61 protein-coding genes, 1 tRNA gene and 2 riboswitches (1 of these 64 running past the window's edge) are annotated in these 56375 nt (G+C 54.7%); of the genes, 11 read left to right on the forward strand and 51 right to left on the reverse strand.

What is annotated here, in order from left to right; all coding sequences use genetic code 11:
- Positions 1–290, reverse strand: a 290-nt coding sequence (locus GZ1_RS05670) for a 5-oxoproline transporter, DUF969 family subunit (protein ID WP_157074358.1), incomplete at its 3' end; no start/stop codon positions are given.
- A gap of 308 nt (positions 291–598) precedes the next feature.
- On the opposite strand from GZ1_RS05670, the gene GZ1_RS05675 reads away from it, so the two are divergent.
- Positions 599–1213, forward strand: a complete 615-nt coding sequence (locus tag GZ1_RS05675) for a sulfite oxidase-like oxidoreductase (protein WP_013523784.1) — start codon at positions 599–601, stop codon at positions 1211–1213.
- 138 nt (positions 1214–1351) lie between these two features.
- Here the strand turns inward: GZ1_RS05675 and GZ1_RS05680 are convergent, their stop codons facing one another.
- Positions 1352–1936 (reverse strand): ECF transporter S component, encoded by a 585-nt coding sequence (locus GZ1_RS05680; RefSeq protein ID WP_060788080.1) that lies wholly within the window; start codon positions 1934–1936, stop codon positions 1352–1354.
- 156 nt (positions 1937–2092) lie between these two features.
- Positions 2093–2225: riboswitch (FMN riboswitch) on the reverse strand.
- Between the two features lie 109 nt (positions 2226–2334).
- Positions 2335–3552 carry a threonine synthase gene (locus GZ1_RS05685; RefSeq protein WP_015374884.1) on the reverse strand — a complete coding sequence of 406 codons (1218 nt, stop codon included), beginning with the start codon at positions 3550–3552 and terminating at the stop codon, positions 2335–2337.
- A 303-nt stretch (positions 3553–3855) separates the two neighbouring features.
- On the opposite strand from GZ1_RS05685, the gene pepT reads away from it, so the two are divergent.
- Positions 3856–5091: a peptidase T gene (gene pepT / locus GZ1_RS05690; RefSeq protein ID WP_015374885.1), complete on the forward strand. Its 1236-nt coding sequence runs from the start codon at positions 3856–3858 to the stop codon at positions 5089–5091.
- Positions 5092–5158: 67 nt separating this feature from the next.
- Here the strand turns inward: pepT and GZ1_RS05695 are convergent, their stop codons facing one another.
- The gene (locus GZ1_RS05695) at positions 5159–6781 is read right to left on the reverse strand and encodes a bifunctional metallophosphatase/5'-nucleotidase (protein WP_020755904.1); all 1623 of its coding nucleotides are present in this window, start codon (positions 6779–6781) and stop codon (positions 5159–5161) included.
- Positions 6782–7041: 260 nt separating this feature from the next.
- Positions 7042–7467, reverse strand: a complete 426-nt coding sequence (locus GZ1_RS05700; RefSeq protein ID WP_015374887.1) for an OsmC family protein — start codon at positions 7465–7467, stop codon at positions 7042–7044.
- Between the two features lie 175 nt (positions 7468–7642).
- Between GZ1_RS05700 and plsY the strand changes: the two genes are divergently transcribed.
- Together plsY and GZ1_RS05710 are read left to right on the forward strand one after the other, a co-directional pair.
- Entirely contained in the window at positions 7643–8236 is a 594-nt protein-coding gene (gene plsY / locus GZ1_RS05705; RefSeq protein WP_015374888.1) for a glycerol-3-phosphate 1-O-acyltransferase PlsY, read from the forward strand.
- 28 nt (positions 8237–8264) lie between these two features.
- Positions 8265–9629 (forward strand): RsmF rRNA methyltransferase first C-terminal domain-containing protein, encoded by a 1365-nt coding sequence (locus tag GZ1_RS05710; RefSeq protein WP_020755900.1) that lies wholly within the window; start codon positions 8265–8267, stop codon positions 9627–9629.
- 88 nt (positions 9630–9717) lie between these two features.
- Here the strand turns inward: GZ1_RS05710 and GZ1_RS05715 are convergent, their stop codons facing one another.
- The 14 genes from GZ1_RS05715 to GZ1_RS05775 form a co-directional block, all read right to left on the reverse strand.
- Entirely contained in the window at positions 9718–10293 is a 576-nt protein-coding gene (locus tag GZ1_RS05715; protein ID WP_011231260.1) for a YpmS family protein, read from the reverse strand.
- Positions 10290–11072 (reverse strand): SGNH/GDSL hydrolase family protein, encoded by a 783-nt coding sequence (locus GZ1_RS05720; RefSeq protein WP_060788081.1) that lies wholly within the window; start codon positions 11070–11072, stop codon positions 10290–10292. The genes GZ1_RS05715 and GZ1_RS05720 overlap by 4 nt, the downstream gene beginning before the upstream one ends.
- A 74-nt stretch (positions 11073–11146) precedes the next feature.
- Positions 11147–11719, reverse strand: a complete 573-nt coding sequence (locus tag GZ1_RS05725; protein WP_011231262.1) for an SCO family protein — start codon at positions 11717–11719, stop codon at positions 11147–11149.
- Between the two features lie 53 nt (positions 11720–11772).
- A complete protein-coding gene (gene fakB / locus GZ1_RS05730) occupies positions 11773–12633 on the reverse strand; it encodes a DegV family protein (protein ID WP_020755896.1) in 861 nt (286 codons plus the stop codon).
- A gap of 105 nt (positions 12634–12738) precedes the next feature.
- Positions 12739–12990: a YpmP family protein gene (locus GZ1_RS05735; protein WP_015374891.1), complete on the reverse strand. Its 252-nt coding sequence runs from the start codon at positions 12988–12990 to the stop codon at positions 12739–12741.
- Between the two features lie 96 nt (positions 12991–13086).
- Entirely contained in the window at positions 13087–14358 is a 1272-nt protein-coding gene (gene ilvA, locus GZ1_RS05740; protein WP_015374892.1) for a threonine ammonia-lyase IlvA, read from the reverse strand.
- A 325-nt stretch (positions 14359–14683) separates the two neighbouring features.
- Positions 14684–15127 (reverse strand): YndM family protein, encoded by a 444-nt coding sequence (locus GZ1_RS05745; protein ID WP_020755891.1) that lies wholly within the window; start codon positions 15125–15127, stop codon positions 14684–14686.
- Positions 15128–15307: 180 nt separating this feature from the next.
- Positions 15308–15802, reverse strand: a complete 495-nt coding sequence (locus GZ1_RS05750) for a dihydrofolate reductase (protein WP_060788082.1) — start codon at positions 15800–15802, stop codon at positions 15308–15310.
- A gap of 13 nt (positions 15803–15815) precedes the next feature.
- Positions 15816–16610, reverse strand: a complete 795-nt coding sequence (gene thyA / locus GZ1_RS05755) for a thymidylate synthase (protein WP_060788083.1) — start codon at positions 16608–16610, stop codon at positions 15816–15818.
- A gap of 74 nt (positions 16611–16684) precedes the next feature.
- On the reverse strand, positions 16685–17389 hold the full coding sequence (locus GZ1_RS05760) for an anthrax toxin lethal factor-related metalloendopeptidase (RefSeq protein ID WP_011231269.1): 705 nt from the start codon (positions 17387–17389) through the stop codon (positions 16685–16687).
- A 91-nt stretch (positions 17390–17480) separates the two neighbouring features.
- Positions 17481–18059 (reverse strand): YpjP family protein, encoded by a 579-nt coding sequence (locus GZ1_RS05765; RefSeq protein WP_173346448.1) that lies wholly within the window; start codon positions 18057–18059, stop codon positions 17481–17483.
- Between the two features lie 11 nt (positions 18060–18070).
- Positions 18071–19264 carry an LL-diaminopimelate aminotransferase gene (locus tag GZ1_RS05770; protein ID WP_060788084.1) on the reverse strand — a complete coding sequence of 398 codons (1194 nt, stop codon included), beginning with the start codon at positions 19262–19264 and terminating at the stop codon, positions 18071–18073.
- Positions 19265–19911: 647 nt separating this feature from the next.
- Positions 19912–20043, reverse strand: coding sequence for a YuzL family protein (locus tag GZ1_RS18085; protein ID WP_011231272.1), 132 nt, complete (start codon positions 20041–20043; stop codon positions 19912–19914).
- A gap of 71 nt (positions 20044–20114) precedes the next feature.
- Positions 20115–20552 (reverse strand): BrxA/BrxB family bacilliredoxin, encoded by a 438-nt coding sequence (locus GZ1_RS05775; RefSeq protein WP_060788085.1) that lies wholly within the window; start codon positions 20550–20552, stop codon positions 20115–20117.
- 250 nt (positions 20553–20802) lie between these two features.
- On the opposite strand from GZ1_RS05775, the gene GZ1_RS05780 reads away from it, so the two are divergent.
- A complete protein-coding gene (locus GZ1_RS05780; protein WP_011231274.1) occupies positions 20803–21249 on the forward strand; it encodes an NUDIX hydrolase in 447 nt (148 codons plus the stop codon).
- 92 nt (positions 21250–21341) lie between these two features.
- On the opposite strand, the gene GZ1_RS05785 is transcribed toward GZ1_RS05780, so the two are convergent.
- Positions 21342–21725 carry a DUF4183 domain-containing protein gene (locus tag GZ1_RS05785; RefSeq protein WP_015374894.1) on the reverse strand — a complete coding sequence of 128 codons (384 nt, stop codon included), beginning with the start codon at positions 21723–21725 and terminating at the stop codon, positions 21342–21344.
- Positions 21726–22166: 441 nt separating this feature from the next.
- On the opposite strand from GZ1_RS05785, the gene GZ1_RS05790 reads away from it, so the two are divergent.
- A complete protein-coding gene (locus GZ1_RS05790) occupies positions 22167–22550 on the forward strand; it encodes a DUF4183 domain-containing protein (RefSeq protein WP_011231275.1) in 384 nt (127 codons plus the stop codon).
- Positions 22551–22603: 53 nt separating this feature from the next.
- Here the strand turns inward: GZ1_RS05790 and GZ1_RS05795 are convergent, their stop codons facing one another.
- Genes GZ1_RS05795 through GZ1_RS05805 form a run of 3 tightly spaced genes read right to left on the reverse strand, consistent with a single transcriptional unit; the run spans position 22604 to position 24820 of the window.
- Positions 22604–23749: a conserved virulence factor C family protein gene (locus GZ1_RS05795; RefSeq protein WP_020755877.1), complete on the reverse strand. Its 1146-nt coding sequence runs from the start codon at positions 23747–23749 to the stop codon at positions 22604–22606.
- A gap of 18 nt (positions 23750–23767) precedes the next feature.
- Positions 23768–24244, reverse strand: coding sequence for a glutathione peroxidase (locus GZ1_RS05800; RefSeq protein ID WP_013145288.1), 477 nt, complete (start codon positions 24242–24244; stop codon positions 23768–23770).
- A gap of 60 nt (positions 24245–24304) precedes the next feature.
- Positions 24305–24820: a hypothetical protein gene (locus GZ1_RS05805; protein ID WP_033006157.1), complete on the reverse strand. Its 516-nt coding sequence runs from the start codon at positions 24818–24820 to the stop codon at positions 24305–24307.
- 120 nt (positions 24821–24940) lie between these two features.
- Here GZ1_RS05805 and metA point away from each other — a divergent pair, with 120 nt between their 5' ends.
- The 3 genes from metA to GZ1_RS19225 all read left to right on the forward strand — a co-directional run bounded on the left by metA (position 24941) and on the right by GZ1_RS19225 (position 26443).
- Positions 24941–25849: a homoserine O-acetyltransferase MetA gene (gene metA / locus GZ1_RS05810; RefSeq protein ID WP_011231279.1), complete on the forward strand. Its 909-nt coding sequence runs from the start codon at positions 24941–24943 to the stop codon at positions 25847–25849.
- Between the two features lie 168 nt (positions 25850–26017).
- Entirely contained in the window at positions 26018–26116 is a 99-nt protein-coding gene (locus tag GZ1_RS18090) for a YjcZ family sporulation protein (protein WP_011231280.1), read from the forward strand.
- A 177-nt stretch (positions 26117–26293) separates the two neighbouring features.
- Positions 26294–26443: a hypothetical protein gene (locus GZ1_RS19225; RefSeq protein ID WP_011231282.1), complete on the forward strand. Its 150-nt coding sequence runs from the start codon at positions 26294–26296 to the stop codon at positions 26441–26443.
- A 234-nt stretch (positions 26444–26677) separates the two neighbouring features.
- Here GZ1_RS19225 and cobO read toward each other — a convergent pair whose 3' ends face one another.
- From cobO to GZ1_RS05915, 21 genes are all read right to left on the reverse strand, one after another.
- Complete coding sequence (gene cobO / locus GZ1_RS05815) at positions 26678–27223, reverse strand: cob(I)yrinic acid a,c-diamide adenosyltransferase (RefSeq protein ID WP_060788086.1); 546 nt, start codon at positions 27221–27223, stop codon at positions 26678–26680.
- The gene (cobA, locus tag GZ1_RS05820; RefSeq protein WP_060788087.1) at positions 27204–27974 is read right to left on the reverse strand and encodes a uroporphyrinogen-III C-methyltransferase; all 771 of its coding nucleotides are present in this window, start codon (positions 27972–27974) and stop codon (positions 27204–27206) included. The genes cobO and cobA overlap by 20 nt, the downstream gene beginning before the upstream one ends.
- Complete coding sequence (gene cobT / locus GZ1_RS05825) at positions 27971–29029, reverse strand: nicotinate-nucleotide--dimethylbenzimidazole phosphoribosyltransferase (RefSeq protein ID WP_083509279.1); 1059 nt, start codon at positions 29027–29029, stop codon at positions 27971–27973. Before cobT ends, cobA begins: the two co-directional genes overlap by 4 nt.
- Before the next feature lie 367 nt (positions 29030–29396).
- Complete coding sequence (locus GZ1_RS05830) at positions 29397–30908, reverse strand: cobyric acid synthase (protein WP_060788088.1); 1512 nt, start codon at positions 30906–30908, stop codon at positions 29397–29399.
- Positions 30901–32265, reverse strand: coding sequence for a cobyrinic acid a,c-diamide synthase CobB (locus GZ1_RS05835; RefSeq protein WP_060788089.1), 1365 nt, complete (start codon positions 32263–32265; stop codon positions 30901–30903). The genes GZ1_RS05830 and GZ1_RS05835 overlap by 8 nt, the downstream gene beginning before the upstream one ends.
- On the reverse strand, positions 32211–33410 hold the full coding sequence (locus tag GZ1_RS05840; RefSeq protein ID WP_060788090.1) for a cobalt-precorrin 5A hydrolase: 1200 nt from the start codon (positions 33408–33410) through the stop codon (positions 32211–32213). Before GZ1_RS05840 ends, GZ1_RS05835 begins: the two co-directional genes overlap by 55 nt.
- A gap of 1 nt (position 33411) precedes the next feature.
- A complete protein-coding gene (cobM, locus tag GZ1_RS05845; RefSeq protein ID WP_033010021.1) occupies positions 33412–34185 on the reverse strand; it encodes a precorrin-4 C(11)-methyltransferase in 774 nt (257 codons plus the stop codon).
- The gene (cobI, locus tag GZ1_RS05850) at positions 34182–34883 is read right to left on the reverse strand and encodes a precorrin-2 C(20)-methyltransferase (RefSeq protein WP_060788091.1); all 702 of its coding nucleotides are present in this window, start codon (positions 34881–34883) and stop codon (positions 34182–34184) included. The genes cobM and cobI overlap by 4 nt, the downstream gene beginning before the upstream one ends.
- Complete coding sequence (locus GZ1_RS05855; protein ID WP_060788092.1) at positions 34880–36085, reverse strand: bifunctional cobalt-precorrin-7 (C(5))-methyltransferase/cobalt-precorrin-6B (C(15))-methyltransferase; 1206 nt, start codon at positions 36083–36085, stop codon at positions 34880–34882. Before GZ1_RS05855 ends, cobI begins: the two co-directional genes overlap by 4 nt.
- Positions 36051–37169, reverse strand: a complete 1119-nt coding sequence (locus tag GZ1_RS05860) for a cobalt-precorrin-5B (C(1))-methyltransferase (RefSeq protein WP_014195897.1) — start codon at positions 37167–37169, stop codon at positions 36051–36053. The genes GZ1_RS05855 and GZ1_RS05860 overlap by 35 nt, the downstream gene beginning before the upstream one ends.
- 6 nt (positions 37170–37175) lie before the next feature.
- Entirely contained in the window at positions 37176–37823 is a 648-nt protein-coding gene (locus GZ1_RS05865) for a precorrin-8X methylmutase (protein WP_014195898.1), read from the reverse strand.
- Between the two features lie 160 nt (positions 37824–37983).
- A complete protein-coding gene (gene cobK, locus GZ1_RS05870; protein ID WP_033005390.1) occupies positions 37984–38760 on the reverse strand; it encodes a precorrin-6A reductase in 777 nt (258 codons plus the stop codon).
- 22 nt (positions 38761–38782) lie between these two features.
- Positions 38783–39607, reverse strand: a complete 825-nt coding sequence (locus tag GZ1_RS05875) for a sirohydrochlorin chelatase (RefSeq protein ID WP_033005389.1) — start codon at positions 39605–39607, stop codon at positions 38783–38785.
- A gap of 37 nt (positions 39608–39644) precedes the next feature.
- A complete protein-coding gene (cobJ, locus tag GZ1_RS05880; RefSeq protein ID WP_083509277.1) occupies positions 39645–41426 on the reverse strand; it encodes a precorrin-3B C(17)-methyltransferase in 1782 nt (593 codons plus the stop codon).
- Positions 41427–41490: 64 nt separating this feature from the next.
- Positions 41491–42300, reverse strand: a complete 810-nt coding sequence (locus tag GZ1_RS05885; RefSeq protein ID WP_174520671.1) for an energy-coupling factor ABC transporter ATP-binding protein — start codon at positions 42298–42300, stop codon at positions 41491–41493.
- The gene (locus GZ1_RS05890) at positions 42285–43010 is read right to left on the reverse strand and encodes an energy-coupling factor transporter transmembrane component T family protein (RefSeq protein ID WP_060788095.1); all 726 of its coding nucleotides are present in this window, start codon (positions 43008–43010) and stop codon (positions 42285–42287) included. The genes GZ1_RS05885 and GZ1_RS05890 overlap by 16 nt, the downstream gene beginning before the upstream one ends.
- Positions 42994–43287 carry an energy-coupling factor ABC transporter substrate-binding protein gene (locus GZ1_RS05895; RefSeq protein ID WP_011231298.1) on the reverse strand — a complete coding sequence of 98 codons (294 nt, stop codon included), beginning with the start codon at positions 43285–43287 and terminating at the stop codon, positions 42994–42996. The genes GZ1_RS05890 and GZ1_RS05895 overlap by 17 nt, the downstream gene beginning before the upstream one ends.
- A 4-nt stretch (positions 43288–43291) precedes the next feature.
- Positions 43292–44035: an energy-coupling factor ABC transporter permease gene (locus tag GZ1_RS05900; RefSeq protein ID WP_020754781.1), complete on the reverse strand. Its 744-nt coding sequence runs from the start codon at positions 44033–44035 to the stop codon at positions 43292–43294.
- A complete protein-coding gene (locus GZ1_RS05905) occupies positions 44036–44434 on the reverse strand; it encodes a (2Fe-2S) ferredoxin domain-containing protein (RefSeq protein WP_060788096.1) in 399 nt (132 codons plus the stop codon).
- 185 nt (positions 44435–44619) lie between these two features.
- Positions 44620–44813: riboswitch (cobalamin riboswitch) on the reverse strand.
- A gap of 58 nt (positions 44814–44871) precedes the next feature.
- Positions 44872–45357 carry a ribonuclease E activity regulator RraA gene (gene rraA, locus GZ1_RS05910; RefSeq protein WP_060788108.1) on the reverse strand — a complete coding sequence of 162 codons (486 nt, stop codon included), beginning with the start codon at positions 45355–45357 and terminating at the stop codon, positions 44872–44874.
- Between the two features lie 237 nt (positions 45358–45594).
- Positions 45595–45666 (reverse strand) — tRNA-Gln (locus GZ1_RS05915).
- 175 nt (positions 45667–45841) lie between these two features.
- Here GZ1_RS05915 and GZ1_RS05920 point away from each other — a divergent pair.
- Complete coding sequence (locus tag GZ1_RS05920; RefSeq protein WP_174520672.1) at positions 45842–46723, forward strand: glycerophosphodiester phosphodiesterase family protein; 882 nt, start codon at positions 45842–45844, stop codon at positions 46721–46723.
- A 189-nt stretch (positions 46724–46912) separates the two neighbouring features.
- On the opposite strand, the gene GZ1_RS05925 is transcribed toward GZ1_RS05920, so the two are convergent.
- Both GZ1_RS05925 and GZ1_RS05930 read right to left on the reverse strand, forming a co-directional pair.
- Positions 46913–49069, reverse strand: coding sequence for a DNA topoisomerase III (locus GZ1_RS05925; protein ID WP_049625997.1), 2157 nt, complete (start codon positions 49067–49069; stop codon positions 46913–46915).
- A 12-nt stretch (positions 49070–49081) separates the two neighbouring features.
- Entirely contained in the window at positions 49082–49972 is an 891-nt protein-coding gene (locus tag GZ1_RS05930) for an aldo/keto reductase (protein WP_020756606.1), read from the reverse strand.
- Between the two features lie 89 nt (positions 49973–50061).
- On the opposite strand from GZ1_RS05930, the gene pepF reads away from it, so the two are divergent.
- On the forward strand, positions 50062–51918 hold the full coding sequence (pepF, locus tag GZ1_RS05935; protein WP_060788098.1) for an oligoendopeptidase F: 1857 nt from the start codon (positions 50062–50064) through the stop codon (positions 51916–51918).
- Positions 51919–52299: 381 nt separating this feature from the next.
- On the opposite strand, the gene GZ1_RS05940 is transcribed toward pepF, so the two are convergent.
- From GZ1_RS05940 to GZ1_RS05960, 5 genes are all read right to left on the reverse strand, one after another.
- Positions 52300–53769 (reverse strand): nicotinate phosphoribosyltransferase, encoded by a 1470-nt coding sequence (locus tag GZ1_RS05940; RefSeq protein ID WP_015374911.1) that lies wholly within the window; start codon positions 53767–53769, stop codon positions 52300–52302.
- 80 nt (positions 53770–53849) lie between these two features.
- Positions 53850–54401, reverse strand: coding sequence for a cysteine hydrolase family protein (locus GZ1_RS05945; protein ID WP_060788099.1), 552 nt, complete (start codon positions 54399–54401; stop codon positions 53850–53852).
- Between the two features lie 166 nt (positions 54402–54567).
- Positions 54568–55317 (reverse strand): membrane protein insertase YidC, encoded by a 750-nt coding sequence (gene yidC, locus GZ1_RS05950; protein ID WP_015374913.1) that lies wholly within the window; start codon positions 55315–55317, stop codon positions 54568–54570.
- 42 nt (positions 55318–55359) lie between these two features.
- A complete protein-coding gene (locus GZ1_RS05955) occupies positions 55360–55629 on the reverse strand; it encodes a hypothetical protein (RefSeq protein WP_015374914.1) in 270 nt (89 codons plus the stop codon).
- Positions 55630–55710: 81 nt separating this feature from the next.
- On the reverse strand, positions 55711–56375 hold the 3' end of the coding sequence (locus GZ1_RS05960) for a bacteriocin-processing peptidase family protein (RefSeq protein WP_060788100.1). The gene runs 3493 nt beyond the window's last position; 665 of the gene's 4158 nt are visible here — the last part of the coding sequence; its start codon lies off the right edge, out of view; the stop codon is at positions 55711–55713.

Genomic DNA, 56375 nt, shown 5'->3' on the forward strand with positions numbered 1-56375 from the left:
AAATAGACCATCAAGATTCTCCCTGTTGTCGCCGCCTTGATTTTCGCCACGACACTCTCCGCCTGTTCCCGCAGCCCAAAGCGTTCTAAAAGGCCGATGACAGGCAATGTGGCGATGAACACCGCCATATACCGGTTGGTCGTAAACGCCGTTCCAAACTGTTCAATAATGTCATACAGCGATTGATGAGCGAGCAGTCCTGTCGCCAATCCAGCCGCTGTCACGACAAGAAGCGGATTAATGCGAACAATGAAGCCGATGATGACGATCAACACGCCAATGAGCACCATATTTCTCTTCTCCTCTCCAAACATCGTATTGACATTGTGGTTCATTCATCTCGCTTCCTTATTTCTTCACTAGCTTTTTCTTCCCCCTTTCTTTCGGTTGTTCCGTATTTCAGAACAATCATTCCAATTTCATCATTTTCATTATATAATTAAGAAAAATCGAAAATCAATCAATATTTGGGGGAATTTGTCCTCTCTCAACAATGCCGCCGCAGCAACTGAACCGAGCCCCTTTTTATTGCATCCCCTTTCCCTATTTTGTATCATGAATAATTAAGAGAAATTTAGCAGAAAAAGGAGTGCCCGCCATGACCAAACAACTCCCTCCCGGCCAATTCGAAACCGAAAAATGGCCAATTTTGCATGAGGGCGATGTGTACCAATTCGATGAAGCGACGTGGAATTTCCGATTGTTCGGCGATGTGAAAGAGGAAGTGTCGCTTTCGTATCAAGAAGTGATGCAGCTGCCGAAGACGGTTTCAACCATCGATATGCATTGTGTCACAACATGGTCAAAATTCGACACGACGTTTGAAGGCATCGCCTTCCGCGAGTTTTTGCGCTTTGTCGAGCTCGATCCCGACGTGAAATATGTGAAAATTTACGGATATTTAAACGGCGACCGGTTCGGCTATTCGGCAAACTTGCCGCTTGAAGCGCTGATGGGCGATGATGCCTTGTTTGTCTATCGATGGAAAGACAAGCATCACGACTGGCAGGACATCTCGCCGAAGCACGGCTATCCGCTCCGTTTCATTCCGCCGGCGACGTTTTACTTATGGAAAGGGGCGAAATGGGCGTCCGGCATCCGCTTTATGAAGGAAGATGAGCCGGGCTATTGGGAGGAGCGCGGTTATTCGATGACCGCCAATCCGTTTAAAGAGGAGCGGTTTGCTGAGTGGGTGCCGCGGATTCGCTTTTGACAAAAGCAAAAGAGGGTGTCCCAAACGCAACGGGACACCCTCTTTTATTACAAGAGGTAGGAACAAATCACTTCGGCGACACGATATATTGTATCTCTCTCAAAGAGAGACGATCTTTTGGGACAGCCTCTTTGATCATCAAGCGGCTTGGCGGGATGCCGCTTGTTTCTCAAGCCAAGCACGAAGACGCCAAAAGAGAAGCTGAAATACGATGGCCGCCATCGCTCCTTTGACGGCGTTAAACGGCAAAATCGCCGATACCACCAACGCCTTCGCTTCCGGCGCGCTCATCTGCGGAGCGCCAAGAAAAAGCGTGTACGCCGGCAGAAAGACGTAGTAGTTGAGCACGCTCATGACGAGCGCCATTGTCACTGTTCCCGCCGCCAACCCCAGCAGCAAGCCTTTTTTCGATGCGGCTTTCCGATAAATATAGGAAACCGGCAAAAGGAACGCCACCCCGGCAGTGAAGTTGGCGATCTGGCCGACCGGAACGCCGGTCGCACTGCCGACAAAAACGTAGTTCAACACGTTTTTCAAGAGTTCGACCGCCACGCCGGCGAGCGGGCCGTACAACAAGGCGGCGATGAGCGCCGGAATGTCGCTGAAGTCGACAAGCAAAAAGTTCGGAAACGGCGGCAGCGGAAAGTTGAGCATCATGAGCACATGCGCCATGGCGCCCAACACTCCGATGCCGACAAAGGCGCGGATGGAAATGCGTTTCATGCTTGTTCTCCTCCCCTTCTCGTGATTCATCCTCACAAGAAGAAGGCTGCCGCCGCGAGCGCCAACAAAAACTCCCTTAAACCGAACGAGGCTTAAGGGAGAAAAAGGGTGTGCGCAACTAGACGTTCGCATGCGCCAAAACGAACGCCGGCAAACCTTCATCTTCTCCCATCCAGACTATACTGTCGGCTCCGGACTCGCACCGGATCCTGCCTTGCGGCTCGCGGGCTGAGAGGCCAAGCGCCTCATCACCGCCGGTCGGGAATTTCACCCTGCCCCGAAGATGAATCGCTTATACATTTTTATTATTCCGATGAATTTAGTATACAATACCTCTTTTCGTTTGTCTATCATTTTTTCCCATATGTTTTATGTTTGGCGCCTACTCCGCCCACTTGTCAATTCTCCTTTGGAAGCATATCCCCCGGCTCGAGCACCGGCGGATGGACGTCCACCGTATCGGCGTATTTCAGCCCGGTTCCGGTATTTAATACGACGACCGTCTCCCCGTCGCGAATCCAACCGCTCTCGCGCAACGTTCGTGCCGCCGCAAACGCCGCCGCTCCTTCCGGGCAAATGAACGCCCCTTCGAGTTCGGCTGCCGTCCGCTGTTCAGCCAAAATCGCTTCATCGCCAATGGCAACCGCGCAACCGTCCGTCTCATACACCGCCTCAAGAACAAGAAAGTCGCCAAGCGCTTTCGGCACATTGATGCCAAACGCCACTGTATGGGCGTTCGGCCAAAACTCCGATTCCCGTTTTTTCTCCTTCCACGCCTTGACGATCGGCGCGCAATGCTCGGCCTGCACAGCGACAAGCCGCGGCATGCGGCCGTCCACCCAGCCGAGCGCCTGCAGTTCTTTGATCGCCTTGTAAATGCCGATCAACCCGACGCCGCCGCCGGTCGGATACAAAATGACATCCGGGAGCTGCCACGAGAACTGTTCGGCGATCTCCAGTCCCATCGTTTTCTTCCCTTCAATCCGGTACGGTTCTTTCAACGTCGACGCATCGTACCATCCGTATTCGCGGATCGCTTTGGCGACGATTTGCCCGGCATCGCTAATGAGGCCGTTGACTAAATACAGTTCCGCCCCAGCGATGGCGCATTCCTTTCGCGTCAGTTCCGGTGCATCAACCGGCATGACGACTGTCGCCTGAATGCCCGCCCGCGCCGCGTATAGCGACCATGCCGCGCCGGCGTTGCCGTTTGTCGGCATGGCGAGTCGTTTGACGCCCAATTCCTTTGCTTTCGAAATCCCAACCGCCGCGCCGCGGGCTTTAAACGTCCCGGTCGGAATGACGCCTTCGTCTTTCATATAGAGTGAGTCAATGCCGATATTCCGGCCAAGGCGCGGCATTCGCACAAGCGGAGTCATTCCTTCCCCTAAAGAGACAATATGTTCAGGATGTTTCACCGGCAATAGCTCATGATACCGCCATAAACTCGGTTCTCGCTCCGCAAGTGCCTCCCGCTTCACTTCTTGGCGCATCAACTCCAAATCGTACGCGACCAGAAGCGGCGAACCGCATTCGCAAAGTTGATGGATTTGGTCGACATCGTATGTACGTTCACACTTCGGACAATACAGATGAGACACGTAGCTGAATGACATGGTTTGGCTTCTCCTTTCCATTTGTTTCATCCGCACGAGGCAGGAAGCACCTACTTTCGCGTTTTGGACGAGGCACTGGCCTTTTCATTATACCATAACCGTCCTCTGCCACCGGCGCCTGTAATGGCAGCGTCCGTACGCCAACTTTGGGGCATCATAGCGCCAAGTAGGAAAGGTCCCCCCTCTTTTTTACCGTTTGAAGCCGCATATGGTAAAATAAAACGGAAACCGCCTCTTTTTTCTCACTGCATCGGCGGAATGATTCGTTGATCCAGAAAAACTTATACATAAGGAGATGAACCAATGAAACAGGAACTCATCGAACGCTTCATCTGCTACGCGAAAGTCAACACTCAATCCGACCCAAACAGCCATACGTGCCCATCGACTTCGGGACAGTGGGAGCTGGCGAGAATGCTCGTCGAAGAGCTGAAGTCGATCGGCATGGAAGATGTGACGATCGATGACAACGGCTACGTGATGGCGACGTTGCCGGCCAATACGGACAAAAACGTGCCAGTGATTGGCTTTTTGGCTCATATGGACACCGCTCCGGAGTTTACGGGAGCCAACGTCAACCCGCAAATCATCGAACAGTACGACGGCGGGGACATCGTGTTAAACAAAGAACAAGGCATCATCTTGTCGCCAAACGATTTCCCGGAGCTCGCTCACTACCAAGGGCATACGCTCATCACGACCGATGGGACGACGCTGCTTGGCGCCGATGATAAAGCCGGAATCGCCGAAATTATGACCGCGATGAACTATCTCATTCAACACCCGGAAATCAAGCACGGCAAAGTGCGCGTCGCCTTTACGCCGGATGAGGAAATTGGCCGCGGGCCGCATAAATTTGACGTTGCCAAATTCGGCGCCCAATTTGCCTACACGGTCGACGGCGGGCCGCTGGGCGAATTGGAGTATGAAAGCTTTAACGCTGCCGAAGCGAAAATCACGATCAAAGGAAAAAACGTCCATCCGGGCACAGCGAAAGGAAAAATGATCAACTCGATCAAAATCGCCATGGAGTTCGAGCAGCAGTTGCCAGCCGATGAGGCGCCTGAGCATACGGAAGGATATGAAGGGTTTTACCATTTGCTTTCGTTCCAAGGCAGTGTAGAGGAAACGAAGCTTCACTACATCATCCGCGACTTTGACCGCGAACAGTTCGAGGCTCGCAAAGCGAAAATGAAAGAGATCGCGGCTTCGCTTGCGCAAAAATATGGAAACGACCGAATCACGCTCGAAATCAACGATCAATACTACAACATGCGCGAAAAAATCGAGCCGGTGCGCCACATTGTTGACATCGCCCACGAAGCGATGACGAACTTGGGCATTGAACCAAAGGTGAAACCGATCCGCGGCGGTACAGACGGGTCGCAGCTCTCCTACATGGGGCTGCCGACGCCGAACCTTTTCGCCGGCGGCGAAAACTTCCACGGCCGCTACGAATACATTTCCGCCGACAATATGGTGAAAGCGGCCGAAGTGATCGTGGAGATCATCAAGCTGTTCGAGCAAAAAACTTCCTAAAGCCAAAAGGGAGCCGATGGTTTTCGGCATCCCTTTTTCGCTTCTAAAAACATCATAATTGTTCCGCCTATTGCAGTTTTGTGATCCGCCCTTCGATTTGTGCCGAAAACGGCTGTGACAACTGGCGGATGTAAGTGACAAGTGCATCCAAATCGACCGGGCCGACCTCGCGGTTTGTCCCATGCGTCAACACCGTGAACCCATCGCCGCCGTCGGCGAGAAAGCTGTTGACCGTCACCGTGTACTCGGCGTCCGGTTTTAGCGGTGTCCCATCAGGAAGCTGAATGTCAATGACTTTTTCTCCGACCGGCCTGCTGGCGCTCCATGTATAGCGGAGGCCGGAGATTTGCAGCATGCGCGTTTGGGTTGGCTGCCATTGTTGATTCAAAAGCTGGCGGATTTGCGCGCCGGTGAGCGTCATTTTCACGAGCTGGTTGTTGAACGGCTGAACGTTGTACAATTCGCCCCACGTCACTTCGCCTTGTTCAATATCGGCGCGAATGCCGCCCGGGTTCATAAAGGCAAAATCGGTTTTCATCGCCGCCCGCTGGGCATCGGCGATCAAATTGCCCAAGGCGGACTCGCCGCTTTCGTTTTGTTCATCGGTGATCGTTTCGGCTGCTGTGCCGACGACTTGATTGACAAGCGGCGCCACTTTCGCTTCATATTTTTCGACGAGGGCACGGATTTCCGGGTCCGGAGTGATGCCGTCATGATAGGTCGTCACGATCTCCGCTTTTTTGGCGACGACGTCTTTCGTGCGCGGGTCGATTTTCAAATCGACATCAGAAAACGCCGTGCCGTACGAATACGACTGAACGAGCAGCTTGCCGTCCACAACCGCATTTAAATAGGCATGGTTATGACCGGCGAAAATCACATCGACTTCATCATCGACATTTTTGGCGATATCGACAATTTCCCCGCTTGCGTTTGTCCCATCCGGATTGGATACGCCTGGGTTATGGGCGAGAACGACGATCGTTTGCACTCCTTTTTTCTTCAGTTCCCGGACCGCTTTGTTAATCGCTGTTGCTTCATCGATGAACTTGACTCCCGCGACGCCGCTTGGCGTCACAATCGTTGGTGTTTCCGTGAGCGTGACGCCGATCAATCCGATCGGCATGCCGTTGACCCGCTTAATCACATATGGCGGGAGAATCGGCTTTCCTGTTTGCGCATCAACGACGTTGGCGCTCACGTACGGAAAATCTGCTCCGGCGAAATCGCCGGTCGCCGGGTGGTATCCGCCATGGATCAAGCGGAGCATTTCCGCTACTCCTTCATCAAACTCATGGTTGCCAAGGGTGCCGACGTCAAAGCCGAGCTTATTGAGCACTTCGATCGTCGGCTCGTCCTGCAGCAACGCCGATACCGGCGGGCTGGCGCCAACCGCATCGCCGGCATGGACGAGCAGCGTATTTTTGTTTTCCGCCTCCCGCTGTTTCAAATAAGCGGCCAAATAATCAGCCCGTCCGACTTCCCGCCCGCCGACTTTTCTCGTCACATTCAACTGACCGTGGAAGTCGTTAATGCCTAACAGCTGCACCTCAATATAACGGTGCGAGGAAGCAGGCGGCTTCCCCTTGCTTTTCCCGTTCCCTGCCGCCCCAACTGGAACTGCGGCCAGCACCGCTGCAGCAGCCAATGCGGATAGCACCCGTCTTCCCCATCGTTTGGAATTCTTCATTCCCGGTTCCCCTTTCTCTCGCCTTCTCGTTCACTCCCATTATATCCTTGCGAGTCCATACAATGATAGAGAAGAAAGGATGATTTTTCGTAAATATTTTGTAAATTCACAACTGACTGTTGAGAACAACAGAAACAAAAAAAGACCGCCCGATAGAGTCTGTTGATCGGACAGTCTTTCCCTTTTAGCTCGGTGGACAGCCAGCGTCATTCGGCGCTATGCCACGCGAAACGGCCATGAACGTCAAGCCCTTCTCCTTGTTAGATCGTCTCCTTCCCGCGCACGCCGTTGATCGAATAGCTCGCTGTAATGGCGGCATTTAACGAATGGGAAACGGAACAATATTTTTCTTTTGACAACCGAATGGCGCGGACGACCTTGTCTTCCGGCAAATCGCCTTCGAGCGCGTAATGAATATGAATCTCTGTAAACCGCTTTGGGTGGTCATCGGCGCGCGTTCCTTCGACTTCCATCGAAAACGCGCGGACATCAAGCCGCATTTTCCGCAAGATCAAAACGATGTCAATGCCGGTGCAGCCGGCTAAGGCGTGAAGCAAAAGCTCCATCGGCCGAGCGCCTGAATCGTTGCCGCCGACGTCTTTGGCCGCGTCGATCGGAATGGTGACACCGGAAGCGCTTTGGCCGCTGAATGACATGTTTCCGTTCCATACAACCGTCGTTTTCATCATGGTCGCTCCTTTCTCATCGGTCCGGGGTCGGACGGACGTTCCGACAGCCCGTTTCTTCTTTTCAGTTTAGCGGCTATGTCCTTGAAATGCAAAATTCCTGTCTACCGTTTTCGCTCATGCATGTTAAAATAGAAACATGCACAAACTTGTTGAGTAAAGGGTGTTTGATTCGATGACCGCACTCATTTTGCTTCTTGCTTATCTTCTCGGCTCGATTCCGTTTGGCCTTCTTGTCGGGAAAATCGGCTACGGGATCGACATCCGCGAACATGGAAGCGGCAATCTTGGGGGAACAAACACGTTCCGCGTGCTTGGGGCGAAAGCGGGAACGATCGTCATTGTCGGCGATATGCTAAAAGGGACGCTGGCGGCGAGCTTGCCGATGCTTTTTTCCGTCCCCGTGCATCCGCTTTTGGCCGGGGCGGTGGCAGTTGTCGGCCATATGTATCCGGTGTTCGCCAAGTTCCGCGGCGGCAAGGCGGTGGCGACATCGGGCGGGGTGATGCTGTTTTATTCGCCGTTGTTCTTTTTGTCGCTCATCGCCGTGTTTCTTGTCGTCTTGGCTGTTTCACGCTACGTCTCCCTGTCATCGATGGCCGCGGCGCTGTATGCGGTCGTGTACACCGTCTTTTTCACTGACGACATTCCATTGACGGTGGCAGTGTTGTTGCTGGCTTCGTTTATCTTTTATCGTCATCGTGCCAACATCAAGCGCATCTTGAACAAAACGGAGCCAAAAGTGAAATGGCCAGGCAAACGCTCATGACGACGGACGGAGAAAGGAGTTTGTTGCGTTGAGATTGCCGGAAGCATTTGTCGCGAAAATGAAGAAGCTGCTTGATGAAGAAGCAGACGAGTTTTTCGCTGTTTATGAAAACGAAAAAATCAACGGCTTGCGCGTCAATCCGTTGAAAACCGACCCGGGCGCATGGGCAAAAACGGCGCCCTTTTCCCTTTCCCCGGTGCCGTTTTGCCCGACCGGGTTTTATTATGAGCCGGACCAACAGCCGGGAAAGCATCCGTACCATGCGGCCGGCCTGTATTACATTCAAGAACCGAGCGCGATGGCGGTCGCCGAAGCGCTGCGTCCCGCCCCTGGGGAGACAGTGCTCGACTTGTGCGCCGCCCCTGGCGGGAAAACGACCCAGCTTGGAGCGATGATGGAAAACAAAGGGCTGCTTGTCGCCAACGAAATCCACCCGAAACGGGTCAAAGCGCTCGCAGAGAACGTCGAACGGTTCGGCTTGACGAACACCGTTGTCGTCAATGAAACTCCCGAGGCGCTTGCCGAGCGGTTTCCGGGCTTTTTTGACAAAATTTTAGTCGACGCCCCCTGTTCCGGCGAAGGCATGTTTCGCAAGGATGAAGAGGCCGCTTCGTTTTGGAGCCCGGCTTATGTGGAAGAATGTGCGGCCAGACAGCGGCGCATTTTGGAAAGCGCCTATGCGATGCTGAAAGAAGGCGGCATTCTCGTCTATTCCACGTGCACGTTCTCTCCGGAGGAAAACGAGCAAACGATTGAATGGCTGCTTGAGGCGCACGATGACTTGCGGCTGTTGCCGATCGCCAAAGCGGGAGGGCTTGAGCCAGGGCGGCCGGAATGGACGAAAACCAATCGATCCGATCTCGTCCACGCCGCCCGCCTTTGGCCGCACCGTCTGAAAGGGGAAGGGCATTTTGTCGCCAAGCTGCAAAAGCAGCGCTCCACCCCGCCTTGGCAGGGGCGACGGGCAAAAGCGAACGCGCCAAAAGCCGCGATCCGCCTGTATCGCCAGTTTGAACAAGAGGCATTGTGGACAGAGCGAGACGGCACGTTCGTGTCATTTGGCGCCCATTTGACTGTGTTGCCCGAGCGTTGCCCGGATTTGTCCGGTTTGAAAATCGTCCGCGCCGGGTTGCACTTAGGGGATGTGAAAAAAGAGCGGTTTGAGCCGAACCATGCCCTTGCCTTGGCGCTGCGGACAGAGGAAGCGAAACATGTGCTTGACCTATCGAGCGCAAGCCGCGAAATCGTCCAATATTGGCGCGGCGAGACGCTTTCCACCGGCGGCGACCGCGGTTGGCTGCTTGTGGCCGTGGATGGATTTCCGTTCGCCTGGGGGAAAGAAGTGAAAGGAACGGTGAAAAACTTTTATCCAAAAGGGCTGCGCCTCGTCTAAAACGTCGGAAAAGCAGATGGCAAAGGAGCTCCCAATCGCAAAAAAGGGGCTGACCCAAAACGCGGGTGCGTTTTAGGTCAGCCCTTTTTTACTGGTGCTGCTTCGTCGGAATTGTTAAGGTAAACACGATCTCATCGGCGGCCAAATCGATTTTTTTTGCCGCCACTTGATAGCCGTTGCCAAAGCGAATGTCCGTGAGCGCGACGTAGACGCGGGTGTGCTCCGGGTCAATCGCCACTTCATCCGGCAGCGGGGCGTGCTTTTGCAAGTAGCGAAGCACATACGTCACTGGCAGCTTCCAGTCGCCGAGCGAAATCGTCGGCTCCGTGAGCTCGACATTCCCTCCTTTGATTACTTTGGGCACAAACGAGACGACAAGTTCGACCGAGCGGCCTAAAATGGGGATTTCGCTTGAAACATAGACGCGATCGGCGAGCCAAACGCGGTATTGCAGCGGATGGCCTTTCGTTTTTTCTGCCAAATAGTCGTTCATGACGGCGTTCAAATGCTCCTTCTTCGAGTATACTGTAAACGAAGCTCCCTCCACATTTGGGCGCGCCGGCCGCTTCACCGGTGAAGTGGGTTCGAACAGCCAGGCGACAGTCCAAACAAGAACCGCGGCGTTGACAGCCGCCAACATCCAAAACGCTCGTTTCCAATTCATTGCAATAAGCTCCCTACCCACCACTCTTTTTGTTGATCTAACGCTTCATGCACTCGCATGGCCATCTGTTCGTATCCTGCGGCATTCGGATGAAATTCGTCGCGATGAAGCAATTCGTCGCGGTCGATGAAGATGTCTTGAATATCAACGAAAATCGTTCGGTCATAACGGGAAAGCACCGCCTGGCTTGCCTTGTTCCACTCGGTAATGACATCATTGATTTCCGGAATATTCGGCAACGTCGTGGAAAACGGATTGTATAGACCCACAAGCACAATGACCGCATCCGGATTGATCGTGCGAAGCGAGATCAATAGATGATCCAGTCGGTCGGCAAATATTTCCATGGCTTGCTGAAACCGCTGGCGCGACAAGTCTAAAAAGTGCGAGCGGACGACATTCATCACATCGTTGCCGCCAATGGTGATCAAGATCATATCAGCCCGCCCGAGCTCCGCTTGATGGGCGTGAATGACTGGTTCCAATTCAGCGATGCGCCGGCCGCGTTTCCCGAAATTCGCTACGGTGACTGTCCGCACCCCGTCTTCTGCCGAAAGGAGCGGGACAAGGCGGCCGACATACCCGCCTTTCCTTTCGCCGTCCCCCACTCCTTCCGTCAACGAATCGCCTAAAGCGACCAAATGTATATCTTTCGGAAGCGGCTTTGCTTCCGTCTGCTTGACGGCGGCTTCATGCGGGCGCTCCGGCTTTCCGCCCGCCGAAAGCGACACGCATCCGGCGAGCAGCCAGCAGCACAACAACCATCCCCACCGTCTCATTGTTTGACACCTGCCTTTTGCCGCAACAAGGGGAAAGACGAAAAGAAGGCAAAAAGGCGGTAGCCGTTTTTGCCTCATTGCGACGACTGCACGATTTTGATATGCTCTAAAATTGTTTCGTATGGCACATCTTGCACGCCGCTGTACGTCTGAACCACTTTTCCGTCTGGCCCGACCAAATAAAAACTGGTGCCATGCACGACTTGGTCGTCATTGGCCGGCTTTTGCACGATCGTTTTAAAGCTTTTTTGCGCCAACTCGCTGATCTCGGCCGGGCTGTATCCAGTCAGCAAATGCCAGTTTGCTAGATCATCTGTAAATTGCTTCGCATACGCCGCCAGTTTTTCCGGCGTGTCGACTTCCGGGTCGACGCTGAAGGAGACAAACTCGACATCCAGTCCTTCTTTCTTTGCCATTTGCTTTAGCTTGGCCATATGGGCCGTCATCGGCGGACAAACCGTTTCGCAATTTGTAAAAATAAAATCGGCGACCCACACTTTTCCTTTCAAGTCGCGAAGTCCAAACGGCTGACCAGACTGATCGACAAACGTAAAGTCCTCAACCGGCCAGTTTTTGGCGTCCGGAATCGTTTTTCCGCACGCCGCCAGCAAAAGAACAACGAGAAAAAGTGCGATTCGTTTCCACATCGATAGGTCCTTCCTTTTCGACCAAAATATGTTGATGCCGCCAATAACGGCGTTTATTCATCAAGCGGCGCTTCCTCGGCGTAGTACATGAGCGCCAGCGCCCCGGGACCGGTGTGAATGGAAATGACCGGCGTTGTTTCAACGATGTCAATCGGCGAATAGCCGATGATGTCTGTCACCGCTTCCTTGAGCCGCTCCGCCCACCGAGGAGCATCGGCATGGGCGATGGCGATTTTCTCTACCCGTTTGGCCCCTTGTTCCTCGACAAGACGGCCCGCCAAATGGGACACCGCTTGCGAAAAGCTGCGAACCTGGGCAACCGGCGTATACAGCCCGTCAACCAGAGCGGCGATCGGCTTAATACGCAAAAGCGAACCGATGAGCGCTTTGCCGCGGCCGATGCGGCCGCCTTTCACCAAATGCTCAAGCGTATCAAGCACAACATACAGCCGCGTGCAACGGCGTATTTCGTCAAGCCGCCGGATGATATCGGCGACGCTTCTGCCCGCCTTGGCCAAACGTGCTGCTTCGAGCACTTGAAACCCCAACGCACAGGAAATAAATTGTGAATCCACGACGGTGACCGCTGCCTCTGTCAAAGCGGCCGCATGTTCAGCCGCACGGACCGTACCGCTCAGCTCGCCAGCCATATGGATCGACACAATCTCGCTGCCGTCCGCTCCGAGCCGGTCGTAAACGGCGAGAAATTCTCCCACCGATGACTGCGAACTTTTCGGCAGTTCGCGCGCCGCTTTCATTTTCGCCATAAATTGTTCCGGGGTGATCGTCACCCGGTCGATAAACGCCTCCCCATCCACTGTCAAATGAAGCGGAACGACTTCAACGCCGTGCTCGGCAAGCACCGCCGCCGGCACATCGACCGTTGAGTCGGTTACAATTTTGATTGATTTCATTCGTTCACTCCTAATACTGATGATCTCGTTTCCATTATATAATGAAACCGGCGAAAATCCCACCAAAAAAAAGTTGTTTTGCCGCCAAGGGCAAAACAACAACAGTCATGCATTATGCTTTAACGCCGTTTCTTTAAAGATCTGTTCATATACAGGCCATTTCAGCACTTTCTTCAAATGTTCGCGGAACGAATACACAGAACGGCTCGTTCTCGATCGGTACACCTTTGCAATAAACGCCTCCAAGCGCAGTTGGATCATGAATCGGTATGTGTTCTCTTCCTCCAATACAGGAATTTCGATAATCTTGACCTTCTGTCCATATGCGTTTTTGAACTCGAGGCTTTTGAATAGCAAAATATCAATCCTCTTTTTCACCGATTTACTTTTATTATACACCAATCCGGTGAAAAAGTATGTCGGAATGCGGCGAATTTGTTCCGACTTTTTTCGTCAAATCAATAGATGGAACAAGTTCGGGTCTTTGTTGACCTCTTGGAACGGGAAGCCTTTTTTCTTCATCCGCTCGATGAGCGGCGCGTAGTCTTCGCGCCGTTTCAGCTCGATGCCCACAAGCGCCGGTCCGCTTTCTTTGTTGTTTTTCTTCGTGTATTCAAACCGGGTGATGTCATCCGTCGGCCCAAGCACTTCATCCAAAAACTCACGCAACGCCCCAGCCCGCTGCGGGAAGTTGACGATGAAATAGTGCTGCAGTCCTTCGTAAATCATCGAGCGCTCCTTGATTTCCTGCATCCGGTCAATGTCGTTGTTGCCGCCGCTCACCACGCAAACGACCGTCTTGCCGCGGATTTGTTCCTTGTAAAAATCAAGCGCAGCGATCGGCAGCGCCCCTGCCGGTTCAGCGACAATGGCGTTTTCGTTGTACAGCTCCAAAATCGTCGTGCATACTTTTCCTTCTGGAACGACGACGATGTCATCAAGCACCCCGCGGCATAAGGCGAATGTCTTTTCCCCGACCGTCTTGACGGCAGCGCCGTCAACGAACTTGTCGATTTCATCGAGCGTCACCACATGTCCGTGCTCGAGCGCCGCTTTCATCGATGGGGCGCCGGCCGGCTCAACCCCGATGACTTTGGTGGACGGAGAAATGCTTTTCACATACGTCCCTAGTCCGGCCATCAATCCTCCGCCGCCGATGCTGGCGAACAAAAAGTCGATCGGTTCATCGCAGTCGTTGAGCACCTCGACGCCAATCGTCCCCTGTCCGGCGATGACGTATTCATCATCAAACGGATGGATGAACGTCCGCCCTTCCGCCTCGGCGCACTTCACCGCTTCGTTGTAGGAATCGTCAAACGTGTCGCCGACAAGCACGATCTCGACCATGTCTTTGCCAAACAGCTGCACTTGCGACACTTTTTGCCGAGGCGTCGTCGCCGGCATATAAATTTTCCCATGCACGCCAAGCGCCCGGCATGAATAGGCCACCCCTTGGGCATGGTTGCCGGCGCTGGCGCATACCACCCCGTTTCTCCGCTCCTCATCGGTTAAATGCTTCATCCGGTTGTACGCCCCGCGCAGCTTAAACGAACGCACGACTTGCAAATCCTCGCGCTTTAAGTAGACATTGCACTCGTAGCGTTCGGATAACAGCGGATTTTTTTGCAGCGGCGTATGGAAAACAACATCCTTCAGCGTATGATACGCGATCAAAATGTCCTCGACGTATACTGCCCCTTGCTTCCGTTTCAGCTGTTGTTCCATGTTCTCGTTCCCTTTCTTTTCTAAGTTGTCTTTGATTTGTAGATTATATCACAAATTCGCAAAAAGAAAAGGGAATTTTCGAAAAGTTTTATGAGGATGAAGGGAAGCGGGCTCGTGAACATCGCGATGGCCCCGCTTTACCGGATACTGGACGCTTCCGCCGGCCGGATTCACGCTTTTGGCCTGACGCCATCCGATGAGCGTCATCCTTCCTGCTCGAAACCTCTCCCTAGCCGTCCTGCCAGACGGCAACACGGCGAATTGTGCAGCATATGTACGGCGAACTACTTCTTCATGCGCAAGCGGACAGAAAAAACGACCGGCGCTATGCCCGGTCGTCCTCTTTTTTGAACTCTTCTTCCTCGGCAAATTCCGTCGCCCATCTTCCTTCATCATACCAGCGGTGCGCTTCTTCCCTTCTTGCTTCTTCGTGCACATGGTTTTCCATATACAAATGGAAAAACGCTTCAACCGCCCCGATCGCCAAGGAGCTGAAAAACGCGCCGTATGCCATGTTGACGGACGGGGCAATGAGGGCAAAGCTGACCGGCCAAATAAGCAAAAAGGAAAGCGGCACGTCAAGAGCGGCAGCGACAAAATGGCCGACGCGCGGCAACACGAACAGATCGCCGATCATATAAGAAACAAGCGCCGTCACGATCGTCATGAGTGAAATCAAGGAAAGCGGGGCATCGAAGATCGTAAACATCGAAAACAAGACGACGCTCCAAGCAGCGAGCTTGACGACAAACGGAACGATATGTTTCATCGTCTTCCTCCATTTCCATTGTGGTTCTATTGATTATCGTTCCTTTTTCGCCCCGCTTCTATGCAGAAACACGTTTTCAAAATGTTCCGATCTCAAACAAAAAGATGCCCCGTTTTTGGGGGCGTCTTCGCAAATGTTTCGTACGCCAACGACAAACGCATATCCATGCCCGTGTCCCATCTATTTCGCCTTTTTCCGCTCATAAATGATAAAGGCGTGTTCATACGGATTCTTTTCATCTTTTCCTCCTGGCGTATAGGAAACGATTTCCCATTCATCGTCAGAAATGGGCGGATAAAACGTATCGCCGGGGAAGGAAGCAAAAATTTTTGTCACATACAGCCGGTCGACAATCGGCATCGTCGCCCGAAACAGTTCGGCCCCGCCGATGATAAACACTTCATCAGCGCGCGATGCGATCCATTGCTTGACTTCCTCGAGCGAATGAAGCACAAGGCAGCCTTCCGGGCGAAACGAGCGGTTGCGCGTGACAACGACGTTATCGCGGCCGGGAAGCGGCCGGCCGATCGCTTCAAACGTTTTGCGCCCCATCACGATGGCATGGCCCATTGTCACCCGTTTAAAATACACCAAATCGGCCGGCAAATGCCAAGGCAAGCGGTTGTCTTTGCCGATCACCCGGTTTTCATCCATTGCCACAATGTGCGAAATCATCGCGTCCTCTCCTTTACACAGCCACCGGTGCTTTAATCGTCGGATGCGGGTTGTAGCCGACAATTTCAAAATCGTCGTATTCGTAATCGAAAATGGACGGCGGCTTCCGTTTGATCACGAGCTTCGGCAGCGGGCGCGGCTCGCGCGTCAGCTGCAGTTTCGCCTGTTCGAGATGATTTTTGTACAAATGGACATCACCGCCGGTGAAAATGAGTTCGCCGACATCGAGATCGCATTGCTGGGCGATCATATGCGTCAACAGCGCGTAGCTGGCAATGTTAAACGGCAGCCCTAAAAACGTATCAACGGAGCGCTGCTGCCACATGCACGACAACCGACCGTTCGCGACATAAAACTGAAAGGCATAATGGCACGGCGGCAGCTTCATCTCGTCTAATTCCGCCACGTTCCAAGCGCTCACAAGCAGCCGGCGTGAATTCGGATTTCGTTTGATCTCCTCGACGACCCACGCGATCTGGTCGATTGTTTTCCCGTCCGCCCCTTTCCATGAGCGCCATTGCGCGCCGTAAATCGGGCCGAGATCACCGTTTTCGTCCGCCCACTCGTCCCAAATCGTCACGCCATTCTCCTGCAAATAGCGGACGTTCGTATCGCCTTTTAAAAACCAAAGCAGTTCATAAATGATGGAGCGGATATGCAATTTTTTCGTTGTCACGAGCGGAAATCCATCTTGCAAGTTGAAGCGGAGCTGGCGGCCGAACACCGACAGCGTGCCGATGCCCGTGCGGTCTTCTTTTTCGACGCCGTTTTCCAAAATATCCTCCAAAAGCTGCAAATATTGCCGCAATGTTCTCACCTCACGCTCTATCATACCATAAAGCAACGCATGGTGAACCACTTGTCCATAAAAAAACGAGCCTTTTACGAGGCCCGTTCCGCCAATCCACGGATCAACGCATATGTTCTCGGCGCTGCCGCCCGCAACGTTTGCCGCGTCTTGTCGCTTGCATAATAATAGGCAAACGACTCGGCAAAATACTCTTCCGGATAAGTCAAAAAATAATATTCGCCGGGAAAGAGCCGCGGCGCCTCCTCCCGCCAAATCGCTTGAAATTCGTCCGTTTCATGAATGCGGTCAAATACGATGTAATCGAGCGAATGAGCAAACTCATGCAGCTCCAAATTGACCGAGCCATGCCCTTTTCCTTTTTCGCTATGGCCGAGGCGGACAAGCACTAAATGCGACCCACCGATGCCCGGCACGTCATCCCATGTTTTCGAACCCGGCATATAACCGCGCGGCGTTTTTCCGCGCAAATGGCGGGCCGTCGGCTCATCGGTGATCGGGCCGGTCAACAGTTGGATGTAAATATGGTGGTCCGCCGCCTGCTCTAAAATCGTGCGATCAATGCGGGCGAGCGTCCGGATCATTTCATTCGCTTCAGAGGCGGAAAACTCCGTCTCCGGCACGATGATGATGCGGCCAAGCACATCATGAGACGGAACACCCCTAAGACCAAGGCTGCTTTCTTCAAGCAGCACGCCATGGGCAGCCGGATACGGTGAGAACGATAGAAGCGGAACGGCGAACAGCGCCGCCAACAAACTAGTGAACAGCCGTTTCATCGTGGTTCCCCCGCTTCTTTCAATCTATGAAAATCATATCATAGAACGAAGCGGGAAAAAACGCGCAAAATCAGGAAAGAACCGTAGGCGATTATGTACGCCAGTTCGGCGGCGTATTTTTTGACCAGTAGATTTTCCCGAGTTCATGATGGGCTTGAAACCCATCATCGCATGTATGATAGTGAAACTGAAACCAATATCCGTCTTGCGGCGGATGCTCGCGGCGGACGTGAAAGCGGATCAAATCCTCTCCCGTATCCGCCCGATACAAATGAAAAATGCGCTCCCCTTGCCCGCCGGACGGATTTTCCGAAACAGCCAAATAGCGGAGCTCCTCTTCCGGATAACGATCGGCAAGCTCGGCGATCACTTCTTCCATGCGCGGCAAAATGACGGCGCGAAACTCATCTTCAATGACCGGAGCGATTTTGCGGCCGAATTTTTCATGGGACTGGGCAACGGCCTTTTCCATCGTCCGCTCAATGAATTGAGCTCGCGTCAACGAAACCGCTTCCTCGGCACGACTTGTTGGACTGTGCTGCCAGTCGGAAGACGATGCATCATCTGACGGCGGCTCTTTGGCCGCGAGCAGCGAAGCGGGCGGTGTGACGAGTCCAAACGTGCAGACGGTAATGGCGGCAACAAGCGTTTTTCGAAGCCAAGACGGCAGCTTCATCGCCTTCACCTCCCGCTACCGCCGTCAGCGGCCAAAGACGCGAACAAGCCGGTCGCTTTTAATTTGGCGACCGCCCGGCGCAACACTTCTTCCGGCTGGACAAGGGCGATGCGCACATACCCTTCGCCGCTCGGCCCAAACGCGTGCCCAGGCGTCACAACGACGCCGGCTTGGTCGATGAGCGCCTTCGCAAACGAAAGCGACGTCCATCCGTCCGGAATTTTCGCCCACACGAACATGCCGGCTTGCGGACGGTCAACCGTCCAACCGATGTCAGCGAGTCCATCCACGAGCACATCGCGGCGCGCCTGATACATCATGCGGCTCTGGGCGCAAAAGCCGGCGCCATGGCGGAGCACTTCCGCGGCCGCTTTTTGCAGCGGCCAAAAAATTCCGTAATCCAAATTGGACTTGAACTCGGCAAACGCACGAATCACCTCGGCATTTCCGCACAAGTAGCCGACCCGGCAGCCGGCCATGTTGTAGCTTTTTGACAACGAATTGATCTCCACGCCAACGTCCTTTGCGCCTGGAACAGAAAGAAAACTCACCGGTTTGTTTCCGTCATAATACAGCTCGCCGTAAGCAAAATCGGAAACAACGAGGATATCGTACCGCTTCGCAAACTCGACCACTTCGCGATAAAATGATTCTGTCGCTACAGCTGGAACCGGATTTCCAGGGAAGTTGATAAACATGATCGTCGTCCGTTTGGCGATGTCCTCCGGGATCGCACGCAAATCCGGCAAAAAGCGGTTTTCCTCCCTCAGCGGCAGAAAATACGGCATCGCTTCCGCCATCGCCACCCCCGCCGCATACGCCGGGTACCCGGGATCCGGCAATAAAATGACATCCCCCCGGTCAGCGAACACCATCGGCAAATGAACGAGCCCGTCTTGTGACCCGATGACGTACGTCACTTCCGTCTCTGGATCGAGCACGACGCCATGCGCCGTCCGATAATAATCGGCGACCGCTTCATGAAACTCGCGAATGCCCTTTAATGTGTAGCCGTACGCATTCGGCTCGTTGGCGTAGCGGGCGATCGCCTCACGCACAAACGGCGCCGGGGGCAAATCCGGGCTGCCAACGCTCAAGTCGATCCACTCGTCATGAAGGTGGCGCTGCTTTTGACGATACGCCGTCAACTCGGCGAAAATCGATGCCGAAAACGCGTTCATTCGTTTCGCTTTTTTCATTTCGTCTTCCTCTCCCTTGACAAGACCAAAACTGCATTTTCTTTTTGCTTTTGTTGGTATATACTTTTATCATAGTTCCGAAAGAAGACACCCGCTTCAACCGCGTGAAGGTCGCAGCCCAGCGATCAGCGGCAAATGGATGTCGGTTGGCGTCAGCCAAAACACATGATAAAATCAAGGTATATCATGTTCTTTGTGAACTGGATATAGGGGGTTGCATGGAGAATATCCAATGCGAAAACCAAGCAAAGCCTTCCATGCGTAAAATATCCAAGGCGCGAAAGAACTCCGAATCGTCGGATGCCTAGGGTTGGGACGACCCGAAGTCACGCTCAGGGAGACGAAAGAATGCTTTCGTCGTGGAACTGAGAAGCTCCCACTTCAAGCAAAGCGAAGTGGGGGTAGTTCACATGAATAGTGTATCATAGATTCTCAGTGAAAATATAGACAGAAAGGCGGGAAAAATGAAACATGAACACGATCTTTTTTGCGGCCAGCCTCATTACATTGCTTTACTTTATTTATAGTTGTATCGCCAACGCCTAAACGCTCTTGGCGATCCATCCAGCTCCCTTGGCATTCTGTTGGATGCGAAGGGAGTTTGCGCATGAAAACGACAAAAGGAGCCCCGCATCGGGAGCTCCTTTTTAATCGATTTTTGTTTTTTTGCGGGCAGAGTCAAGCTCGAAGGCGCCTGTCTCCGTCTCCGTCGTGCCTTGCCCTCGAACATCTGGGGCGCTGACGCCCGTTTTCGAACGGTCTTTTTTCCGCTTCGGCACGCCGATCACCTCCGCCCTTATCGTTCCCCGGCGCCGGCAGCGGTATGCAAGGCCGGGGAAGGCGTTGGGCATCAACCGCAATATTTGTCAAACGCAGCCAAAATATTTTCCATCACGTCCTCCATCGAGTGAAACTCGATGTCTTCGCGCGGGATAAAATGAACAACTTCTTTTCCTTTTAAAAGCGCCATCGACGGCGAGGACGGCGCATAGCCGACAAAGTACTCGCGCATTTTCGCCGTCGCTTCTTTGTCTTGGCCGGCGAATACCGTCACGAGATGATCCGGCTTTTTCTCGCTCCTAAGCACCGCCTGCGTCGCCGCGGGGCGCGCCAATCCAGCGGCGCAGCCGCACACTGAGTTGACAAAGACAAACGTCGTTCCTTCCACTTGTTCCATAAACTGCTCGACTTCTTCGCTCGTGCGCAATTCGCGAAAGCCGGCGCGGACGAGTTCATCCCGCATCGGCTGCACGAGTTGGCGCATATAGTCTTCGTAAGCCATTGACATTGCCCTCATCCCTCCACATTCATCATCGCTGCGCTATCAGCATACTATATTTTCGTTTGAAAAATCAATGAAGAGAACCGTCCACGGCCGCATGTCTCTAAACGGCATCATTCAGAACAAACGGGGCTAAACGCACCCGTTTGGCCGCCATCAAACGAGCGATTTCGTTTCGCTTTCTATCAACCGCCGCGGCCATTGTCAGCGACCAAACATATACTATGCCATCGATGGCCATGAAAGGAGCGTGCACATGGGATACATTGAAGAACTGCGAAAAATCATTGGAACCCGGCCGATCATCTTGGCGGGAGCCGGGGTCGCTGTCACCGATGAATGCGGGCGGATTTTATTGCAGAAACGCCGCGACGGCTTATGGGGACTGCCCGGCGGTTTGTTGGAGTTGGGGGAGTCCGCAGAAGAAGCAGCCCGGCGGGAAGTGTGGGAAGAAACAGGGCTGGAAATCGGCAAACTGGAACTAGTCGATGTGTTTTCTGGAAAAAAATATTTTGTTCGGCTGCCTAATGGAGATCAATATTACCCAGTCACTGTTGTTTATCTCACCCGTGATATCCGCGGTGGAGAACTGAAAGAAGACGGGGAAGAATCGCTGGAAGTGAAATTCTTCCCTTTTCATGAATTGCCAAACGAACTCTCTCCTCTTGTTAAAGATTTTATCGAACAATATTTCAGGGGATGACGAGCCAAGCCTTGGAGCTCTCTCCAAGGCTTCACCATTGTTGAAAACACTCTTTTCTAAGAACCAAATCCGCAGCTGGAGGGGCAAAAAATTTAGAAGCCCATTTTAATGGTAATAAATTGAAGAATAATCGGCGCACCTTTTGGCGGCGGCTCGGCTGTTTTCAACGTCAGTTTCCCCTTTTCCACCTCATACAGTTTTTCCGGTTGCAGCACCCCATTAATAAACAAGTTGATCCATGATACATGTTTCGGATCTAAAATACCGCGGTCGCCGTACTCTCTCAGTTCATCGCCGTCTGTATAGACGGTTTTCACTCCGTCTGATATGGTGTTATACTGGTACGTTTCCGCCTGCAAGACACGCGGAGGGAAGTGGAGCGCCACACGGAGGGGAATGGTCAGTACAGCATGGGTCCAATCGTATACTTTGGAAGCAGCAATCACATGTTTTGCTGTTGAAGATGTCCGTTTCATTCGTTTGCTCACCCAAACACACCATATTGTTTCGTGATCATTTCACTCCGCAAGATATTTTGCATTAGTATATTCACCTCCCATCTTCAAAGTGAATAGCAAACAAAATGGCAGGTTAATGAACGGTAGTAAAAAATCACTATATTCCACTTAATTCCGTCTATTATAACAGGATCATAAAACGACCAAATTCGTTTAAAATGTTTGTTTCATAATTCAAATTCACTGGTAAAACAGGCTGGTATAGCAGGGCAAAAACATCATTTTTCTCCCATTACGGCAATCGCCGAGCCATCCTCTGTAATTAATCCATACAATAAAATGAACCTATGGCACCGGCTGATTGCCAACAGAGTTCCAGATACTAAAAAGAACGGATGATAATTGGCTCAGCTTCGGGGCCACAGCATGTTAAACACAAAATGGAGAAGGGGAGATTGTATGGCTTTGCAATTAATTAAATTGTTTGTCGCCGCTACTACCACGACAGAGGTTGCACCAGACGTCGCAAGATTTTTTTACATCACAACAGCTGAAACAGCAGAAGGAGCAACCTTAACGATCGACGCAGCCAGCTTTTTGCAAGACGACGGCAGCCAAGCGACACAGCTGCCAGCATTGGCAACTAACAATAGCTACTTTAACGTGTACATTAACGGCGTTTTGCAAATGGAAGGGATATCGACGTACACCCCAGGAGCTACCGGCGTCGGGTCACTGTCCATTACCGTCCCGACCGGAAGCGGCTCGATTCCAGCTAACACCCCGGTTGTGCTCGAAATTGTCCAATTCGCTCCAAGCTCCAACACTACTGTGACGACGTAACAGCCGTACTCTTTTCGATCATAAAAACAGGCGCACCGATGGGCGCGCCTGGTTTACTGTTCTGTTTCGTTTTCTTTCTTCCGGCTCTCCGTCATTTGCTTCCACACAGACCCTTTCGCTTCTTCGCCGCCTTCGATCCGTTCAATGGCCATTTTCACTTGCAAGCTCACTTCAAACTCCGGATCGTTTTCCGCCGCTTTCAACGCCGGCAGCGCCGATTCGTCGCCGACTTCGTACAAAAACATGGCCGCGCGCCAACGGACGAGCTTGCTTTCGTCCTTTAGCGCTTCGATCATGGCCGGAATGGCCTCCGGATCGCCGATGTCGGACAAACAGTCGCCGGCGGTGCGGCGGACAGCGACAGCAGGATCTTTTAACGCTTCATACAAATACGGAAGCACCTTTTTGCCGCCGATCATGCCGAGATACGCCGTCGCCAGGCGGCGAATCGCCATTTTTTCATCCTTGAGCGCCTTGGCCAACACCGGGATATCGTCCTCGGTCGGCTCGGCCATCTGTTCGAGCGCGGCATACCGTTTGCGCCAATCCGGGTCATCGAGCATCTCGCTCGTCACTTTGAGGCTTGGACGCTTTTGCACCGTTTTTTCCTGCTCGCCGCGGCGGAACATGTTGACGATCCGCTCCAGCCGCTCGGGCGGATAGGCTGCCGACAGCTCATCGACTATTTCGCGGCCGATTTCCTCAAACGTGCCGTAGCGCACTCCTTTTTCGACCCATTTGCGCTCAAGCACAACATTTCCTGCGTATTTTTGCGCCTCAATGACCGCGTCCATAAACGGTTTCGGCAACCCGACGCGGTGTTCGCGCTCCCCATCGACAAGCTTCACTTGCATCGGCAGACCGTACAGCATTTGCACGAACACTTTCACTTCGCCGAAATGTTCGTTTCCTTTCGGCTTTGTCTCGGCGCCGTCATCCACTTTCTCGCCGAACACTTCGCGCACTTTCGCCAAAATGTCGCGCCAGTCGTATTTCGGATGGCGTTCAATAGCCAAAAAATCAGCGACATGGTAAATGCCTTTCACTCCGTCAATGCGCATCAATGCTTGAATAAGCGGCGGCGCTTCGCCAATGTTGTCCGGTTTGTAGTTATGGCGCGTGCCGGAAGGCAATTCTTCATCAAGCAATATTTTCATCGTGTTCGGGCTTGGCGTCGGCTCAATCGCTTGAATGCGCAAGCGTTACCCCTCCTTGCCTTACAGCAGCTTTTCAATTTCCTTTCTCAGCTCGCTTGGCTTTGTTTGCGGTGCGAAACGAGCAACAACCTTGCCGTTGCGGTCGACTAAAAACTTCGTGAAATTCCATTTGATCGCCTTTGTTCCCAATGCCCCCGGCGCCTCTTCTTTCAAATATTGAAACAGCGGATGGGCGTTATCGCCATTCACATCCACTTTCGCAAACAGCGGGAACGTCACACCGTAATTCAACTGGCAAAATTGCTCAATTTCCTCTTCCGTCCCCGGCTCTTGGCCGCCGAACTGGTTGCACGGAAAGCCGAGCACAACAAACCCGCGATCGCGATATTCGTCATACAGCTCCTGCAGTTCTTTATACTGCGGGGTAAATCCGCATCGGCTCGCCGTGTTGACAATCAACAGCACGTTGCCTCGATAGACGGAAAGCGGTTGTTCCTCTCCGCGAATGGTTTTGGCGCTGAATTCATATACACTCATGATTTTTCACCTCATCCCTATCATAGCGGATTTCACCGTTTGTTTCCACTTTTTGCGCCACTACTGCCCGGCGAACAGCTGCAATTGTTCAAGTGATGAAACCATATACGGCACCATCTCCGGCAAATCGGCGGCGTTTTCCTCATAAATGAGGCGTGCAAATTCGACCACGGCTTCATTTTCATACGGGCCGTGTTCATGCGGAAACGGAAAGCGGAGCGTTTGCCGGATGATTCGCTCCTTGCCCCAAATCGTCCGCAGCGTTCCTTCAATGAGCGCACAAACGGACGAGCGGCGAACCGGAAGGGTAAACAGAAGAGCGAGCCGGCAGCCGGCCCGGCCGTGATAGAGCCGCTCATTGACCAGCTCAGCAAAATCAAGCGAAAGCCGCGCGGTGCAGACGACGAGCGGATCGGGCGCATCATTCAGCCGAAATGAAATGGCGTACTCCCGGAACAAACGAGCCAAATCGACAAGGTCGCGGCGATCGACCACGGCAATGCGCCCTTGCAAGTCCGCGTCATATATCGCTCCTTCCAACACCGTTTTTAAATTGTCAAAGGCGGTCGGATCCAATCGGGATTCCCCCTTTTTGTTCACAAGCTGTTTTAAGGTTCAAAAAATCAATTGAAGAATGTTGACAAAGTTTTTATAATTAAGGTATTTAGTAACGAGACAGAAACGGAGGGGACACCATTGCCAATCAACATTCCAAAAGACTTGCCGGCGAAAGAAATACTCGAACAAGAAAACATTTTCGTGATGGACGAAGAACGGGCGTATTCGCAAGACATCCGTCCGCTCAACATCATCATTTTAAACTTGATGCCCGAAAAAGAAAAAGCAGAGACACAGTTGCTGCGGCTGCTTGGCAACTCGCCGCTGCAAGTGAACGTCACCTTTTTGCGCCCGGCGACCCATGAGCCGAAAACGACAAGCAAACATCATTTAGAACAATTTTACACGATTTTCCCGCACATTCGCCATCGCAAGTTCGACGGGATGATCATCACCGGAGCGCCGGTCGAGCAAATGCCGTTTGAAGAGGTCAACTATTGGGGAGAATTGACGGAAATTATGGAATGGACGAAAACGAACGTCACGTCAACGTTGCACATTTGTTGGGGGGCACAAGCTGGCTTATACTATCACTACGGCATTCCGAAATACCCATTGCCGGAAAAATGCTTCGGTGTGTTCAACCATACGGTGGAAGTGAAAAACGTAAAACTATTGCGCGGTTTTGACGATGTGTTCCGCATGCCGCACTCCCGCCATACAGACGTCAAGCGCGAAGACATCGAAAAAGTGCCGGATCTCACCATTTTGTCCATGTCTGACAAAGCCGGCGTTTGCCTCGTCGCATCGAACGACGGGCGCCGCATTTTCTTAACGGGCCATCCAGAATATGATGCGACAACGCTCAAAGAAGAATATGAACGCGACTTGGCGAAAGGGCTGCCGATTCACATCCCGGAATCATACTTTCCCAATGATGACCCAAGCCAGCCACCGCTGAACACATGGCGCTCGCATGCCAACTTGCTGTTTGTCAACTGGCTGAACTATTACGTGTATCAAGAAACGCCTTATGAATGGGAATGAAATCAATATATGCAATCATGTTGAACCATCCCGAAAAAACGCCTTGCTGAAACATATGCAAGGCGTTTTTCTCATTTTGGCCGATTGTTTTCGTGTTTCGACAATCGCCCTGTTCTTTTAGTTTTTTTTGACATACAATACGATAGATTCCACCAGGAGGTGAACATGATGGGCGCTTGGCATGGAAACAGCTTTGCGTTGATTGTCGTTCTGTTTATTTTGTTGATTATTGTTGGATGTGCCTGCTTGGGCGGATATGCCTACTAACCGAAATCACTGATTGCCTTCATCCGGCCGCCGTGTTTGCCAGCATCCGGCCGGCTTGCAGCGGGAACACGAACGCTTCCCGCTTTTTTTATGCTGGGCTGTAGACAACCATGCATAGGAATGAAGGCATCGTCCATGCTAAACGTATGACAACGGCAGCCAAAGGAGGTGGAGCTCATGACGAAACGCCCAAACAACGGCAGCCGCAATCAAAACGCGCCAACGCAAGATCCGATGGCCTTGCTTCGCGGCCCGGTTTCCGGCGATAACAGCAAAGGACGTCGGCAAAACAAAATCCAAAATGACAAAACCGATGAAAATGCCTAACCCACAAAAAGAAGAGGGTGTCCCAAAAGGATCGAGACACCCTTTCTCATTACCGTATATAGGTATAAAACAATCATTAAGAAACAATATGTTGTGTTTTGTTAAAGAAAATTACCCTTTTGGGTCAGCCCCTTTGCTTATTACTGTATATATACGCGCAAAATGCTGTCCGAAAACCATATATTGTACTTTATCGAAAGAAAACCAACCTTTTGAGACAGCCTCTTTTTGCTTCTAAAATTCAATCCCTTTCATCGCGGTCCTTCCTTGTTCATAGTCATGCTTGACCAACTTCATTTCCGTAACGATATCGGCAGCCGCCATCAGCTCCGGGCGCGCCGCGCGCCCCGTGATGACAAGATGGAGCGACGGCGGGCGCGTGCGGATCAGCTCGAGCACCTCGCTGACTGATACGATATCTTCAACGGGAAAGCGGTCAATGGCCAACACATTGTTCAGTTCATCGAGCACAATCATATCATACCGTCCGGAATACACATATTCTTTGGCCACCGCCCAGGCACGCTTCAATGCTTCCCGGTGGATGTCCGGCGTTTTCGTCCATGTGAAGCCGGCGCCGAGCTGACGGACGTCGACGCCAAGGCGCTCTAGGGCCAACTGCTCGCCGTATGTTCGTTCCGGCGATTTCACAAACTGCAAAACCGCGACGTTCATTCCCCGGCCGACGGCACGCAGGGCAAGCCCAAATGCGGCCGTCGTTTTTCCTTTTCCGTCGCCCGTATAAACGATGACACGCCCGCTACGACGAGGCGTCGGCATCGACCACGCCCCCTTGCCGCTCCGGAAACCATTGGAGCGTCTCACGCAGACGAACGACATCGCCGATGATGATGATGGCCGGATGGGAAATGCCCGCCTGTTCCGCCTCGTCTGACAGCGTCGAAAGCGTCGCCGCCACCGTGCGCTGCCGCTCGGTCGTCCCCCATTCAATGATGGCCGCCGGCGTATCCGACGGCTTTCCGGCCGCCATCAAACGGCCGCAAATATCCGACAAGTTGGCCGCTCCCATGTAGACAATGATCGTATCGCATCCTCGAGTCAGCGCCTCCCAATCGATCCGCTCACTCCGATGCCCGCTGACCATCGCCACCGAGGCGGCGTAATCACGGTGGGTGACCGGAATGCCGGCGTACGCCGGCACAGCGATGCCGGATGTCACCCCTGGAACGATTTCAAACGGAATTCCGGCTTTCGCCAACACTTCCGCCTCTTCACCAACGCGGCCAAAAATGCACGGATCGCCGCCTTTTAAGCGGACGACCGTTTTTCCTTGTTGCGCATGCCAAACGAGCAGCTCATGAATTTGTTCTTGAACCGTGTCATGTTTTCCCGGCTCTTTGCCGCAGTAAAGAAGCTCAGCGTCCGGCTTCGAGTAGCGCAGCAGCTTACGGTTGATGAGCCGGTCGTAAATAATGACATCCGCCCGTTCTAGGCATTCGCGGCCGTAAACCGTGATGAGCTTTTCATCCCCCGGCCCAGCGCCGACTAAATACACTTTGCCGACGGTCATCGCCCCTTCTCCCCTTTCGCATTGGCCGTGGAAATGCCCGCCGAGGCGAACGTCGCCATTTCGTTCACCATCGCCATTGCTGAAATCAAGAGCGGAAACGCTACCGCCGCGCCGCTTCCTTCGCCAAGGCGCATGCAGAGATCCAAAAGCGGCTCCTTCTCTAGCAAACGAAGGGCTATACTGTGCCCCGGCTCTTGCGAACGATGGCCGGCAATCATATAGTCTGTGACGTTCACGGCAAACTGGCGGGCCACAAGGGCAGCCACCGTGCAAATAAAACCGTCAAGCAAAATCGGGATGCGCCGTTCGGCGGCTGCCAGCATCGCCCCGGCCATAGCAGCGATCTCCAACCCGCCGATTTTCGAAAGCCATTCAAGCGGCTTCGCCGGATCCGGCCGATGAAGCAAGAGCGCCCGTCGGATCACGTCCTGTTTATGGGCAAGCATTTCCTCCTTAATGCCGCTTCCTTTGCCAACGATGCGCTCAAGCGGCTCATCGGTCAACGTGGCCAATAAGGCGCTCGCGGCGGTCGTATTGCCGATGCCCATTTCGCCGACAATGAGCGTGCGGACGCCTTGTTCAATGATGGACGCCGCCTGTTCGTAACCGACATGAAGCGCCTGTTCGGCCTCGGACGGCGTCATCGCTTCCGTTTCCGCGAAATTGTTCGTTTCCGGGCGCACCTTTTTCTGAATGACGCGCTCATCAGCAATCGGCACGGCGACACCGACATCAATCACCTGAAGCAACGCGCCGATTTGCCGGCTGAAGGCGTTGATCGCCGCTCCGCCGTTGGCAAAGTTGTACACCATTTGCGCCGTCACTTCGGCCGGATAGGCAGACACCCCTTCTTCCGTGACGCCATGATCGGCCGCAAACACGAGCACTCCGGGCGGAGTGACGCGTGGAAGCAGCTCCCCGGTCATGCCGGCAAGCGTTGCCGCCACTTCTTCAAGACGGCCGAGGCTGCCGGGCGGTTTGGTCAATTGATCGATATAGGCACGCGCTTGTTCAACCATTTCACGGTGGATCGGTGGGATGGAAACATTCATCATGGGCGCACAATATCCCCCATCAAGCGGGAATATGCGCTTCCTCCTTTCTCGTCTATGATTGAGGGAACGCGTCAACTTTTCCATCCGAATCATGCCAACACCGTTGGCGAGGGCAAAACGGACGATTTGACGGCTGATTTTATGGTTTATATCCTTCATCCAGCAGGACTCTTTACGGCCGATTGTGCGAATCATATGGAGCTTCTTCGCTTTGCCCAACGTTCGCCGCAAAGCCGCATATCGTCGGCGAATGAAAGCGCATTGGCTGTCCTTGAAAAACAACGATTTCGTTCCAATGCTGGCAACGGCGATATAACGAAGTCCCAAATCAACGCCCATTGCCTTGGTGTCTTCCCGTTGTTGGACTTCAACTGTGATCGCGACAGCCAAATTGACGCATCATCTGTTCGATCCGCTCGACCGCCACGTGCTGGCGGACATGAGCGGCAAGCCGGTCGAACGCCTTTTCTTTGAGCGAGCGAAAGAGTCGGACGCCAGAAGGAGCGATTCCTTTTTGGCGGCGAATGTTGTTGAAAAACGCGGTGCGGAACGCATCGTTATGAAACAAATCGTGCATGTACGTGCCCAGCACCCGCTCATCACTGTGCTTCGCCCCTTCATGGCGGCCGTCCGCCTCAATAAGCGGCGCATAGCCAGGAAGCGGCGCCGAGCGGCCCATATGAATCTCGTATCCTTGCACCGAAAACCGCTCGCCCGCCCACGTAAGCATCCCTTCCGTACGGATCGTGATTTTCGTCCGCTCAAGCGTCGTTTCAATCGGCAGCAAACCAAGCCCTTTTACTTCCGGGAGCGGCGTCTCGACTCCATACGGATCGCGGATGACGGCGCCAAGCATTTGGTAGCCGCCGCATAAGCCGACGACTCTCGCTTTTCCTTCATTGACAAGCGACACAATGCGGGAAGCGAGTCCTCTTTTCTTCATATAAATCAAGTCTTCGATCGTGTTTTTGCTGCCGGGAAGCACGATCACATCCGGCGCGCCAAGCTCATCGGCGTGCGTGACCAACCGGACGCGGCAGTCCGGTTCGGCCAAAAGCGGGTCGATGTCGGTGAAATTGGCGATTTTCGGACAGCGGATGACCGCGACATCAATCGCTTCCTCTCCCCCGACAGATGAAGCAAACCGCTCAAGCGACAGCGAATCTTCAGCATCGATCGCCAAATCAGGCAAATAGGGAACGACGCCAAGCACCGGCACGCCGGTGTGCTGCTCAAACCAATCAAGCCCCGGCTTAAGCAGCGCCACATCGCCGCGAAACTTGTTAATGATGACCCCAATGACCCGCTTTCGGTCCTCAGGCTCAAGCAGCGACAGCGTTCCAACGAGGCTCGCGAACACCCCGCCCCGCTCAATATCGCCGATCAACACGACCGGGGCGTTGGCGAGACGGGCGATGCGCATGTTGACCAACTCGCGGTCGTTTAAGTTTACTTCCGCCGGGCTTCCCGCTCCTTCAATGACAATCCGGTCATACTCGTTCATCAACGTTTCGAGCGACTGACGGATGACGGCCAGCCCTTGGTGGAAAAACTCGTTCCGGTAAGCGAACGCCTGCATATTGCCGTACGGTTTGCCAAGCACAACGATTTGCGATTCATGCTCGCGGCTTGGCTTAATCAAAATCGGATTCATCTCAGCGCGCGCCGCCACTCCGGCCGCTTCGGCCTGAATTCCTTGCGCCCGTCCGATTTCGTTTCCGTCCGGCGTCACGTAGGAGTTTAACGACATGTTTTGCGACTTGAACGGCGCCGTCTTCCAGCCGTCTTGGGCGAACATGCGGCAAAACGCGGTGGCGATGACGCTTTTGCCGGCATCAGAATGGGTGCCTTGAAACATAATCGGCAGCGCCTTAGCCATTGATGGTCACCTTCTCGCATTCGGCGAGCCACCGCTCAACCATCGCCGGGGCGGACGCGAAATGAAAATGGACATAGCCAGCGACAAGCCGGTGCGCCAAATAACCGTCAGGCTTCGTTCCTTTCCGGCCGCTCGTTTCGTAGGCAAACGGCGTCTCACCGCGCGGCTCATAAACGGAGTAGTGAAACTCATGGCCGCGCGCTGTTTCTCCTTCCGGCAATAGAAAATTTCCATTTCGACCGCGCACTTCGCGGTAGCCAAGCGCCGCGAGCTTCGTCTTCATCACGACCTTCCCCGGGATGACGCCCGCCATCTCATAGGCCGCACCGTCCGTCGCAACAAGCTGTTCGGTGAGAAACATAAACCCGCCGCATTCGGCCAACGTCGGCAACCCGTGTTCGATGGCGGCGCGGATCGACTGTTTGACCGCGGCTTGCCTGGCGAGCTCGGCGGCAAACTCTTCCGGAAACCCGCCGCCGATATACAATCCGTTCACCCCATCCGGAAGCGGCTCGCCGGCGAGCGGAGAAAAGTAGACAAGCTCCGCGCCGCAGGCAGAAAGCATCTCCAGATTCTCCGGATAGTAAAAATGAAAGGCGGCATCTTTGGCAACCGCCACGCGCACGCGATACGGCCGCGAAGGGCGAATGAGCGGCGCCGGAGAACAAAGGGCTGGCGCTTCTGCAATCGAAAGAAGCGTCTCCCAATCGATCGTGCGCGCCACCTTTCTCCCCAGTTCGGCAAAAAACGAATCCAGTTCGCCGCGCTCCACCGACGGCACGAGCCCTAAATGGCGCTCTGGCAGCGCCAACGCTTCGTCTTGCGTGAGAAACCCGACGACCGGCACCCCGCACGTTTGCTCGATGGCCGCTTTGACGAGCCGAAAATGCCCTTCGCTGCCGACGCGGTTGGCAAATACGCCGGCGAGGCGCACATCGGGGCGAAACGTTTGAAACCCATGGACGATGGCGGCGGCGCTGCGGGCCATGCCGGAACAATCGACGACAAGCAGCACCGGGCTTTCGGTCAATACGGCGATTTCAGCCGTCGCCCCCTCGTCAGAAAGCGGCTGTTTCCCGTCAAACAGCCCCATCACCCCCTCGATGATGGCGATATCAGCCCCTTGACAACCGTTGGCGAGCACCGTTTTGACCGCTTCGCTTCCCATCATCCAACTGTCCAAGTTGCGCGCCGGCCGGCCGGTCACAGCCGTATGGTAAGTCGGGTCGATGTAGTCCGGGCCGCATTTAAACCCTTGCACCGTATATCCTTGCTGCCTCATGGCCGCCATCAATCCAAGCGTCACGGTCGTTTTGCCGGCGCCGCTTCCCGGTGCGGCGATGACAAGCCGTCGCATGCCTCTTTCCCCTTTCCCTGCATGGTCGCTTTCTTTTGATGATCGATGAGCGCTACGGAAATCGTCACATTGCCGGACTTCTTTTTCACCAGCGCCAGCCGATCGGCCCCGCTGTACAATTTCGCCGCCGGCTCGCTCACCCCATACGCGCCGGTGTAGCGGTACACCGTTTCCGACGGCGCTTCGATCGGCACCGTGTTCAGCTCTTCTGGCGTATACGCAACCAATTCCCATCTATATTTGTTGACTACCTCCAAAAGTCCTTGTTCATCCTTTTTCAAATCAATGGTGCACACCGCTTTGACGCTTTTCATCGAAAAGCGCAGCTCATTGAGCGTCTCATGGATGACCGCTTCGATTTCGTCAGCCGATGTGCCGCGGTTGCAGCCGATGCCAAGCGCGATTACTTTCGGGCGATACAAAACGCCGTTTTGCAAAATGGCCTCTTCTTCCGGTGCAAGCAGGCGATGAGTGACCACAAGCGCGGCCGCCGGGCGGGCAGCGAGCGCTTCCGCGATTGAGCCGTACACGGTGATGTTTTTCGGCAGCGTCCGGCCCTCCGGCCACCAATCGGGTTCCCCCGACTCTTGCACGATCGCCACCGGCTCTTCATTCACGACCGCGGCGCTCACCGGTGTCAGCTTGTCGGCCGATTCCCATTCCCAGCCGAACTGGCGACCGAACAGATCGACGGCGATTGTCTGCTGCACGTCGGAAGCGGTCGTAATGACCGGGCGGGCGCCCAATATGGCGGCCACACGCCGCGTCAGTTCGTTCGCTCCGCCCAAATGGCCGGAAAGAACACTGATCACATGTTCAGCCTTATCATCGATCACCACGACCGCAGGATCGGTCTTTTTGTCTTTTAACAGCGGAGCGATCATCCGCACGACAGCGCCGAGCGAAATGATGCAAATGAGTCCGTCATAGCGGGCGAACAACTCCGGCAACAAGGCCCTGACGTTGCCGGAAAACAAGCGGATCCCGTGCTTGGCTTCATCGCCGCGGGCGAATTTCTCCGTATAATACACGTCCGCTCCAACTAGAGCGCCGCCGAGCCGGCGGGCGATCTCGACCCCGTGTTTCGTAATGGCCACGACCGCATAGACGCCGTTCCTTTCGTTGTTTATGGCAACAGCCCCCACCTTACGCCTCCCCCTTTCGATATCCGTGCGTAAACGTCCGGTCATACAGCTTCGACCGATAGCCTTGTCCATGAATATGCGGATCGAGCGCCCAGCCGGCTAAGATGATGGCGTGCTTCGTCACGCCATAGCGCCGCATATCGTCAGCCATTGTGGCAACGGTGGAGCGAATCACCACTTCATCCGGCCATGTCGCCTTATAGACGACCGCGACAGGCGTATCACCGCTCCAGCCCGCGTCAAGGAGCGCCGCGCTTACTTTTTTGGCGAGCGTCGCGCTTAAAAAGAGGACAAGGGTGCAATGATGCTGGGCGAGCTCCTGCAATTTCTCACGCGGCGGCACCGGCGTCCGCCCCTCGGCGCGGGTGAAAATGACCGTCTGCGTCAATTCCGGGACGGTGAGCTCCGCCTGCACCGCGGCCGCGGCCGCAAACGCCGAACTGACGCCGGGAACGATTTCGACTTCAATTCCTTCTCCTTTCAATAAGGCGATTTGCTCGAGCGTCGCCCCGTAAATCGATGGATCACCCGTATGCACGCGGACGACGAGCCGGCCTTGCCTCACCTTGTCGGCCATCATCGCCACCATTTGTTCCAAATGCATGCCGGCTGTATGAAACACCTCTGCCTCCGGCTTCCGGTAACGCTCAATCAGTTCCTCGCTCACTAACGAGTCGGTGTAAAAAATGGCGTCCGCCGCGGCCAACAGCTCCGCTCCTCGAACGGTGATCAAATCCGGCGCTCCCGGCCCTGCTCCGATGATATACAGCTTCACTTTCTCACCACCAGCAATGTCAAATATTCGAGTTCTGCCCCTTCGAGCCGCTCAACGTCCCAAATGACTTCTTCCCTTGACGTCGCTTTCGTCACCACTGCCGCCCGATGAAGCAAATCGAGCTCGCGCAGGAGGCGGATCATCAAGTCGATCACTTTTGCTACTTTAAAAAAGATGACACAATCATGTGCAAGAATCGCGGCTTTCATCGCTTCATAGTCGTCACGCGCCGGCACGATCGCCACTTGCTCATCGCCGTCCGCAAGCGGCAGGCGAAGCCGGGCGGCGGCGGCGTTCGCCGAGCTGACGCCGGGGACGACTTCGATCGGCGCGTCTGGATAGCGTCGCTCCATCACATGCATCAAATGGATGAACGTGCTGTACAACAGCGGATCGCCTTCGGTGACAAACGCCACATCGCGCCCAGCCGACAGTTCCGCCCAAATGGCGTCGGCTGCTTCGTTCCATTTTGGTTCAAGCACGTCCACGTCTTTTGTCATCGGAAAATGAAGCCCAAGCCGGCGTTTTTCCTCCGGCGCAAAATACGCGTCGATAATTTGTTCGGCATAGCTTTTGCTTTGCCGCCCTTTTTTTGGATAGGCGATCACCTCCGCCTCTTTTAGGCGGCGGTACGCCTTGACAGTCATCAGCTCCGGATCGCCTGGGCCCACGCCGATGCCATATAATGTTCCCGTCATTTCTCTCCCTCCCGCTTCGCGGCTATGATGTACACCGGATTGAGCGCCTCAAAGCGCGTCAACTCTAAAATGGGCTTGCTTCGCGACACTTGCGCGAGCGTGATGTCAACATGAAAACCACGGCTGCGCAACTCCCGAGCCGCCTCAGCAAGCGTCTCAACCGTTGCCGCGTTGATGACGATGCGCCCGTTTCGTTTCAAGCGGCGGCAGCACACATCCAGCAATGGCGCCATCGCCCCTGACGTGCCACCGATAAAGATGGCGTCCGGGTCGGCAAATTCGTCGAGCCGATCGGGCGCCCTGCCGTGCACAAGCGTGATGTCAACGCGGAATTTGCGCAAGTTTTGCCGGCAGATCTCAAGGTCGTATTCATTTTTTTCAATCGCAAACACCGCCCCGTCGCGGGCGATTTTCGCCGCTTCAATCGCCACCGAACCGGTGCACGTTCCAATATCCCAGACGACGCTGTCCGGGCGCAAGCGCAAAGCGCTTAGACTTAAAACTCGGATTTCTTTTTTCGTAATCAATCCTTTGTCCGGCTTGCGCTGAAAAAACTCGTCATCCTCAATGCCGAGCGGCCAAACCGGGCTTGGCGCTGTCTGCCGCAAAATGACTATATTTAATGGAAGAAACTCGGTTTCTGCCATTTCTTCTAGCTTGAAAAACCGGCATCGCTCATTCGGCCCGCCGAGCTCCTCGCCGACAAACGCCTCATATTCCGTCATGCCGTACTCGAGCAAATAGCGGGCGATGGCGGCCGGCGAGTTCGTCTCATCGGTTAAGATGGCGACTTTGCGCCGCCCGTCGACCCGCTGAGCCAAACCGGTGAGCGGCCGGCCATGGACGCTGACAAACGCCGCGTCTTGCCAAGACTCGCCCATTTTCGCAAACGCCCATTGCACTGAGCTGACGGCCGGATACACGTCGATCGGCAATTTGCCGGCCAAATAGCTGCCGATGCCGTAAAAGAGCGGATCGCCGGAAGCAAGCACGACCGTGTTGCGCGTCTCATGGCGGAGCCGCTCCACCAGCTCCGCCAGTCCGCGGCGGATGATGATCGTTTCTCCTTTGTATTCAGGAAACATCGCCAGCTGCCGTTCGCCGCCGACAAGCAGCTCGCTTTCATCAATCCAGCGTCGATACAGCTCAGGAAGACTTGCTTGCCCATCAGCACCCACACCGATCAACTTCATCGTCCCCATCGGTCTGCACCGCCTTTCCTAATTGTTGTCCGTTCATTGTGTAAATGGACGTCGCCACCGTCAGACCGCCTCCCACTTCGTGAAGCGCCGCCTGGCAGCACGCTTCGCACAAAAGCTCGAAAAACTTCATGCAACCGGCCTCTTGCATCATGTCGCCGACTTGCGCCGCCGTATTCGCGCCGCGCACCGCAGCCACCAGTTCTGGGCCAGCACCTGCCTGCTCGGCGATGGCAGCCAAAAAGCCAAAGTCGACCGGGGCGCTTTTCGAGTGCACCATCATCACTCCTTGAGCGACTTTCGAAAATTTCCCCATCATCCCGACCATCGACACCATCTTGATGCCAAGCCGTTTGCATTGTTTCAGCGTAAAGCCGACAAAATCGCCCATTTCGATAAACGCTTCTTCCGGCAAATGCGGATATTCTTGCATGGCGTATTTCTCGCTCCGCCCCCCGGTTGTGATGACAACATGGCGGCAGCCGTTCGCTTTCGCCACTTGAAGCGCCTGCACGATGCTCGCCCGGTAGGCGGCGGTGGAGAACGGAACGACGATGCCGCGCGTCCCCAAAATCGAAATGCCGCCAATGATGCCTAGTCTCGGGTTCAACGTTTTTTTGGCGATTTCCTCGCCGCCGGGCACAGAAATGACGACCTTCACCCCGCGATGTAGACCGTATTGCGCCAGCACTTCATTGACGGCTTCGCGGATCATTTGCCGCGGCACTGGATTGATCGCCGCTTCCCCGACCGGCACCGGCAAGCCGGGTTTGGTGACGCGTCCGACCCCTTCACCGCCGTCGATATGAACGCCCGGCGACGAGGCCCACGAGACAGTGGAAACGATGAGCGCGCCGTGCGTCGCATCTGGGTCATCGCCGCCATCCTTCACGACCGAGGCCGTCGCCGTTTCGCCATCGAACGAACAAGAGGCGAGCGAAAAGGTCACCACCCGCCCGATCGGAATCCGAATCGTCGCCTCCGCCTGCACTTGGCCAGTGATGAGCGCCGTGAGCGCGGCTTTCGTTGCCGCTGTCGCGCACGATCCGGTCGTATACCCTTCACGCAGCGTTTTTTTCGTTTCCATCGTTCGTCACGCTCGCTCGGCGAGCAGCGATAAAGCATTCAAGGCAGCGACGGTCACGGTGCTTCCTCCTTTGCGGCCGCGGTTGGTGATGAACGGCACATCGAGCTTCGCCAATTCTTCTTTCGATTCCGCCGCCGAGACGAATCCGACCGGCAAGCCGATCACCAATCCCGGCCGCGCCTCTCCTTCTTTGATGAGGCGAATGAGCTCCAATAACGCTGTCGGAGCGTTGCCGATGGCAAAAATGCCGCCTTCCGCTTCTTTCACCGCTTTGCGCATCGCCACAATCGCCCTCGTCGTATTCAACCGTTTCGCTTCCGCGATCACGTCTTCATCAGAAATATAGACGCGCACCGCGCTGCCGAACTTCGCAAGCCGCGCTTGATTGACGCCGGCTTGCACCATTTGCACATCGGCGACGACGAGCTTGCCGCTGCGAATGGCATCAATGCCTGAGCGGATCGCATCCGGGTGGAAAATGAGGCTTTTGCCCAGCTCAAAATCAGCCGATGCATGGATGACGCGCTGAACGATTCGGTATTGTTCTTCTGTAAATGAATGCTCGCCGATCTCTTCATCAATGATTTGAAAGCTGCGCGCTTCAATTTGTTCCGGCTGCACCGTCGCCGGACGAAATGTTGTATGGAAGTCCATGACAATTCTCTCCTTTCTTCATGATCGCTTGCATGAGCGGCCGCTAGAAGCCCATTCCTTCCATCCGTGCGCTTCGCTTCCCGCATGAAGGCAACAAGCTCAGACGCATGGGACGCCATTGGCGCGAAAAACGTTTTGCTGTTTTTTCTGAAAACACGTTTTACACGGTTGGAAGCGGCGCATGTTGCTTCAACGCATCGAGCACGCCGGCAAAATCGTGATGCACGATGCCGTATGACAACCGTGGGCGGCGGATGACGATGACCTCGATGCCGAGCTCCTCGGCGGCAGCGATTTTCTCATCGACAAACCCGACTTTGCCGCTTTCTTTCGTGACGACGACCGTGACGCCGAAATGGCGGTACAGCGCCCGATCGAGCTCTTTCGTAAACGGCCCTTGCATCATGACGATCTGCTCTTGGGAAAACCCAAGACGCTCGCATTTGTCCAAATTGTCTTTTCTCGGGAGCATCCGTGCAATCACCTTGACGTCCGGGCGCCCGATGAGCCTCGCGGCGAAAATGTCGAGCGTTTTGCTGCCGGTCGTCAGCATCACGACGCCGCCTTTTTCCGCCGCCAGCTCGGCGGCTTCTTCATAGCTATCGACAAACGTCACCTTCTCGGATGAAAGCGAAGACGCCTGCCGCTCATAGCGGATGTACGGCAATTCGGCAGCGGCCGACGCTTGCATGGCGTTTTTCGACGCCTCCTCCGCAAATGGATGGCTCGCATCGACAATCGCTTTGGCTCCCTCGGCTTTGGCCAGCTCGGCAAGCTGGGACGCATCCAAGCGGCCGACGTAGGCGCGAATGCCGGATGACCGAAGCTGTTCGGCCGCGTGATCGGTGACGACCGTCGCCGTGACCGAATAGCCAGCTTGTTGGATCATCACCGCCAATTCGCGGGCATCGCTCGTCCCTGCCAACATCAAAATCATCAGCGCTCCTCCTTTTTGTTTTTTAGTGATGATGGTGATGATGATGGTGAGAAACGTGCAGCCGGTATTGACAGACATCGCAGTTCATCGCCACCGTTTGATCGAGCACTTCTTGCAGGCGGTCAAGCACGATATCGATCAGTTTCGGATGAAAGCCGACATAATCGGCCAGCGCAAATGAGACGTGCGGGTGATCGAGGCGGTATTGCGCCACTTGCCGTTCAAGCCGCTTGATGAGCACACCGGTGAACAAAAAATACGGCAAAACGACGATCCGCTTCGCCCCAAGCATGAGACAGCGGCGGACGGCGTCATCAAGCGACGGCGTCGTCACCCCCATAAACGCCGGCTCGATGAGCGCATAGCCCGTTTGTTCCCAAAACAAGCGGGCGATTTTATACAAGTCGCTGTTCGCGTCCGGGTCGCTCCCGCCGCGGCCAAGCAAAATGACCGCTGTTCCGTCATCAGGCTGCTCCGGCCGCTCGCCGATTTCTTGCAGACGCTCGCGCAAAATCGCGAACGTCTGCTCATGAACGCCGATCGGCCGTCCATATCGAAACATGATGTGCGGATAGCGCGCTTTCGCCTCATCGATTTCCGCCGGGATGTGCAGCTTCGAATGCCCAGCCGGCAATAAAATGAGCGGAATGACCGCCACTTCCGCCGCTCCGGCCTCAACGCACCGCGCGATTCCTTCGCTGATCGACGGACGGCCAAACTCTAGAAAACTCGTTTCAACATGGAAAGAAGCAGAAAGACGCGGCCGCAGGCGGTCGACAAACTGCTGTACTTGCTCATTTCCTTCCGGGTCGCGGCTTCCATGGCCGACAAACAAAATGGCTCTCATATTCGCTCTCCTCTCTTTTATATCACTCCATCCGAGGTTACTCACCGCATGCCGGCGTTTCGATCTTCGCCGCCGTCTTGGCCTCCTCGTACGAAAAGCGGCCGATTTGTTTCACGCGGGCAAAAAACTTATGAAATCGTTCGTTCGGATGAGCATGTTCTTTGTACTGTTCAATGATGTCCGCCACAATGGCCACCATCTCTTCCGGCGGGATGCCTTCCGCAACGAGCTGGCCAGGATGGGCGTTGCGGCCGACCGTTTTCCCGCCTAAAAACAAGTCAAATTTCCCTTTCCGGTACACAAGCCCGATGTCTTCGCGCACCGCGCCGTAGCATGCCATCCCGCAGCCGTTGATGCCAAGCTTCAACTCTTTCGGCAGCGCCATGCCCCCAAATCGCCGCGCCAATTCCTCGGCATATGGAATCGCGTCTTTTTTCTCTCCATCGCAAAAGTCGCATGCCTTCACCGTCAGCACATCACCAACCGGCATCACCATCAGTCCGACAGCAGCGAGCCGATCGACAAGCCCTTTTGGATCCTCTGTCACCCGCTCGATTTTGATATAATGATCCGGCGTGTACGTCATTTTCCCGTCCGGTCCGACCGCTTCGGCAAGCGCGATGAGCTGCTCCGGAGTAAACTGCTTGTTGGCCACCCCTGGGCTCACTGCCGCTTCGAACAGCACGGCGGACGCCTTCTTTGTCGTTCTTCTTTCCAATGCTGCAAGCGCGTCCTCCGCTGTTTCTCTCACCCGATGCAACAGAGCGGATGACGGCCGGTTTTCCGTTTGGACGAATGGCTCCTCCGGCAGCGGAAAAGCGGAAGCTGCCGGCGCCAATCCAGCTTCCTTCTCGGCCGCGTCCACAGCTGGCGGCAAAACCGCTACGGCGGCAAAACCGCGGTCTTTCTCGTCCCCGAAAGCGGAGGCAGCCGCGACAAACGGCCGAAACGCTTCTCCGTTTTCTTCGTCCGGCTCTCTCAGCGGCTTCGTCTGGTCGAGCGCCCATGGCTCTGCCTCTTTGCGCAGCCGTTCATGCGGTTTGAGCGGCTGGACGGCGGCTGCTAGTTGATACTTGCGCTGGTAGCCGCGCGGCGTGATCATGAGCCCATCGTAAACAAAAGTCGTCGAGTTGCCGATAATGACCGTCGTCAACATGCCGATCTCATGGTCCAGCATATGCGCCAAGTCGGTGAGAACGATATGCTGACGCTCGCGATACGCGCTTTTTACCAGACCGACCGGGGTCTCCGGAGACCGGTGGCGAAGCAGGATGCGCTGCGCCTCCACAATCTGCCGAGTGCGCCGCCCGCTTTTCGGATTGTACAACGCAATGACAAAATCGGCCGCCGCCGCGGCGTCAATCCGCTTTTCAATCAGCTCCCACGGCGTCAAATGATCGCTCAAACTGATCGTACAGGCATCGTGCATAATCGGGGCGCCAAGCAGCGCCGCGCACGAATGAATCGCGGAAATGCCGGGGATGACTTCGACTTCAATCGGACTCGCTTTCGTCCACCCTTTTTCGATCAACACTTCATACACGAGCCCCGCCATGCCGTACAACCCGGCGTCGCCGCTGGAGATGACGGCAACCGTTTTGCCGCGCTCGGCCCACTTCACCGCCGCTTGGGCGCGGCTCACTTCTTCGGTCATGCCCGTGCTAATGATCTCTTTTCCAGCAATGAGATCGCGCACAAGTTCGATGTACGTTTTGTAGCCGATGATGACGTCGCTTTCTTCAATCGCTTCCCGAGCCCGTTTCGTCATATGGTCGACGCTTCCCGGGCCGAAGCCGACAATGAGCAATTTGCCGCTCATCATGATCCCTCCTTTTGCCGACTAGCACCCATTTTTCACACTCCATTCGCCGCTCATGTCCCTTTCACGGCGCAACACATCGGGGGACGATCTTTTCCTCTGGCCGCCATGCTTGCCAAAGCCGCACGAACAGCGGAACATCCAAGCGAATGTCCAACAGCCGCTGGCGGTCGGCGAATACGTCTTCGGGCGCCCCTTGCATCACGATCCGTCCTTCGTGCATGACCGCGACGACATCCGCCCACTGCCAGACGAAATCCATGTCATGGGTGGCGATCAACACAGTCGTCCCCGCCTGGTGAATGGCGTCAATTTGTTTGAGAAACTGCTTTGTCTGATGCTGATCCAAATAGGCGGTCGGTTCGTCCAATACGAGCAAGTCCGGTTTGGCCGCCATCGCACAGCAGAGCGTCAGCCATTTTTTCTGTCCGAGACTGAATTGATGGGTCGGGCGGTCCAGCCAAGATTGAAGATGGTATTCCGCCGTAATCGCGGCAAGCGCCTCCCCCATTTTTTCTCGATCGATTCCGGCATGGACTAAGCTGATCGCCAATTCATCACGCACGAGCGGGGCGAGGATTTGATGCTCCGGGTTTTGAAAGACGATGCCGACTTCACGCCGCCATTGCGCCCAATCGGCGCCGCGTTCATACATGTTGCGCCCTTTCCAATACACCGCTCCTTCCTGCGCCCGCAGCAGCCCGTTCAAATGAAGAAACAACGTCGTTTTGCCGCAGCCGTTTGGCCCGATCAAGGCGCATTTTTTTCGCTCTGGAATTTCCCAATCAATCCCATTCAGCACATACCGTTCTGCTTGATAAGCGTATTTCACTCGTTCCATCCGCAGCAGCAACGTTTTCACCCTTTCCACCATGCCCACCCAAGCAGCAAAGCCATGATGATGCCGGCCGCAACATCGACAAGAGGCACATGCGCTTTTTCCCGCTGATGCGTATGCCCGGCCGACGCGACGCCTCCACGCGCCGCAAGCGAACGGCTGAACGCTTCATACGACTGCCACGTTTTCACCCACAGTTGGTACATCAGCATCCCGCCATGCCGCCAATGCGTTCCTCCGCTGCGGGCCCGCAATGCCAGCATCAGCTCTGCGGCCGCCTGCTCGAGCAAAAAGATAAAGCGATACATAAGAAAACAAAGTTCCACGAGCGCCGCCGGCAGCCGCATTCGCCTCAGCACCGCAATCAAGTCCGGCGCTGGCGTCGTAATGAGAAGGAAAAACAAGCACGACCAAGCGGCAAGGGAGCGAACGGCGAGCTTTGCAGCCGGCTTCAGCTGGTTACTGATCAAGGTTATTTGAAAAGGAACCGACACGGACACAACGAGCGTCAGCAGGCTGAGCCCTAAAAAAACGGAGGCAGCGAGCATCGCTTTTCCATACACCGCAAACGGCACTCGTGCGCGAGCGACAATCCAATACGCCATTCCGATGAGCACAAGCACTTGCTCACGCCAACCGCCCATCATGACGACAGCCAGCATCCCAAACGCCACGATAAGCTTCCATTCCGCCCGCCATGCCCGCAGCCGGTTGTCATACGCCCAACGGTCAAACTCGCGAATCATGGCTGTTTTTCCGCTCCGAACGCCCTTTGTACAACCCGACGACGTAGCCGATCACGCCGGCGCCAAGCGCGGCTTGCAGCGAGAACAGAAGCGTTTCGACTTCGCCGCCTGGAGGGGTGAAGATCGACTCAAACCACGGCCGGTAATGCGGGTTGAGCGTTTGAATGGCTTTTTCCGCCTGATCGTCCGTTCCACCGAATTCCGATCCGCGCGCCCACCAAAGAGGAATGATGACAAGCAAAGCAGCCAGCAACACGAGCAAGCCATTTTTCTTCATCGCATTACGCCCCCTTTTCCTTTTGGAACAGCGGAGAAGCTTGATAGGAGGAAAGCCAGTTCCAGACGATTACCGTTATGATGCCTTCCGTCACCGCCAACGGCACTTGAGTAATGGCAAAAATGCCGGCGAATTTCAAAAACGAGGCGGTGACTCCCCCATCAGGAGACGGAAACGCCAGGGCAAGCTGCAGGGACGTCATGACATATGTAGCCAAATCAGACAAACAAGCGGCAAGAAACAAAGCCGCTCGATTGGATACCGCCCCTTTTCGGCACAGTTGATACACTCCGTACGCGACGAACGGGCCGACGATCGCCATCGACATCGCATTGGCCCCAAGCGTCGTCACTCCTCCGTGGGCAAGAAGCAGCGCTTGAAAGAGAAGAACGACTGTGCCGATCACCACCATCACCCATGGTCCAAACAAAACCGAGCCGAAGCCGATCCCGGTCGGATGCGAGCTGCTGCCGGTGACGGATGGAATTTTCAGCGCCGACAATACAAACGTAAACGCACCAGCTAACGCCATCAGAAGCTTATGTTCGGGGTGCTGCTTCAGCGTATGCACAAGCCGCCGCAATCCGAACACAAAGAACGGCAAAAACAACAGCCACCAAAACAGCGCCCATTTGACAGGCAAAAATCCTTCCATAATGTGCATGGCATACGCTTCATTTTCATTCGTCAACAAAAAATAAGAAACGAACAAAGCCGCCATTCCGCTCCATCGAACCGCTCTCTTCATTTATCCCTTCACTCCTTTCGCAGCATGTTCCGTTTTCCGTTTTCCGCTTGGCGCCTCCCGTTCGCCGGCTGGCGTCAACACCAATTCGCCTTCGTATTCATACGTCGCCCATTTCAAAAGAGGCAACCCCTCATCCAAATGAGCGCGCACAACCTCCTTCGCCCGCTCCGGCGTCATCTGTCGATACCAGATGCCTTGCGGATAGACGATCATCACGCACGCGTCTTGGCATCGTCCGTTGCAGCGCGTCCTTGTTGTATGGACAGCATCGTCAAGCCCGAGGCGGGCGATTTCCTCGCGCACCGCGGTTGTCACGTCATCTCCGCCATGGCGGAGGCACGTCCCTCCGTTGCAAATGAGCACATGATGCTTCATTCCCCGCAAATCCCATGTCGCCACCGAATCCCCCCTTTTTGGCTAGAATGATAGAATTTAGACGCAGACAGACGGGCAGGTTTTCGGCAAAAGAAAAAGCACCTCTACAGCAGAGGTGCAGAAAAATGTATACGAAAGCCGTAAACGGCCCAAACAGGGCCCCTAAAGCCGTCATTCTCCCGCACGTCTGCCTATAGTCCCGTAGGCATCCGTCCGATCCAAACAAGGCAGGTCTCCTGACTTAGGATCATCGCTTGACGGCGTCTTCCCGAAGCATCCTTCAGTGACTTGCTGCCGCAAAGCTCCCCATCACAGTGGCGGGCACCGTGCCGGATTTTCACCGGGCTTCCCTTTTCACCCAAACCCTAGAGCAGGCTTAGGCACCTTGTTTGTTTCTCGCCTATTGATCTTGTCATGGAACAAGCATCCGTTCTCATCGTAGTACAACTTGATGGCAGGCGTCAACCGTTTTTTGCCGACAAATCTTCGCGGGCGACGACAACACCGTCGGCATCGGCGTACACGTATGCGCCCGGCTCCCAGCGGACGCCGCCGAACTCGAGCACAACGTCGCGGGCGCCTTTTCCTTCTTTTTTGCTTTTCACTGGGCACGTGCCGATCGCCATGACCCCAAGCGGCATGCGGCCGATTTCCGCCGAATCGCGAATGCAGCCGTGGATGATGACGCCGGCAAGCCCCCGGTCGCAGGCGATTTGCGCCAACCGGTCGCCTAATAGCGCCACGCGGCGCGAGCCTTTTCCATCGACCACGAGCACCGTCCCCGGCGGCACCGTCTCGAGCGCTTCACGGACAAGGACGTTGTCCTCAAACACGTCGACCGTCGCGATCGGCCCGGAAAACATCCGTTTTCCGCCGTACGATTGAAACGAAAGTTCGCACACTTGCAACTCATCTAAACATTGATCGCATAAATCAGCTGTTTTCATGATCCTCTCCCCTTTCGTTTTTTTCATTCGCCACCATTCGTCAAAATCCTGCCGACACCACATTTTTTTGCGGCGCTGCTTCTGCTCGGGCATTGGATGCGTGTCCTTGCGGGGCCGCTGAAAACGATAAAAAGATGTTCTCGTCCCCGCTTTCCGGCGAACGAAAAAACGGCCCCGCACAACATGGCGGAAGCCGTTTTGGCCGCCGGGACGAACGAGCCCCGTCCGGCGATTCAGCTGGGCTAGCTGGATTCGAACCAGCGCATCACGGAGTCAAAGTCCGTTGCCTTACCGCTTGGCTATAGCCCAACGTTTTGTTGTCGTTTACAGTATGCGGCATGATAACGCACTTTATGCATCAACCTGAATATCCTTTTGCTTGATGTGCGACACTATCGGTACAAGCACCCTTTCCCCACTATATCACCCCGTATTCCCCTAACACTTGTTTTCCTGATATGATACTGGAAGGGGAGAGATGTCTATGCGCCGGATCACGGTTTTTCGCTTCTATCTTTGCGCATTGTTTTTGTTATCGCTGCCGATCGTCTTAGCGGCCGCGGCTGCCTGGCAGCCACCCAGCCAGCCGAAAACCGCCGTCATCGCCCACCGCGGCGCGTCCGGACACGCGCCGGAGCATACGCTCTCATCCTACCGCCTCGCCGCCCGCATGAATGCCGATTATATCGAAGTCGATGTGCGCGCAACGAAAGACGGGAAGCTCGTTGTCCTGCATGATGCGACGCTCGCCCGGACGACAAATGTCGAAACGGTTTACCCGCACCGGTCGCCATGGCGGGTCAGCGATTTTTCATTGCGTGAGCTCAAAAAATTGGATGCCGGATCGTGGTTCGATCCACGCTTTGCCGGCGAATGCGTTCCGACGCTTGATGAGGTGGTTCGGATGCTGAAAGCGGAACGTGTAAACGTTCCGTTGTACGTCGAAACGAAACAGCCCGGCATCGAACGGGCGGTCGCCCGCCTATTGCAAAAACACGGCGTTCTCCAGCGCGGAAGCGTCATGTTTCAATCGTTCCATCCAGAAAGTTTGCAGGCGCTCCGCCCGCTCATCCCGCGCGGCGTCCCGTTCATTCAATTGGTCGGCGAAAAGGAAGCGCGAAGTGGCCGCGACGAGCTGTTGCAACAAATCGCCGTCTATGCCGATGGCATCGGCTTGCCGCTCTCAGCCGTCACCGAAGAGTGGGTGCGCGCCGCCCATGGCCGCGGGCTCATGGTTCACGTCTATACCGTCAATGAACCACACGATCTCGCTCGCCTATGCGCCATGGGCGTGGACGGTGTGTTCACCGATTATCCAGACCGCCCTGGCCGCATTGCCGCCTGCCGTCGTTTGCCCCGTCATTGACCCGCCTTCAGGGAGCCAGGGGGAACTCATTCTTTACATAATGTTATGACGTGACGGTTAATAAAAACGAACATCGTTCCCATTTGATCCGATTCGGTTCATCATTTGAGAAAAAGGAGGTCAGATCGGCGGTCCGCCATCGGTCCGCTTTTTCGCCAAACCTCCCGTCCCCCACTCGTGTTGCTTTCGTCATCGCTTCGGAAACTGAAACGATAATTTCTTCTCGTTTTCATCCCAAACGAGTATGGCGTCAAACGTTTTTTCGCCTTTTTTGAATCCTTTGATGACATTCGTTTTCCCTTGCGCCAGCAGTTTTTTCACATTGGCCGCCGAAATCGATTTGCCGAGAATGCGTTTGGAAATCGTAAACGGGCATTTTGTTTTCGCGTACTGGTCGCAACCGTACAACGTTCCTTTGTCGACGACGGTCCCGCCGCAAAGCGGGCACGGTCCAAGCTTCTCGCCCATCGTTTTTTTCTTCCTTGTCCGTTGGATCGAGGCGGTGTCAACCCCTCTGAAATTCCAATTCGGCGCAGCGGCGATGGCGTCAGCGACCACTTTTTGCGCCAACTTTTTCACCTGTTCCATAAAGGCAGCGGGAGAGGCGCTCCCTTCGCCGATTTCGCTTAAGCGCTGCTCCCATTTCGCCGTCATTTCCGGCGAGGCGAGAATCGTGCCGCCGAGCGCCTCAATCAATACTTTCGCCTTATCGGTCGCATATACGAGGTTGTTTTTCACTTCAATATACTTCCGCTCTTTCAGCATGGTAATGATCGCCGCCCTTGTTGCTTCCGTGCCGAGCCCTTCCGTTTTGGCGAGCACTTTTTCCAGTTCCTCGTCGTCCAAAAATTTTCCCGCCGTTTTCATCAAAGTGATGAGTTCGCCTTCTGTATACCGTTTCGGCGGCTCGGTCTTCCCTTCTTTCACCTTGACAGCGGCCGCTTCCCCCGCCTCCCCTCGCTCAAGGAGAGGCAGCGCAGCATCTTTCTCCTCCTCATGCGGGCGGATGACGGCGCGCCATCCTTCCTCGACGACTTGTCTTCCTTTCGAAACAAAGCGGGCCCGGCCGTCAACGAGCGTCGTGACGGTCGTGTAATCGATGACCGCCGCCTGATGGTGGGCGGCAATTAGGCGGCGGACGACCAAATCGTACACCTTCCGTTCGTCGGCTGACAGCTTCTCGGGATCCACCACTTGCTCGGTCGGGATAATGGCGTAATGGTCCGTCACCTTTTTCTCGTTTACATAACGTTTATTCTGTAAAATCGACGGCTGCGGCAGCGGAAAATACGAAGCGTACGCCGGAAACGAGGACAGCTTTTGCAAAATAGCGGGAAACGTTTCCGCTTCCCCTTTCGTCACATGCATCGAATCGGAACGAGGATACGAAACGATCCCTTTTTGGTAGAGCGATTGCAGCACATCAAGCGTCTTTTTCGGCGAGAAGCGATACAACTTGTTCGCTGTCGCTTGCAGCGTCGATAAGTTGAACAACAGCGGCGGCTGATACGTTTTCCGCTCCGTGTGGACGTCGGCGACTTCCGCCCGTTTTCCTTGGCAAAAGGCAGCGATCTTTTTCGCCATCTCCTCGTCCCCAAGACGCGTTTGGCCGTTTTTATCCGTCCATTTTCCTTCATAACGCTTGTCGCCAATGACAAACGAGGCGACAACTTCCCAAAACGGTTCAGGGCGGAACTGCTCAATTTCCCGTTCACGCCGGACGATCAGCGCCAATGTCGGCGTCTGCACGCGCCCGACGGAAAACACATCGTTCATCCCGCGCTCCTTCAGCAAGAGGCTGTACACGCGCGAGGCGTTCATGCCGACGAGCCAATCCGCGCAGGCGCGGGCGTACGCTTCCTCATAGAGCGGGCGCGTCGTCCGTTCATCAAGCAGGCGGCGGAACCCTTCCTCGATCGCCTTCGGGGTCAAGGACGACAGCCAAAGCCGCTTCATCGGCTTGTTCACGCCGCTTAGGCGGATGAGGTTGCGCACAATGAGCTCCCCTTCGCGCCCCGCGTCGCCGGCATGGATGATTTCCGTCACTTCCGGCTTTCGCAGCAATTCTTTCACAACCTTGAACTGTTTCGCCTTCGCTTTTTCGATCTCATACTCAAACCGTTCCGGGATGATCGGCAACGTGCCGAGCGTCCACCGCTTCCACTCCGGCCGATACCGCTCCGGCGGGGCGAGCTGGAACAAATGCCCGATCGCCCATGTCATATACGCCCCGTCGGGAAACAAGTCATTCGGCAAAATTTCGATATAGCCTTGCCGTTTTTTCGTCCGAAAAATCGAGGCGAGCGTCGCCCCTTGGTCCGGCTTTTCCGCGATAATGACCTTCATCGTCCTCTCCCCTTACGGCACATCATGCCCCATGGAGCTTTGTAAGATAGCGAACCATTGCTCGCGGGAAAGCGGAAGCGACAACGCCCGCACCGCCCGCTCGATGCGTTCTCGTTTTCCCGAGCCGACAATCGGCATCATCCGCGCTGGATGAACGAGAAGCCACGCGTACAACACTTCGTCGATCGTCTCAGCGCCCACCTCACCCCGCACTTGTTCAAGCGTCCCGCGCAACCGCACCGCCCGGTCATCGTCAGCGGAAAAAATCGCCCCGCCGGTGAGCGGCGACCATACCATTGGCGGAATGCGCTTCTCAAGGCAAAGGTCAACGGTGCCGTCTTCAAGATTTTCCAACCGATACGCCGATACTTCGATTTGGTTGGTCACGAGCGGAAACGGCAAATACGACTGAAGCATTTCCCACTGCGAACGTTTAAAGTTGGAAACGCCAAAATAGCGCACTTTTCCATCCTGCTTGAGTTGGAGAAACGCCTCGGCCACCTCTTCCGGGTTCATAAACGGATCCGGGCGGTGGATAAGCAATACATCAATATAATCGGTATGGAAGTGTCGAAGGGATTGCTCAACCGAAGCGATGATATGATTTTTGCTTGTATCGTATAATTTCATCCCGTACTTCGATGGCAGCTTGATGCCGCATTTCGTCACGATCTCGATCTGACCGCGCAAGCTTGGCTTTAACGCCAGTGCTTCGCCAAAGCGCGATTCACACGTATAGTCGCCGTAAATATCAGCATGGTCAAACGTCGTAATGCCGCGCTCAAGACAAAATTCAATGAGCCCGAGCAGCTGCTCGCGCGAATAGCCCCAGTCCGCAAGCCGCCAACAGCCGTGAATGAGGCGGGAAAACGTCAAATCGTCCGCCAACCGAATTCGTTCCATTGATTGTCTCCCTTTCTTTATTTTTGGCTAAAATCGTTCCGCTTGCGCATACTACCAACAAGAGGAAAAAACGGAAAGGACGTGATGATATGAAGCGCTGGCTTCTTGGGCTCGCCGCTGTGCTTCTTTTCGCCTCCCCATGGCCGGCATCAGCCGCCAAAACCGCATACGAATGGAACCTAGCCGACATTTATCCATCCGAAGCCGAGTGGATGCACGACTACAAGGCGGTGCAAAACGCCTTGCCGAAACTGGCGGCGTTTGAAGGAAAACTCGATGATGCAAAGACGATCGCCAAACTGTTCGCCCTCAACGAACAAACGGCCCGCAAGCTCGAAAAACTGTCGCTTTACACCCATTTAAAACGCGATCTGAACATTGAAGACGAGGCAGCGGCCCGGCTTGGGGCAAAAGTGGAAGCGCTCGCCGCCCAATATGCGGCGAAAACAGCGTTCATCGAGCCGGAACTGCTCGCCCTACCCGAGCGGACGCTCAAGAAGCTCCAAACGAGCAAAGAGCTGAAAGCGTACCGCTATTACTTCCATGAGTTGCGCGAGCAAAAGCCGCATACGCTTACGAAACGCGAAGAACGGCTGCTCGCGAAACTATCGCCGGCGCTCGGCGAGGCGGAGAACATTTATGACCACGCCGCCCGCGGCGATTACGAGCCGCCGTCTGTCACGATGCCGAATGGAAAAACGGTGACATTGACCGACGACCAATACGCCGCCATGCTCGAGCACCCGGACCGCCGCTATCGAAAGGCGGCGTTTGAAGCGAAAGCGAAAAGCTATGAGGCGCTCGAGCAGACCGCCGCGGCGACGTTGTACGCCTCGGTCAAAGCGGACGAATTGTATGCGAACGTGCGCCGCTATCCATCCGGCCTGGCCGCCGCGCTGGCCGCCGACGATGTCCCGAAGGAAGTGTTCGACAACTTAATCGCCGCCACCCGCCGCCACTTGCCGGCGCTGCACCGCTATATCGAATTGCGGCGGCGCGCGCTCGGGCTTGACCGCGTTCACAGCTATGATTTGTACGTGCCGCTTGTCGGCGAAACGGCGAAATCGATCCCAGTTGAAACAGCGAAAACGTTCATTGTCGAAGGGCTCAAGCCGCTCGGCGCCGACTATATCAAACAGGTGCACCGAGCGTTTCAAGAGCGATGGCTTGATGTCTTCCCGCGCCCGAAAAAATATACCGGCGGCTACAACACGGGAGCGTATGACACCCATCCGTTCATCTTGCTCAATTACAACGGTTCGCTTGATGGCGTATTGACGATGGCTCACGAGCTTGGGCACGCCATGCATTCCGTCTACACGAACCGCGCGCAGCCGTACCATTATGCCGGCCATTCGATTTTCACCGCCGAAGTCGCCTCGACCGCAAACGAATGGCTCATGCTCGATTATTTATACAAACAGGCAAAAACAAAAGAAGAAAAACTCCGCCTGCTCGTCGAACAAATCGAGCAAATCCGCGGCACGTTGTACACGCAAGTGATGTATTCCGAATTTGAGCGGATCATTCATGACAAAGTGCGCCAAGGCGGCAGCCTGACAGCGGACGAACTGAACCAGCTTTGGCTTGGCCTGCTGAAAACGTATTACGGCCCGGCGTACGCCGCCGATCCCGGCGCCGCGCGCGGCTGGCTGCGCATTCCGCATTTTTATGACGCCTTTTATGTATACAAATATGCCACTTCGCTCGCCGCATCGTACACCATTGTGAGCGGCATCCAAACCGATGCAAGCGGCAAGGCGGTGAAGCGGTACAAACAATTTTTGCGCTCCGGCGCATCCGATGACCCGATCCGTCTGCTCAAACGTGCCGGAGTGGATATGACAAGCCCCGAACCGATCGAGCGGGTCTTAGATCATTTCGCCGAACTCGTCGACGAGCTCGATCGGCAGCTGTCAAGCCAAAACCGTCAGCGGTCTATATAGATGCAATTTAAAGCTTTAACATTTTTCGTCTTTGCCGGTCATTGCATCCGACTGTCGAGTGACCGAACAACGCCGCTTCCAGACCCATGAATGGGTCTGTGAAGCGAGTCGTTGTTCGGTCTTCCGTCACGCTAAGGCGTGACGGAGGCAAGCCACACGCTTGCCTTCGACAGTCAAAAATGGGCAAACCACTTTTCTGTCAAGGATATGTTAAACTTCTTTGTTGCATCTATATACATGAAAGAGGTGTCCCGCGCCGTTCGGGACACCTTTGTTATTGCGGCGGAAAAAAGAATATCGCTTTGCGCTGCAACGCGCCGAGCTTCAATCGGACGCCAGCGCGCAAAGCGGAACCGTTCGCTTGCCCCGCAGCCAAGACGGTTATTCACTTAAAGATGCGCCGGCAATTTTTTCTTTCACCTTACGGATGTTTTCCATCTTATTGTCCCAACACGCTTGACTCAAATCGACGGGATATTGCTCGGGATTGAGCGTCCGTTTGTACTCCTCCCAAAACAAGCGCAAGCTTTCTTTTGCGTACGCTTGAATGTCCGGAAGCGGCGGCGACGTATACACCAGCCGGCCGTTGTCGAAGATCGTCACATGCAAATCACGCGCTTCGAAATTGGTGACGAATTTGCTGATGAACGTGTACACCGGATGGAACATTTTCAGCCGCTCTTCTTGCTGCGGGTTTTCGCTCTCTAAGGCGATGTAGTCGCCTTCCGCTTTATGGTTGATTTTGTTGACGATGCGGTACACCCGCTTCAGCCCCGGCGTCGTCACTTTTTCCGGATTGCCGCTGATTTTGATCGTATCGACCATCTCACCGCGTTCGTTTTCGATCGCCACCATTTTGTACACGGCGCCGAGCGCCGGCTGATCGTACGCCGTAATGAGTTTGGTGCCGATCCCCCACACATCGATTTTCGCCCCTTGCGACTTCAAGTTTAAAATCGTATCTTCGTCCAAATCGTTTGAGGCGAAAATTTTCGCGTTCGGAAATCCGGCTTCATCGAGCATTTTCCGCGCTTCTTTCGACAAATAGGCCAAATCGCCGCTGTCGATGCGGATGCCGATAAAGTTGATTTGGTCGCCCAGCTCCTTCGCGACGCGAATGGCGTTTGGCACCCCCGACTTCAACGTATCGTACGTATCGACAAGAAAGACACAGTCTTTATGGCGGCGTGCATACTTCAAAAAGGCCGTGTATTCATCCTGATACGCTTGAATCATTGAATGGGCGTGCGTTCCGGCGACCGGAATGCCAAACAGCTTCCCGGCACGCACGTTTGATGTCGCCTCAATCCCGCCGATATACGCTGCGCGCGCGCCCCAAAGCGCCGCATCCATCTCCTGCGCCCGCCGGCTGCCGAACTCCAAGGCCGGCTCATCCCCGAGAATATGCTTAATGCGCGACGCTTTCGTGGCGATGAGCGTCTGGAAATTGATAATGTTTAAAATAGCCGTTTCGATGAGCTGCGCCTCGGCGAGCGGCGCCTCGATGCGCATAATCGGTTCATTGGCAAACACCACTTCCCCTTCGCGCATCGAACGGACCGTGCCGGTGAAGCGAAGCGTCCGCAAATAGTCTAAAAAGTCATCACGGTAGCCAAGTTCTTGGCGCAAATAGTCGATGTCGCTGTCAGAAAATCGGAACTGCTGCAAAAACTGAATGACGCGCTCCAACCCAGCGAACACCGCATAGCCGTTGCCAAACGGCAGCTTGCGGAAAAACACTTCAAACACAGCGCGGCGCTCATGCATACGATCTTCCCAATACGTCTCGACCATATTGATTTGATATAAGTCCGTATGAAGCATCAAGCTGTCATCAGCATATGTCTTCATGAATTGCTACCTCCAACACACGAATGACGGCGCCGCCGAATAAAACAATGTTCATCGTCTATTCTATCACGTTTTCTCCATTATTCCACTATTTCCGCGCCTAGCGTATGGCGAAAATGGCGGAGCGCCCATTCGTGTCCCGCCGCGTCGAAGCTCGCCACCGCCCGCCGGTGGACGACGATGCGAAATCCTTTGTTGTACGCATCGACCGCCGTATGAAGAACGCAAATATCGGTGCAGCAGCCGACCAAATGCACTTCCGTGATGCCTCTTTCGCGCAATTTCAGCTCCAAATCCGTTCCGGCGAACGCGCTGTAGCGCGTTTTGTCCATCCAATACACATTGTTTTTATGCTTGTTCCCCTGATACACCGCCTCGAGCTCCCCGTACAGCTTTCGCCCCTCCGTCCCTTCAATGTTATGCGACGGAAACAACTTCGTTTCCGGATGATAGTCGTCTCCCGCCACATGCTTGTCAATGGCAAAGACGACAAAATCACCGTTGTCAATAAACTGTTTCGTCACCCGCACGAGCTCTTTTTCAATCGCCTGCCCCGGTTTCCCGCATGTAAGCGCGCCATGATCGGCGATGAAATCGACGGTGTAGTCGATGTTAATAAGCGCTTTGTTCATTCCCGTTCACTCCTTTTCCTCTTCCTGCATGGTCGGGTTGCTGTTTTTTCATCCCGCCTACATCTTGTTGGGCTTTTCTACCATTATACCATAGCAATATGGACAGCAGACAAGACAACAAATCCCCTGCCTGCTTTGAAGCAGACAGGGGATTGTCGAAGTCGTTTTAGCTGTTTTCCGCCGCTTTGGCCGCTTTCATTTGAGCACGCAAAATGAGCGACTGGATGATCGAGAAGCAGCCGCCGACGACCCAATAGAGCGACAGCGCCGATGGAACGGAGCTGGCGCCGATAAAAATCATAACCGGCATGATGTACGACATCATCGCCATTTGCGGCATTTGTTCTTCAGCCATCGACGGCGACAGGCGGAGCGAGATGAACGTCGTCAACGCCGCTAAAACGGGCAAAATGAAATACGGATCGCGATGGCCGAGCTCGACCCATAAGAACGAATGCGTTTTAATTTCTTGCGTCCGCGAAATCGCGTAATACAGCGCCATAAAAATCGGCATTTGAATGAGCACCGGCAGGCAGCCGCTCGCCGGGTTGACGCCGTGCTTTTGATACAGCTGCATCATTTCTTGCTGGAGCTTGCGCTGCGTTTCCGGGTCTTTGCTTTTATATTTTTCTTGTAGCTTCATAAGCTCCGGGCGCAGTTTTTGCATGGCGATCGATGCGCGGAACTGCTTCAAAATGAGCGGCAGCAAGCAAAAGCGGACGATGAGCGTCAGCACGATAATGGCGATGCCGTAATTGTCGCCAAACCAGTGCCCAAGCGTCAAAAGAAGCTTCGACATTGGATAGACAAAATAATGGTTCCAAATGCCTTGGCTATGTTCGTCGATCGGTTCGTTGCGGTTGCAGCCGGCAAGAAGCAAAACGGCGCCAAGCAGCACCAATACCCATTTTTTCATGAAAAGCCCTCCTTCAATATCATGTTGCAAAATCATGCCGTTTCAACATAAAGGAAAGGGCCTTCCATCCTCATCCGTTCGGCTTGTCCGTTCCCGAACGGGAATTTTCCGCCGCTGCGGCAAAAACAGCGGGCGCCATGGAAGCGCCGCCCGTTCGGCGCCTCCCTCTGCTTCATGCTCGCGAACCGCGGCCAACGCCGGTTCATAAAACAGCGAACCTGCCATCCGGCGCGCGCTCGTATGTCCTTTCATGATGATCCATAGCGCGCCGACAAGCGACATATACACAAGCAAATCAATAGGCGCTTCCATGCGTCCACCTCCCTTTCGCCTGTCGATTGTTCTCTTTCCATACAATAGCAAACTTTCAACCGAAAGAAAAGCAACAATTGATCACATCCGCTCCAAGCGGTGAAATGCCGGCTCGTCGGCTGCCAAGACGGCCAGCTCCCCGCTTTCATCGGCCGCCAGCGCCGCCCGAAGCTCTTCTTTCGCCTCATCGAAGCGTCCAAGCAGCGCGAGATAGCGGGCTCGTTCGTAGCGAAGCCGGGCATCGTTGGCCATATGGACGCACCGCTCGATGGCCGCGAGCGCCTGATCGATGCGCCCCGCTTCTTCATAAACAGCCGCAAGCTGCATATGGAACTCTTCATCCTCAGGATACCAATCAGCATAGCGCTCCCAAAGCGCCGCCGCTTCTTGATAGCGGCCCGTTTCCATATAATGCTCGCCAAGCAACATGAGCGCCTCACGGGCGAGCGGTTCTTCCGCCACAATCTCCTCGAGCTGCCGCTCGGCTTTCTCGCGCTGTCCTTCTTGAAGCCAAACGACCGCCTGCAACACGCACAGGTCGACATCATCCGGGTCATCAGCCAGCAGCCGCTCCAGCCAGCGCTTCGCTTCCTCGCGTTTTCTTTCCTCATCGGCGGCCAATAAATATTCCACAAATTCTCGCGCCAAAGACGGATCCCAAACGCGGGCGAGCGCTTTGCGCCACGTTTTCACGGCATCGCTGTCCAATTCGAGCGCGGCATATAAGCGGGCGAGCCGCCTGTAGG

The sequence above is a fragment of the Geobacillus zalihae NBRC 101842 genome (assembly GCF_001544135.1).
In the GTDB taxonomy this organism is placed as follows: Bacteria; Bacillota; Bacilli; order Bacillales; family Anoxybacillaceae; genus Geobacillus; species Geobacillus zalihae.

What these genes read in the sequence shown, in the direction of transcription:
- GZ1_RS05925 (WP_049625997.1), bottom strand. Translation starts at nt 49,069, where the DNA reads ATGAAGGTCATTATCGCGGAAAAGCCGGACCAAGGGGCGACGCTCGCC.
- GZ1_RS05855 (WP_060788092.1), bottom strand. Translation starts at nt 36,085, where the DNA reads ATGGGGACGATGAAGTTGATCGGTGTGGGTGCTGATGGGCAAGCAAGT.
- GZ1_RS05775 (WP_060788085.1), bottom strand. Translation starts at nt 20,552, where the DNA reads ATGTCAATGGCTTACGAAGACTATATGCGCCAACTCGTGCAGCCGATG.
- GZ1_RS05800 (WP_013145288.1), bottom strand. Translation starts at nt 24,244, where the DNA reads ATGAGTGTATATGAATTCAGCGCCAAAACCATTCGCGGAGAGGAACAA.
- GZ1_RS05695 (WP_020755904.1), bottom strand. Translation starts at nt 6,781, where the DNA reads ATGAAGAATTCCAAACGATGGGGAAGACGGGTGCTATCCGCATTGGCT.
- GZ1_RS05745 (WP_020755891.1), bottom strand. Translation starts at nt 15,127, where the DNA reads ATGAAACATATCGTTCCGTTTGTCGTCAAGCTCGCTGCTTGGAGCGTC.
- pepF (WP_060788098.1), top strand. Translation starts at nt 50,062, where the DNA reads ATGAAGCGCTGGCTTCTTGGGCTCGCCGCTGTGCTTCTTTTCGCCTCC.
- GZ1_RS05835 (WP_060788089.1), bottom strand. Translation starts at nt 32,265, where the DNA reads ATGCGACGGCTTGTCATCGCCGCACCGGGAAGCGGCGCCGGCAAAACG.
- ilvA (WP_015374892.1), bottom strand. Translation starts at nt 14,358, where the DNA reads ATGGAACAACAGCTGAAACGGAAGCAAGGGGCAGTATACGTCGAGGAC.
- fakB (WP_020755896.1), bottom strand. Translation starts at nt 12,633, where the DNA reads ATGAAATCAATCAAAATTGTAACCGACTCAACGGTCGATGTGCCGGCG.
- GZ1_RS05720 (WP_060788081.1), bottom strand. Translation starts at nt 11,072, where the DNA reads ATGAGACGGTGGGGATGGTTGTTGTGCTGCTGGCTGCTCGCCGGATGC.
- GZ1_RS18090 (WP_011231280.1), top strand. Translation starts at nt 26,018, where the DNA reads ATGGGCGCTTGGCATGGAAACAGCTTTGCGTTGATTGTCGTTCTGTTT.
- GZ1_RS05675 (WP_013523784.1), top strand. Translation starts at nt 599, where the DNA reads ATGACCAAACAACTCCCTCCCGGCCAATTCGAAACCGAAAAATGGCCA.
- GZ1_RS05780 (WP_011231274.1), top strand. Translation starts at nt 20,803, where the DNA reads ATGGGATACATTGAAGAACTGCGAAAAATCATTGGAACCCGGCCGATC.
- GZ1_RS19225 (WP_011231282.1), top strand. Translation starts at nt 26,294, where the DNA reads ATGACGAAACGCCCAAACAACGGCAGCCGCAATCAAAACGCGCCAACG.
- GZ1_RS05760 (WP_011231269.1), bottom strand. Translation starts at nt 17,389, where the DNA reads ATGAAACGGCTGTTCACTAGTTTGTTGGCGGCGCTGTTCGCCGTTCCG.
- GZ1_RS05785 (WP_015374894.1), bottom strand. Translation starts at nt 21,725, where the DNA reads ATGAAACGGACATCTTCAACAGCAAAACATGTGATTGCTGCTTCCAAA.
- GZ1_RS05940 (WP_015374911.1), bottom strand. Translation starts at nt 53,769, where the DNA reads ATGAAGACATATGCTGATGACAGCTTGATGCTTCATACGGACTTATAT.
- cobK (WP_033005390.1), bottom strand. Translation starts at nt 38,760, where the DNA reads ATGATTTTGATGTTGGCAGGGACGAGCGATGCCCGCGAATTGGCGGTG.
- GZ1_RS05680 (WP_060788080.1), bottom strand. Translation starts at nt 1,936, where the DNA reads ATGAAACGCATTTCCATCCGCGCCTTTGTCGGCATCGGAGTGTTGGGC.
- yidC (WP_015374913.1), bottom strand. Translation starts at nt 55,317, where the DNA reads ATGAAAAAATGGGTATTGGTGCTGCTTGGCGCCGTTTTGCTTCTTGCC.
- GZ1_RS05920 (WP_174520672.1), top strand. Translation starts at nt 45,842, where the DNA reads ATGCGCCGGATCACGGTTTTTCGCTTCTATCTTTGCGCATTGTTTTTG.
- GZ1_RS05875 (WP_033005389.1), bottom strand. Translation starts at nt 39,607, where the DNA reads ATGAGAGCCATTTTGTTTGTCGGCCATGGAAGCCGCGACCCGGAAGGA.
- plsY (WP_015374888.1), top strand. Translation starts at nt 7,643, where the DNA reads ATGACCGCACTCATTTTGCTTCTTGCTTATCTTCTCGGCTCGATTCCG.
- GZ1_RS05860 (WP_014195897.1), bottom strand. Translation starts at nt 37,169, where the DNA reads ATGGAAACGAAAAAAACGCTGCGTGAAGGGTATACGACCGGATCGTGC.
- cobO (WP_060788086.1), bottom strand. Translation starts at nt 27,223, where the DNA reads ATGCCGACGCCTCGTCGTAGCGGGCGTGTCATCGTTTATACGGGCGAC.
- GZ1_RS05895 (WP_011231298.1), bottom strand. Translation starts at nt 43,287, where the DNA reads ATGAAGAAAAATGGCTTGCTCGTGTTGCTGGCTGCTTTGCTTGTCATC.
- cobI (WP_060788091.1), bottom strand. Translation starts at nt 34,883, where the DNA reads ATGACGGGAACATTATATGGCATCGGCGTGGGCCCAGGCGATCCGGAG.
- GZ1_RS05700 (WP_015374887.1), bottom strand. Translation starts at nt 7,467, where the DNA reads ATGAAAACGACGGTTGTATGGAACGGAAACATGTCATTCAGCGGCCAA.
- GZ1_RS05830 (WP_060788088.1), bottom strand. Translation starts at nt 30,908, where the DNA reads ATGGCTAAGGCGCTGCCGATTATGTTTCAAGGCACCCATTCTGATGCC.
- GZ1_RS05900 (WP_020754781.1), bottom strand. Translation starts at nt 44,035, where the DNA reads ATGAAGAGAGCGGTTCGATGGAGCGGAATGGCGGCTTTGTTCGTTTCT.
- pepT (WP_015374885.1), top strand. Translation starts at nt 3,856, where the DNA reads ATGAAACAGGAACTCATCGAACGCTTCATCTGCTACGCGAAAGTCAAC.
- GZ1_RS05955 (WP_015374914.1), bottom strand. Translation starts at nt 55,629, where the DNA reads ATGGAAGCGCCTATTGATTTGCTTGTGTATATGTCGCTTGTCGGCGCG.
- GZ1_RS05865 (WP_014195898.1), bottom strand. Translation starts at nt 37,823, where the DNA reads ATGGACTTCCATACAACATTTCGTCCGGCGACGGTGCAGCCGGAACAA.
- GZ1_RS05725 (WP_011231262.1), bottom strand. Translation starts at nt 11,719, where the DNA reads ATGTGGAAACGAATCGCACTTTTTCTCGTTGTTCTTTTGCTGGCGGCG.
- cobA (WP_060788087.1), bottom strand. Translation starts at nt 27,974, where the DNA reads ATGACCGTCGGCAAAGTGTATTTAGTCGGCGCTGGGCCGGGGGATGAA.
- cobT (WP_083509279.1), bottom strand. Translation starts at nt 29,029, where the DNA reads ATGATGAATGTTTCCATCCCACCGATCCACCGTGAAATGGTTGAACAA.
- GZ1_RS05930 (WP_020756606.1), bottom strand. Translation starts at nt 49,972, where the DNA reads ATGGAACGAATTCGGTTGGCGGACGATTTGACGTTTTCCCGCCTCATT.
- GZ1_RS05770 (WP_060788084.1), bottom strand. Translation starts at nt 19,264, where the DNA reads ATGAAAAAAGCGAAACGAATGAACGCGTTTTCGGCATCGATTTTCGCC.
- GZ1_RS05685 (WP_015374884.1), bottom strand. Translation starts at nt 3,552, where the DNA reads ATGTCATTCAGCTACGTGTCTCATCTGTATTGTCCGAAGTGTGAACGT.
- GZ1_RS05885 (WP_174520671.1), bottom strand. Translation starts at nt 42,300, where the DNA reads ATGGTGGAAAGGGTGAAAACGTTGCTGCTGCGGATGGAACGAGTGAAA.
- GZ1_RS05790 (WP_011231275.1), top strand. Translation starts at nt 22,167, where the DNA reads ATGGCTTTGCAATTAATTAAATTGTTTGTCGCCGCTACTACCACGACA.
- GZ1_RS05890 (WP_060788095.1), bottom strand. Translation starts at nt 43,010, where the DNA reads ATGATTCGCGAGTTTGACCGTTGGGCGTATGACAACCGGCTGCGGGCA.
- rraA (WP_060788108.1), bottom strand. Translation starts at nt 45,357, where the DNA reads ATGAAAACAGCTGATTTATGCGATCAATGTTTAGATGAGTTGCAAGTG.
- GZ1_RS05715 (WP_011231260.1), bottom strand. Translation starts at nt 10,293, where the DNA reads ATGAATTGGAAACGAGCGTTTTGGATGTTGGCGGCTGTCAACGCCGCG.
- cobJ (WP_083509277.1), bottom strand. Translation starts at nt 41,426, where the DNA reads ATGAGCGGCAAATTGCTCATTGTCGGCTTCGGCCCGGGAAGCGTCGAC.
- GZ1_RS05750 (WP_060788082.1), bottom strand. Translation starts at nt 15,802, where the DNA reads ATGATTTCGCACATTGTGGCAATGGATGAAAACCGGGTGATCGGCAAA.
- GZ1_RS05945 (WP_060788099.1), bottom strand. Translation starts at nt 54,401, where the DNA reads ATGAACAAAGCGCTTATTAACATCGACTACACCGTCGATTTCATCGCC.